The sequence below is a fragment of the Hoeflea sp. genome (genome assembly GCF_984452065.1).
Genome location: NZ_CFHWAF010000005.1, coordinates 1 through 55564 on the forward strand (window position 1 = coordinate 1; position 55564 = coordinate 55564).

Consider the following 55564-nt stretch of genomic DNA (forward strand, 5'->3'; position numbering starts at 1 on the left):
GTGCGGCAGCGGTGTCGCGAACACCAGCATGTTTCCGTCGACGTCGCGCAGGCACATCTGCCGGACACCGAAGGCCATATCCCGCGGCGCCTCATCGACCGATACGCCATTGCCGACACATTCCGCGTGAAACCGGTCGACATCGGATACGTTCAGAAAAAGCCGCGTTCCGATGGCTCCGTCGCCGGCATGCTCGGAGAGAAAGAGCTGAACGCCGTCGCGGCTGACGGATGCAAAAATGGGGAAGGCTGCATCGAACTGCCTGCGCCAGTCCTCGGTAAAGCCGATGCTTCGGTAAAACGGTATCGCAAGCTTCATGCTCGCGACACGCACAAATGGCGTGCAGCGATCGATAGTCGTCTTTGTATCCATTCGGTCGGCGATCCGATTCCCTCATTTCCTCCCGGGAACTATAGCCTTATCCGGGCGATTTGGCATTGCCGTGCCGGACGAAGGGCAAGCAGACAAAAAGCCGCGGCAAAACCGCGGCTTCCAGGATCGGGTGGCCGGAGCGGCGGTTAGAGCATCGGGCGACAATATTGATCCATTTGATGATCCAAATCAGCTTGCTCGGCCAGGCGAACGGCGCCGCGCGATGTGGTGCATCGGGCAAGCCGTTCAACGACGCCGACGGGCTGATTTGGTTCACCGAAGGCCGGCTTATCAGGCCTTCTGGACGTCGTTGCGATCGCCTTGTGGTCGACCCGGACCACGGCGGCGATCGCGCCTGGCCAGTAGGCCTGATAAGCCGGTCAAATGGTTCAATATCATCGCCCGATGCTCTAGTCGGTGGCGATGCGCTCCAGAGCATTGTCGATAGCATCGACAATCTCATCGAGTTCCGTGCGCGTGCTGATCAGCGCCGGGCTCAGGCACAGCGTATTGTTGTAGGCGTCAAAGCTCCGGTTCGTCGCGCCGATGATCACACCGTTGGCCATGCAATCGGCCACCACAGCCTGCGTGGTGCTTTCAGCGGCCGGCTCGCGGGTCTCGCGGTTCGCCACAAGCTCAATGCCGCAGAACAGACCCTTGCCGCGCACGTCGCCGACGAGTTCGTGCCGGTCCTTCAGTTCCTTGAGCCTCGTCATGAGGTATTCACCCATCACGGTGACGTTTTCCAGAAGGTTCTCATCCTCGATGATGCGCATGTTTTCGAGCGCCGCGGCAGGACCGGCGGCGCAACCGCCGAATGTCGAGATGTCGCGGAAATAGCTCATAGGATCGGAAGGGTCGGCCTTGAACTGGTTGAACACACCCTCCGTGGTCACCGTGCAGGATATGGCAGCGTAACCCGAAGCCACACCCTTTGCCATGGTAACGATGTCCGGCTGGATGCCGTAATGCTGATATCCGAACCATTTGCCGGTCCGTCCGATACCGCATACGACCTCATCGATATGAAGCAGGATCTGGTATTTCCTGCAGATCTCCTGAACGGTCTCCCAGTAGCCCTCCGGCGGTGTGATGACGCCTCCGCCAGCGGTGATGGGCTCGAGCACAATCGCCCCGATCGTATCGGGATCCTCGCGCAAAATGACGTCTTCGATTGCCCTGGCCGCCCGAACGCCATAGTCGTCGCAAGGCCCGTATTGGGACCGGTACTCCATGCAGTGCGGAACTTCCACAAAGCCCGGCGTGAACGGGCCGTACTGATCCTTGCGCTGGTTCTGACCGGCTGAGCTCAGTGCGGTGATTGTGGTGCCGTGATAGTCGCGTTCGCGGTACAGGATCTTGCTTTTCTTGCCGCCACGCCGGTTGTGCGAGATCTGCCTGACGATCTTATAGGCTTTCTCGTTGGCCTCGGAGCCGGAATTGGAGAAGTAGACCCGGCTCATGCCGGGCATTTTTTCAATCAGCTTGCGCGCGAACAGGGCGCCCGGGACGTTGCCGGCCGAATTCGCAAAGTAGTTCAGCTTCACAAGCTGGTCGCGAACAGCGTCGGCGATGCTCTCGCGTCCGTAGCCGACATTGACGGTCCACACGCCGCCCGAGACCGCGTCGAGAAACTCTCTGCCCTTGGCATCCCAAACGCGCATGCCCTTGCCCTCGATGATGACCATGGGGTCCGAGGTTTCATACCGTTTGTGCTGGCTCAAATGGTGCCAAACATGTGCGCGATCGCTCTCGACGGCTTCGCTGAAATCGTTGCTGCCCGGTGACATATTCATTGCCAAACTCCCGCCAAGGCCGCGCACAATCCATCGACGCCGCCTGATTGCCTAGCTCTTTTCATGGGCGACAGTCCCATGAGCGCACGGCACACGATAGCCCCAGTTCACGGCGCAATATGACGCCAGATGCTCCGGTGCTTCCGTGTCGTCTGCCGGTCTGTGCCTTGCGGTGCGGTTCCTTCCTGGAATTCCTGCGCGACCATTGCGATCAGTATGATGCCCTCGCAGCGCAATGCAGCGGTATAACGCGGGACCGCACCAGCGCGGGAACGTTGCTCGTGGAAGGTTGACCGGACGCGTCCGGCTCCTCACCATTGCCGCGAATTCTTCTCGGCCCGCTTCAGTGATCTTCTTCACACAGCGAGTGGTCTGAGAGCGCCTGAATGACATAGCAGTCTTTTACGGTTCCCGCTTCGCAGGAACCGGCGATGCGGGCGAGTTCCTTCTCAAGGCGCTTCAGTTTCGAGATGCGGTCGCGCACAAGTTCGAGATGTTCGCCGGCGATGCGGTCGGCATCGTCGCAAGGCATGTCCGGGTGAGCGCTCAGCCTGATGAGGTCGCGGATCGCCTCAATGGACAGACCAAGATTCCGGGCGTGCCTGATGAAGCCAAGGCGCTCCAGTTCGCTGCGCGAATACCGCCGCTGGTTTCCGGCTGAGCGCTCCGGCGCGCTGATCAGTCCCATCTGCTCATAGTATCTGATTGTCGGGACTTTGACCCCGGTCCTGCGCGAGATCTGACCTATGGTGAACAATTCGAAATACCTCTTGAACCTATAGTAGCTAGAGAGATTATATTTTGCCTCTCGATTCAACAAGGGGCGAAGACATGGCTGCCTGCTGCGGACAAGACAAGAATTTCGACGGAATGTCGGACGACTACAAGCGCCGCTTGTGGATCGTGATCGGGCTGAACGCAGCGATGTTTGCGATCGAGATCGTCGCCGGGCAAATGGCCGGCTCAAAGGCTCTCCAGGCCGATGCCCTGGATTTTCTGGGCGACGCGATGACCTACGGCATTTCACTCGCCGTTATCGGCTCTTCGATCGCGGTCCGGACCACCGCCGCGCTGGCAAAGGGGATAAGCCTGCTCGCCATGGGACTATGGGTTCTGGGGTCGACAATCTGGCACGTGTTTTTTGTGGATGTGCCGGAAGCGCATGTGATGGGCGCCATCGGTTTCCTGGCCCTGGCGGCGAACCTTGCCAGCGTCATGCTGCTGGTTCGCTACAAGGATGGGGACGCGAACGTCCGATCGGTGTGGCTGTGTTCGCGCAATGACGCCATAGGCAACATTGCCGTGATGTTTGCCGCCCTCGGCGTGTGGGGCACGCAAACCGGCTGGCCGGACCTGATTGTGGCGGCGATCATGGCAAGCCTGTTTCTCATGTCTTCCGTGCAGATCGTCCGCCAAAGCCTCCTCGAAAGGGCTGCCGCCCGCACGCACGCCGCAACCGCACCCGCCGAATAACGCCTCAGTTTCTGGTCGTTGGCGCCGGAGGCGCGCCGTATTCGTCAACGAAGGCGCGAAAGGCATCGTCAAGCTTCTGCGGATCGGCGAACCGGTCCAGATTCTCCGGAAGCACGACGAGGAGGTAGTTGTTGCCGAGCGCCCATTGCCCGTTCAACTGGCGCAGTCTTTTGTAGGCGTCGTCGGTGAGTGCTGCGGAAAATCGTTTCGGCAGCGGCAGTCTTTTCCGTTTCATCGCTCTGGTCCTTGCTTCCCGGGAACTGCCATTGCGCGCGCCGGCGCGAACCTGCTGCAAGCGAGAATGGCCTGTTTGGATTGGAAGAAAACCCAAATGCCGGGCCGCGGCCAGCGGTCGCAATACGGTCAATACGCCCCCGTATTATGTTGCCGGTATCATGTTGATTGTCTGCTGCCATTGGTGTTCACTCCGGACGACCGGCGCAGACATCAATGCGGGTATCTTCAGCCGTTTTCGCGCATCCAGCAAGGGAGATCAGTTATGACAAATCTGAGAATTGGCGACATCGCACCTGATTTTGAGGCAGATACGACGAAAGGCAGGATCCGCTTTCACGAATGGTTGGGCGATTCCTGGGGGGTGCTGTTTTCGCACCCGAAGGACTTTACGCCGGTGTGCACGACGGAACTCGGCTACATGGCCAAAATCAATCCGGAATTCCAGAAGCGCAACGTCAAGATCATCGGCCTGAGCGTCGATCCGGTCGAAAATCACGCCGAATGGGCAGCCGACATCGAGGAAACGCAGGGTTTCATGCCGGATTACCCGATGATCGGCGACACCGACCTGAAGGTGGCGAAAGCCTATGGAATGCTTCCCGCCGGCGCCGGCGAGACGTCGGAAGGCCGCACCGCGGTCGACAATCAGACCGTCCGCACGGTCTTCGTGATCGCACCGGACAAGACCATCAAGCTGACGATTTCCTATCCGATGAGCACGGGCCGCAACTTCAACGAAATCCTGCGCGTCATCGATTCGATGCAACTGACCGCCAATCACAAGGTGGCAACCCCGGTAAACTGGGAGGACGGCGATGATGTGATCATCGTCCCCGCGGTTTCGAACGAGGAAGCCGAAAAGCAATATCCCGACGGGTGGAAGACGCTGAAGCCCTATCTTCGTATCGTCCCGCAGCCGAAATAGCGCAACCGCGCGGAGCACGCAGCGGCGGCATCATCCGCCGCTGCGCAACGCACTTATCCAGCGGACTGTTGCCGGTGGGACATCGCCGGTTGAAAACTAATCCTATCCTCCCGGTGCAGTTTTGCTATACTGCTTTTGTAATGGGCGGATTTGTTCTGTTTCGACGCAGATAAGCAAGAAGATAATATAAAAGACTAAAGAATTCCTGGCATTCGCCCGACGGGGACCGTGAGCGTGCAGCGACTGTGCCGCGCCGGTCCGACCGGTGGTTGGAAAGGGTGGCCATGGATCCTGCAGTACAAGGACTATTCGACAACGCTGCGACAATACTCGGCTTCGGCTTTCTCGGCCTGTCGATGGTATTTGTCATTCTGGGCTATCTGAACGTCAAGCAAATCGTCAATCAGCCCGATCCCAATGAATCGGCGGTAAATCTGAGCCGGTTCTTCCTGAAGATCGCACTTGTTTTCATGCTGTGCGCGGGGCCGTTGCAGTGGGTGACGCTAGCCATTGAGAAATACGTGTCGGTCCAGGAGGTTGAACTGCACATCACCATGACCCACCCGGAATGGGAGCAGGGCTATGGTGATATCCTGCTTGTCCACAAGGGCCGGACCCACGCGCTGATCAACAATCCCTATGTTGGCGTCTATGGCGAAAACGATGAGATACAGTTGAACGCGGAAAGGGTGGCCACCGTCATCCGCAGGATCCAGGCCCAGCTCACCGTGATCAATGAAGCGGCCCGCGGGCCGGTCGGCGGAGGCGGCAATGGAACGGCCGGCGGATCGGATGGCCGCGCGCCGCTACCGCCGCCCCCGGTTGCCGATATTCGCATATTGAGCGGCGGGTGAACCGATGAAAAAACGGACATTTGGATTCGCCCTTGCCGCCATCCTCCTGATCGGCTCGCCGGCCGGCGCCGAACCGGACAAGTTCGGTCAGGACGTGCCGAAAGCACTTGAGCGCCAGGTTCTGCAGGCACGATTGATGCGTCTGCCCTATCAGAAGGATAAATACGATCCTGAAAACTCCGAGCGGCTCCTGCTCAGGGTCATTGAGCGCAAGCCGGATTATTACCGCGCCCATTTCAATCTCGGCCTGACGTATCATGAACTGGGTGACTACGAAAAAGCCGTCGACGCATTCGACGCGGCAATGCGGATTCGCGAGGAACAGCGGATCGATGACTTCACGCTCATCAATACGGCCGGCTGGTCCAGTCTGAAGAACGGCGATTTTCCACGTGCCGAACGTTTGTTGCTGCAGGCCGAAAAACTGACCGAAGGAACCGACACCTATACCGAAGGTGCGGTCCACGGCAATCTGGGTGAACTCTACTTTCTGACGCAGCGTTTCGATGAGGCCGAACGGCATCTGACGATCGCGAGCGACCAGTTCGGATCGCGGGAAGCAGCCTATTATCTCGAGCTGATCGACCGAACCCGGAAGGTCATCATTCAGCAGAAGATACAGATCGACAGGCGGATGAAACTCAGGTCGACCGGAACCAATTAGGCCTCACCACCCGGCCGTCTTGACAGGCTTGTACGGATCGAACAGGGGACGCCGCCTGTGCCGGTTTTCGTCAAATCCAGCAGCAGAAAAGACTTGGTTTTACTGATTTTTATAATGTAAAATGTACAACTGTAGATTTAACGAGCTGATGGGAAGTAAAATCGCTGAGAGTAACCTTTGGCACGCGACCGCCGCCGAAAAGTATACCGGATCGGAACTGAATCAGGATCTCCTATCGGATCTGGTGATCATTGGGGGCGGGTTTACCGGTTGCTCCGCAGTCCTTGAGGCATCCACGCTCGGCCTGGATGTTTGTCTCATCGAAGCCGACCGGATCGCTTCCGGTGGCTCCGGACGCAATGTGGGTCTGGTCAATGCCGGGCTGTGGACGGCGCCGCAACAGGTTGAGGAAAGTCCGGGCCGGGAGGCCGGTGCAAGGCTGAACGCGCTTCTGGCGGAAGCCCCGGATCTGGTCTTTTCAATTATCGAAAAACATGACATCGCGTGTGACGCCACGCGAAAGGGAACCTTGCATTGCGCCCATTCCAGAGGCGGCCTGCGCGGCCTGCGGCGGCGTTTCGATCAACTGACGCGTCGGGGTGTGCCCGTGACGCTGCTGGATCCCCTTGATACGGCGGCGCGCACCGGCACCTCGCGTTTCCATGGCGCACTGCTTGACGAACGTGCCGGAACCATTCAGCCGTCGTCCTATTGTGACGGCCTCGCAAGGGCCGCGCACGAGGCCGGTGCCCGGATATTCACGGGCGCACCGGTCGAAAGCGTCGAGCGGACCGGAGAAGGCTGGCGCGTGCGCACCCGTGGCGGTTCGGTTGCCGCGCGTGCGCTCCTTGTTGCGACAAACGCCTATCATGGCGGTGCGGATGGTATCGCCCAACCGGCCTTTGTGCCGATTCACTATTTTCAGGTGGCGACCGCGCCCATGAAGGAGACGAGTGCCGACGCCGTTTTGCCCGGCCTCGAGGGATGCTGGGATACCGCGTCGGTCATGTCTTCATTCAGGCGGGACGCGGCCGGACGGATGCTGTTCGGCGCCTTCGGGTCGCTCGATGGTGTCGGTGAACGCATCCATCGCGACTGGGCCCGGGCCAGGATGCTGCAGGTGTTTCCACATCTTTCGGACTTGCCCATCCAATATGCCTGGCATGGCCGCATCGCCATGACCTCCGACCATCTGCCAAAAATTATACGGTTCGGACCGAGTGCCTATTCGGTCTTCGGTTATTCCGGCCGTGGCATAGCACCGGGAACGCTTTTCGGAACAAGGCTTGCAACCGCCATCGCATCGGGAAGTGAGGATGAGCTTCCGGTGCCGCCCTGCGAGCACCATTCCGAAGCGGGAGCCGCTTTGAAAGCCGCTTTTTACGAGAACGGCGCGCGTCTTGCGCATTTGCTGAGGTTCTAGAGCAAGCCTGGGCTAGACGATGGCCTGAAAAACAATCCCGGAGACGATCGCGCCCGATACTCCGAGTGCCAGATAGCTTGCAAAGACCCCGCGATTGACCAGTGACCAGACAGCCGCCATGGCGGGAATGGAACTGACGGCGCCGGCGACCATGAACGCCATGGCAGCGCCCGCGCCCATGCCCTGATCCATCAGGCCGGCCAGAAGCGGCGGCGCCACATAGCCGTTGAGATAAGCAGGCATTCCGACAACCGCCGCTGTCACGATCGATCCGATGCCGTTCCCGCCGACGGAGGCTGCGATGAGCGAGGCGGGCACATAGGTGACCAGAAGCGCTTCCATCACATAGGCGAACGCCAGCCATTTGACGAGAAACATGCCGTTGGCGACGAATTCGGAGCGGAAGATTTCGCGCCTTTGCGCCTCGTGCCAGAAGGCCCAGCGCGGTTTTCTGTCGTCCGGTTTTGGTCCGCCGCAGCAACTGCTCCCGGGCCGCGGGCGCAGCGGGTTGGAAAAAAGGCCCGCCGCGCATGCCGCCTTTATCGCAAACCCGCCGGCAAGTCCGATGAAGACGGCGGAGGCGGCCTTGCCGACCGCAAAGGGCCATCCAAGGGCGCTCGCGGTTATGACCAGGGTAGGGGGATCGACCAGCGGGGAGGAGAGCCAGAACGCCATGATGGCCGACAGCGGAGCGCCCAGCGCCAGGAGGCCCGCGATGAACGGAATGACCTCGCAGGAGCAGAACGGCGCCAGCCCGCCCACAAGAGCGGCAAAAACGATCATCCGATTTTCGCGTCCCTCGAAAACACGTGTGGCATAGGCTTCCGCGCTCGCGGCCTTGAGCCATGCGATCATGATCACCGCGATCAGGATGTAGGGCAGTGTGCCGGCAAAAGCGCGGGCCGCAAAGTCGATGACCGGCAGCGTGTTCGCCCTGTCGAAGAGGAAGATCAGCACCGGGACGGCAACCACCACGGACCACGGCGATTTCAGCATGCCGAGATTGCGGCCGCCGGCGGCGTGCATCGTTTGTTGAGCGATATCGGTCACGTGCTTTCTCCGCGCAGTTGCATGGAAGGAATTGGAGTCTTTAAAACTATAAATCTAGTTATATAGAAAAGAACGAAAGATCAAGCCTTCTTTTTTGCTCGCCGTAAACCGGTGCGCGGGTGGCCTTTATGTGGCTTGAATGCGTTGTCGGGGCAGGGTTTCGGGTATGCGCATAATGGCGACCAAAGAAAGCGCGGCGACGAAAAGGATCAGGGAAACGTAACGGACAACCGGCCTCCAGGCGGAACGTACCGTCTCCGATAGCGGCATGTGCGGCTCAGTAGCCTCGTCCGCCATGGCGGGTGTTTCCTCCGGATCGCGCCTCAGCCGGAAGCCGACGAACGAGATGACGACACTCAGCAGGAACGGCAAGCGCCAGCCCCATTCCTGCATCTGGCTATCGGTGAGGAGAGCCGCGGCCATGTTATCCCGCTAAAATTCAATCCTTGTTTCATATGTGGACGGCCCCCTTCTCGCAAGGTTCTGGTTTATGATATTCGACTGGATTGCTTGCGCTCATATGTCCGGCCTGTTCGCGCGGCGTTGAATGCCACTGGCCCGGATGGTAGCCCGGTCACGCGCGGTGCAATCCGTCCTGCGGGCCGGCCCGCCGGACAACAAGGTACGGAAGACGGTCAATGGCTAACCCGCTTTATGATGCCCTGTTTGCGCCCCACGAGGGCAACACCGGTGTTTTCCTGCACCTCAAGGACGGCGGCGGGATCGCCTTCGAGGCGTTTTTGCGCATGGCGGCGCGGTTCGCAAACACCATGCGCGATGCCGGGCTGGAGCCGGGCGACCGTCTTGCCGTTCAGGTGGCAAAGTCGCCCGAGGCCTTTGCCGTTTACGCCGCATGCGCGCGCGCCGGAGTCGTCTTCCTGCCTCTCAACACCGCCTATAGGCCGGCGGAAATCGGATATTTCCTGGAGAATTCGGGCGCGAAACTGCTGCTGTGCGATGACGCTGCGGCGGCGGCGCTTGCGCCCGTCGCTGGCGGGAACGGCACATCTTTGATGACACTGAATGCCGACGGCGGCGGAAGCTTCAGCCAGGCGAGCCGGGAAAAAACGGAGGATTTCGAGACCGTCGAGCGCAACGGCGACGACCTTGCGGCCCTGCTTTACACATCAGGCACGACGGGCCGTTCGAAGGGTGCGATGCTGACGCAGGACAATCTCCTGTCGAACGCCCGCACGCTGGTCGACTATTGGCGCTTCACCTCCGACGACGTGTTGCTTCACGCCTTGCCGATCTTTCACACCCACGGCCTCTTCGTTGCGATGAATGTCAGCCTGCTTGCCGGCTGTCAGGTCATCTTCCTGCCTGCCTTCAGCGTCGATGATCTTGTGGCCAACCTGCCGCGGTCCACCGCGATGATGGGCGTGCCGACCTTCTATACACGGCTGCTCGACGATGCGCGCTTCACCGGCGATCTTGCTTCCCACATGCGCCTGTTCGTGTCGGGCAGCGCGCCATTGCTCGCCGAGACGCATGTCGCCTTTCAAGCCCGCACCGGCCACCGTATCCTCGAGCGTTACGGCATGACCGAGACCAATATGAACACCTCCAACCCCTATGACGGCGAGCGCCGGGCCGGAACGGTCGGCTTCCCGCTGCCGGGCGTTGAATTGCGTGTCGCCGAGCCCGACAGCGGCAACACGGTGCCGTCGGGCGAGATCGGTGTGATCGAGGTGCGCGGACCAAACGTCTTTGCCGGTTACTGGCAGATGCCCGAAAAGACGAAAGAGGAGTTTCGTGACGACGGGTATTTCATCACCGGCGACCTCGGCCGGGTCGACGAGGACGGTTACGTCCACATTGTCGGCCGGCAGAAGGATCTGATCATCTCCGGCGGCTACAATATCTACCCCAAGGAAATCGAGCTCCTGCTGGACGAGCAGGACGGGGTGCTCGAATCCGCCGTCATCGGTGTTCCGTATCCCGATTTCGGAGAAGGTGTCGTCGGAGTGATCGTGCTGGAGAAGGGCCGCGAACTGACCTCAAAGGACCTTCTGGCCGCCATCGACGGCAAGATTGCACGCTTTAAAATGCCCAAGGAGCTCGTATTCGTCGACGAACTGCCGCGCAACACCATGGGCAAGGTGCAGAAGAACGTGCTGCGCGACCGCTACGGCGATATCCTGAAGACGTGACTAAATACAGGCACCATCGGGAATCGTGCGGGGCAGGTCGTTCAACTCCTCGATGCTGAAGCCGGCGATTTTCTTGTACTTTTCCGCGTGGGCCGCCAATTCCCCGTGGCTGGCGACATCCTTGATGTTCTCGAACGAGCCGCCGCACCGGTCCTCGATCATCTGCAGCACCGCGTCCGGGCCGCTGCCCCGGTTTGTCAGGATGATATTGCGGGTTGCCGGCAGGACTTCGTCCTCATAGGCCAGAAGCGCCTTCGGCGTTACACCATGGTCGAGCAGGGCGCGTCCGATCTTGCGCGCGTCGACAATCGCCTGGCTGGCGCCGTTCGAGCCGACGGGATAGGTGGCATGCGCCGCATCGCCCATCAGCGTGACGGCGCCATGGGTCCATCGCTCGATCGGATCGCGGTCGACCATGGGATATTCGTAAACGGTCTCGGCGCCGGTGATGAGGGCGGGGACATCGATCCAGTCGAACGACCACTCGGTAAATGCCGGCAGGAAGTCGCCAATATCGGCCTTGCGGTTCCAGTCCTCCTTGTTCCAGACCGCGTCCGGATCGAAGGTCAGTTCGGCGATCCAGTTCATCGTCACAAGGCCCGACTGCGGGTCGGGCTTCGAGATCGGATAGGCGACAAGGCGCCGTGTGGCGCGGCCGATGAGCGCCATCGTCGCTCCGGTCCTGAACGGTCTGGTCTGGCTTGTGGCGCGCTGGTTCAAGGCGCTGCGGCCGAAGATCGGAATTTGCGAGGATCGCTTTGCCGGCGATCTGAACCGGGATGAACGCCTGGCCCTGCTGCGCGCCCTGCGTCTTCTATCCGGCATAAAGACGGATCAGAGCCAAGCGTAAATGCCTTGGAAAATCCGTTCAGGCAGCATTCAGGTACGCTGTGCGACAAAATCCACACAATGGATGGTGGAGCATTGAAGCCCGGTCTTCCTTGCGGCGATCGGGACCCCGTCGCCATCGCCAATCGTCTTCACGGCCCGCCGCTTCGCTGGGGCATGTCACATTGCGGCAGGACCGTGCAGGAGAGCCGGTGTAATCACCGCCCTGATCATGCCGGTGGGGAGACCGGACGCCGACATCGGCGTCCGGTCTTATCTGTCTTGGGGGACGAGGTCAGGGAAGCGGAATGAACTCTTCCGCATCACCGGGCGGGAGCTGGAAACGCCCGTGCGCCCAGTCGCCCTCGGCCCATGCCTCTTTCGCGGCGTCGATTTTCTCTTTTGACGACGCAACAAAGTTCCACCAGATGTGACGCGGACCGCCGAGCGTGTCACCGCCCAAAAGCATGATGCGCGCTCCGCCGTCTCCGGCCTTCACGGTCATGGCATCGCCGGGGCGGAAAACCATCATCTTGCCGCTGTCGAACCTGTCTCCGGCAATGTCGATCGACCCTTCAACCACGTAGATGCCGCGGTCCTCATGGTCGTCCGGCAATGGCAGAACGGCCCCGGCCTGCAGCACGGCATCGGCGTAGAACATGTTGGTGAACGTCTTGACCGGCGCGCGCTCGCCCCAGGCATTGCCAAGGATAAGGCGCACAGTCTTGCCGCTGCCTTCCAGCACGGGCAATTGCTCCTTGCCGTGGTGTTCGAATGCCGCATCGCTCTCTTCGGCCTCGTCCGGCAGGGCAACCCAGGTCTGTATGCCGAACAGGCTGCTGGGCGACCGGCGCGTCTCGGCGCTTGTCCGCTCCGAGTGGGTGATGCCGTTGCCGGCGATCATCCAGTTGACTTCGCCCGGATAGATCATCTGATCGGTTCCGAGCGAGTCGCGATGATGAAACTCGCCCCGGTAGAGATAGGTGACGGTGGCAAGGCCGATATGCGGATGCGGGCGCACGTCTATTCCCTGACCGGTCAGGAATTCAGCCGGTCCGGCCTGATCGAAGAAGATGAACGGCCCGACCATCTGCCGCTTCGGAGCAGGCAGGGCGCGTCGCACCTCGAAGCCGCCAAGGTCACGGGCACGTGGAACGATGATGGTTTCAATACTGTCGACATCGCCTGCTTGCGGGCACTGCGGTTCAAGCGCGGGGTTCCAGCTCATGATCAATCTCCTCCTTTCGGATCAATATGAGCGCTCACCGCGGGCGATCAACGCCCGGGCGGGTGACGCACCGTCAACAGGATGCCGGGACCGCAAAAGCCGGCGGAGGGGCTTTATATCCGTGCCCTCCCGCCGTGATCGAAGGAGTCAGAGCTGGAACTGATAGGATGCCGGCACGTAGCGGAAGCCGTTGCCCTGCGCCTCGACATAGCCAAGAGCAGGGAAAGGCATATGGTAACCGACGAATGGAATCTTGTCCGACGCCAGCATGCCCAGCACCTTGCGCCGCTGCGCTGCGGCTGCCTCCTTGTCCATGTCGAACAGGACCTCCCAGTCCGGGTGGGCCAGCGACCAGACATAGTGATTTGCCAGGTCTGCGGTCAGCATCAGGCCGCTGCCATTGCTTTCGATCATGAATACGAGGTGTCCGGGCGTATGCCCGAAGGCCTCCATCGCGGTAATGCCGGGCGCAACGGCGTCGCCGCCCTTGATGAAGGTTATCTTCTCTGCAAGCGGCTTGACATTCGTTGTTACGAGCGGTCCGGCGCCGCCTTCCGCGCCCTCCGTCGTCCAGAAATTGTATTCCGCTTCGCCTGTTACATAGCGCGCATTGGGAAATGCGGGACCGTCACCGGCCAGAAGGCCGCCGATGTGATCGGGATGCATATGGGTAATGACGACGATGTCGATCTGGTCCGGCGTGTAACCGGCGCTGCCAAGGGCGCCCGCTATATCGCCGCCATTGCCGCCGAGGCCCGTGTCAAAGAGGATCAGCCCATTGCCGGTATTGACGACGGTCGGGGTGAAGAAGAACCGGGTTTTGTCGGTCGGGATAAAATTGTCGGACGACACTTTTTTGAACTCGTTCGCGGACACGTTGAGCCCGAAGATGCTTTGCGGGTTGTCGCGGGTGACCGAGGCGTCGAGCAGCGTATTGACCTCGTATTCGCCGACCTTGAACCGGGCGAACGGCGCTTGGCCGCCTGTCTGCATGGGCGCGGCCGCATGAGCGGAACCGGCACCTGCAAGGCTCGCGGCAAGAGGCAGTGCGGCACCGCCGATGAGGGCGGAACGTCGCGTAACGGTGACTTCGGACATGGTGTTCCCTTTCTAGGTAGTCTTGTAATGGTCGCCCGGGGCATCCAAATGGGCAGGTAGCGCGGCCTTGCCCTGCGGCAAGGGCATGGGCCGCACGCTTTGCCGAGAGGTAGGCACAATGATCACAAGACGAAGTCTGCTTGGTGCCGGTATCATGTCCGCCGCGACCGCATTCCCGTTTCAAGGAAACGCCGCCATGCAGGGGTCTGCCCGGGACAACGGATATTTCTTCCCCGAGGAATCGCACGCTCATCTGCGCACGTTCATGCAGTGGCCGTCCAACCGAACGGTGCATTAGCGCACACGGGTCGCCGCGCCCGATTTTGTTGCGTCCTACGTCAATTATTATGTCTGCAACGGCGCGGTGATCGGCGCGCGGTTCGGCGATGCCGAGACCGACAGCGAGGCCCGGAGCGTTCTCAGCCAGTTCTATCCGGACAGGGAAGTCGTCCTGCTCGATATCGATCCGATCGGCGAAACGGGCGGCGGCGTGCACTGCGCCACCCAGCAGCCGCCGCGGGTTTAACCCGGATCCTCTCTAATCGCTCTAATAGAGCGCCAGCCTGCCTGTCAGCATGTCGATGTCCTCGTCCTGCGCTGGACCGATGCCGAGGCATGTGACGGTGCCCTCGGCAAGCACGGTCTTTCCGGCATCCTCTATGAGCTCCGCCGGCAGGCCACGATCGGCAGCCAGCGAGAAAAGCTCCCGCAGCACGTCAGCCGTTGCCGCGGCGAGCACGATTTTCGGCATGCCCTCTTCGATCCATTCCTGCCGGTCGGGCGTAGCGGTTTCCAAAAAGGCGGCAACGGATGCATGCGCAACCTGGGCGGCAAGCTTTCCGGGCGGCAGGTCAATTGCCCTGTTGACCACGATGACTTGTTTTATGAACGCTTTCCGGGTGAAGTCGGGTTTTTGATGCCGCAGGGAAAGGAAACCGGAACCATGCTTACTCTCCTTGGCCGTCGCAGTTCCTCCAACGTGCAGAAGGTGGCCTGGCTGCTGGCCGAACTCGGCGTGGACCATCGTCACATCGAACTTGGCGGCGCGTTTGGCGGCCTCGACACACCTGAGTTTCGCATGATGAACCCGCACGGAAAAGTCCCGGTGCTGAAAGATGGCGATCTCGTTGTCTGGGAGTCTCATGCAATCCTGCGATATCTCGCATCCGCTTACGGCTCCGGGCGCTTCTGGAGCGAAGACCCGGGCGAACGATCGCAGGCTGACCGGTGGATGGACTGGTCGCAGACCGTCCTGCAGCCGGATTTTGTTTCCGGCGTGTTCTGGGGCTTTTACCGCACGCCTGAAGATCAGCGCGACTGGACCGCGATCAACGGCGCGGTCGATCGCTGTTCAACGCATTTCCGGCTGATTGACGCAATGATCGAGGGCAAGGACTGGTTGTTTGGAGACGAACCGACTCTTGCCGATATCGTCATCGCAACGCACCTTTACCGCTATTTCGAGCTGGACATTGAACGATCCGAATTGCCGCACGTGGTGAAATGGTATGAACGGCTTCAAGCGCGCGACACCTATCGTCAGCACGTCATGGTGCCGTTTGACGACCTTTACGGCCGGCTGACTTTTTAGAGCCAAATCTTGAAAATGGCTGCGAAAATCACCACCTAAGGCTCCTGCGGACGACCGCATGCTTCCCGTAATTACTGATAAGGACGACCTTGTCGACTGTATAGGAGACAGGCATGTCCTGGATATTGTTGTTGCTCGCCGGCCTTCTCGAAGTCGGGTGGGCGGTTGGCCTGAAATTCACCAACGGTTTCCGCCTGCCGCTTCCGACCGTTCTGACGGTTTCGGCCATGGCCGCCAGTATCTTCCTTCTCGGCCTTTCGCTCAAGTACCTGCCGCTCGGCACCGCTTATCCGATCTGGACCGGTATCGGCGCGGTCGGAACGGTCGCCGTGGGTATTGTTCTCTTCGGGGAACCCGTTACGGCAATTCGCCTGGCCTGTGTCGGTTTGATCGTGCTGGGTATCGCAGGTCTGAAATTGGCGGCCTGACAAAAATCGCACCGGGCGCCGTTGCCGGCGCCCGGTGCGGCGGTTTCCAGGTCATCTTTAGGAAAATGTCTCTAAGGACCGCTGTTCGCTCCGCTGATCGCGCCGCACGACCCGTTCGATCTGGCGACCCTGTCGCTTCTCGATTCGCTGACGCCACCGGTCTGGGAGGAGGGCGGCGATTCGCGCTTCCTGCTCGGTACGGACGATCAGGGCCGTGGGATACTTTCGACCATCCTCTACGGGTCGCGCATATCGCTCGCGGTTGGATTTGCCTCCGTCATACTGGCCGCTGTCCTCGGCATTTCCCTTGGCCTGCTCGCCGGCTATGTGGGCGGGAGGACGGATTCCATCATCATGCGCATCGCCGATGTGCAGTTGACGTTCCCGGCAATCCTGATCGCTCTGCTCATAGACGGTTCCGTGCGCGGCGTACTCGGCGGCGTGGACCGCGAACAATCCGCCTTCTATGTGCTTGTTGTGTCGATCGGCCTGTCGTTCTGGGTTCAATATGCGCGCACGGTACGCTCCTCCACACTCGTCGAAAAGAACAAGGAATATGTGCAGGCGGCGCGGCTGATCGGCCTCCATCCGATCAAGATCATGGCCCGCCACGTGTTGCCGAATGTGATGGGGCCTGTTCTGGTGATCGCGACGATCAATCTGGCGCTGGCAATCATTACCGAGGCGACCCTGTCTTTCCTCGGTGTCGGCATTCCGCCGACCCAGCCTTCGCTCGGAACCATGATCCGCATCGGCAATGATTTCCTGTTCTCGGGCGAGTGGTGGATCACCATATTCCCGGGTATCACGCTCGCCGTGCTGGTCCTTGCCGTCAACCTTCTGGGCGACTGGCTGCGCGACGCGCTGAACCCGCGATTGAGGTGAAAACGCCGGCGATGCCATCCGAACCGGATTTGCTTTAAACCGCATGCGGTTTTAACCGATCGAAATCCCGTCCCGTTTGCTTTCATCGTCGGGCTCGACGTGGATCGTGACGTTTGCGCCCGGAATGGCGTTTTGCAGGGCGTCCTCGACGCGGTTGCAGATTGCGTGCGAGTCGGCAACGCTCATACTGCCGTCGACCACGAGATGAAACTCGATGAACGAGACATGGCCGGACCCGCGTGTCTTGATATCGTGGACTTCGATCGCCCCGGACGCGCTTTTCAGGATCGTCCGGCGGATGCGTTCCGTTTCCTCATCATTCAATGCGCCGTCCATCAGCCCGTCGACGGATGATGTGATGACCCGCCAGCCTTCGAACAGCACGTTGATCCCGACAGCGATTGCGATGAGCGAATCGAGAAAGATCCAGCCCGTCGCCAGCACCAGGACAAGTCCGATGATGACCCCCGCCGATGTGACGACGTCGACAAGAATGTGGCGCCCGTCGGCGGCAAGGGCGGGCGAGCGTGATTTGCGCCCCTCGGAAATCAACAGCCATGCCCACAGCGCGTTGATGCCGGCAGCGACCGCGTTGACCGCGATACCCGCCAGCGGCATGTCCAGATGGTGCGGATGGAGGAGCGCGGAAACGGCTTCCGAAAAGATCAGTATCGCCGCCAGCACAATCAGCACGCCCGCGACGACGGCGGAGAAATACTCGGCCTTGTAGTGCCCGAAAGGATGGCCCTTGTCGGCCGGCCGGTGACTGATGCGGATGGCGACCCAGGCCGTAAGGGCGGTCACGACATTGATCACCGACTCCACGGCGTCGGAATAAAGGGCGACCGATCCGGTGATCCACCATGCCGCTGTCTTGAGGCCGAGAACGGCACAGGCAACGACTATGGACCAGCCGGCAAGACGGGCAATCGTTTTCTTGGCGCTCATCGCGACCCTTCATGCCTGCGGAGGGCAGTCTCACTGTCGGTCTGTCACACTTGATGCGACACGTGCAACCGCGAATGCATGACCCCTGTCAGAATTTTGTAGACAAGTGTCACCGGCGGTTAAGGATCGGACACTGTTTTCCGCAACCGGATTGCACCTGCTATTCCCCGCGGGGTCCGTGAAGGTATCCGGGAGCGGCTCCGAATGGCGTGGCGGCTTTCAAGGATATCATCGCGCCGGCGGCCTCACCGGTGGTCAGCAATTTCAAGAAAGCCGGCGCTGTCGTCATCGGGCGCACCAACACGCCCGGGTTCTCGTTTCGCTCTAACCTACGATCCGGCAAGCGCTCTGACCTCCGTGTTGCGCCACGTCGTTCTGATCAAAATCAGCGCCAGAACAGCAGCCGCTGCGCAGAAATAGAACGGAACGTTGATATCGATCGCCATGAGCAGCCCACCCATGAGTGACAGGACGCCCGCGGCGAACGTGAACGCCGCCGTCGTTATGCCCATCACCAGTTCGTTGATAATCGGAAAGACGAGCCCTTGTCCGATGAGGTCGACGAAGACTAAGGCGAGCAGTGCGAATTTGGCGATCGGGTTCACGGCAGTTCCTTGTGAATTCTGATTTCGGTTACCCCGGACCGAAAACCACATTAGCCGTCGTGACCTCCCGTGACCAATCCCGCAATGCCCGAATTGTTTAAGGCTGTAAGCAAGTTTGATCCGATGAGCGAAGCGAAACCATACCAGTGCCTCTTTTACGCGCCACGCTCCACGTCAAGGGTTACGCTGAAAAACCCGGGTAGTTTGGGAGTGACACGGTGGCAAATGGAAGCGAGCTGGCGCTGATACTGGAAGGCGGTAAGACCGCCCATGTCGAGCACAAGAAGGATTTGCGCGAGCAGATTGGGCGTATCGGACTTTTCGAGATGTCGGCGCTCGCCGCGCCGGCCCTTGCGGGCGCTCTGGGTTTGACCTGCGCTGTGGTGTTTTACGCCTCCGGAACCTCCGGCGCTGCGCTGGCGGAATTCGCCGCCGTCCTCACATGGTTCTTCATCGCTGTCCTGCTGAGCGTCATGGTGCCTGGCTTGTCCTGGCTGCGTCACTACACGCGCGCGCTTTCACTGTTTGAGCGGAAGCTGGACTTCGAGGAGCCCTTTGTCCACGGCAATGCCAAAACGAGGCTGCTGACCCATGCCGGCCAGCTTTGTGTCGCCGCCGCCGTGTGCGCGATTGTTTTCTCCTACGGCGCTCTGGCTGCCGGCGGGCTTGCATTTCTTGATTTAATGCGCTGATTTTTCAGCCTTCTCCGATCCTCCGGCTCGTTGCGGTTTTGCGCGATGGCGAAGCTTTGGGTATGTTGCTGATGGACGTTGCCGAGTCTGCATCTGTTGACCCGGGCAATGAAGGGGCACCTGCTGAAAGCACCGGGGGACAAACCAGTTGCGCAAAGCCTATCCGCCTATTGAGCCTTACAATTCCGGCATGCTCGATGTCGACAACGGGCACGAGATTTATTGGGAACTCTGCGGCAACCCGGCCGGCAAGCCAGCGGTCTTCCTTCACGGCGGACCGGGTGCCGGTTGCACCGAGGACCATCGCCGTCTTTTCGACCCGGACCGTTACAGGGTCCTTCTGTTCGACCAGCGAGGGTGCGGACGCTCAACGCCCCATGCGAGCCTCGATTCCAACACGACCTGGCATGTGGTCGACGATATCGAATCCCTGCGCATGAAATTCGATGTGGACCGATGGCTTGTATTGGGCGGATCATGGGGCAGCACCCTGGCGCTCGCCTATGCGCAGACCTATCCGGAGCGTGTGTCCGAACTCGTGCTTCGAGGCATATTTACGGCCCGAAGGTCCGAATTGCTTTGGCTCTATCAGGACGGTGCCTCCTGGCTCTTCCCCGACAAGTGGCAATCCTTCGTGGAGCCGATCCCCGACGAGGAGCGCGGCGACCTGATTGCCGCCTACCACAAACGGTTGACGGGCAATGATGAAGAGGAGCGTCTCCGCGCCGCGCGCGCCTGGAGCCTTTGGGAAGGCGAGACGGTTCGTCTCATGCCCGACAAGAAGCTCAGCGAGCTGCACTCGACCGACGAGTTCGCACTGGCGATCGCGCGCATCGAAAACCACTATTTCATCAACAAGGGTTTCTTCAAGGACGCGCAGATCCTTCGGGATACGCACAGGATAAGACATATCCCGGGCGTTATCATTCATGGCCGTTATGATGTCATAACGCCGATGAGGACCGCCTGGGACCTGCACCGCGCCTGGCCGGAGGCAGACTTTCAACTGGTCGATGGGGCAGGGCATGCCTTCAATGAACCGGGCATTCTGCACCAGACCATACTGGCCACGGACCGTTTTGCCGACCAGACGACCTGAAGCGGGCGCCTTCGCGCTTCAGGTCGTCGTCGGCGCTGCCCCGCCAAAAAGGTTCAGTGCCGCATATTGCAACAGCATGATGGTCTTGCCGTCCTGAATGCGCTCGTCGGCGATCATGGCGTAAGCGCTGTCGAAATCCACTTCCATCACCTCGATGTCCTCGCCTTCGGTCGCAAGGTCGCCGCCATCTGAGACCCGGTCGCCCGGTTCATAAGGCGCCACGGAACAATGGTTCTTTTGCGCCACCGCACCCGGGCTGACAAACGCTGCGTCCGTTGAAAAAAGCGGCGCTGTTGTAAAGATGATCTTCTGCGCGCTCGGCGAAGCCGGCAACGATCGCCAGGTCGTGTTCAGTGGCGAGCGCGGACAGACGGTCAAGCGCCCCGTCGCCGGGCGCTAGTGAAGTCGCACGCATCCGGTTTTCTGCGCCATATCCGCCAAGCGCTAACTCCGGCGCGATCAAAAGCCAGGCGCCGCGCTGCGCTACCTCGCCTGCCGCGCGTTCGATGCGTTCCAGATTGGCGGCGACATCGCCGGCAACCGCGCTCATCTGCAAAAGGGCAAGGTGCATGGTATGATTTACCTACTTGTCCGACCCCATGGCGCCGAGCAGCCGCCGGATATCACCGAACCTGGCGATTAGCCCGAACACGATGGCGGCAATCAGCACAAAGACGACGGAAGCGGCGGCCATGGTCGGGGTGTAGCCATAGCGCAGCGCATTGAAGACCTTGATCGGCAGCGTCTCGACCGTGAACCCCACGGTCATGTAGGCGACAATGTACTCGTTCAGCGACAAAACGAATGCGAACGCATAGCCAGAAATCATGTAAGGCACGATGAGCGGCAGGATCACCGTACGCACGACAGTGCCGTCGTCGGCGCCCATGGTCGCTGCGGCTTCGACCAGCGACCGGTCAATCGTCGAAAAACCAAGCGAGATGGTCACCAGCGGCAGCGTTACAAAGAAGATGCCATGGCTGATCACTGCCGTTACCGGCTGTCCGTAAAGACCGGCGGCAACCCAGAAGCTCAAAAAGCCGAGCGCGGTGATCACCGGCGGCAGGATGAAGGGGGCGAGGCCAAGAATGCGAATCCAGTTGGCCCAGGATGCGATCCGCCGCCACAGGAAGTAGGCCAGTGGAAACGCGATTGCGACTGCGATTGCTGCGGCAAAGGCCGCCAGCAGGACGGAGACGATCAACGCCCCGCGCCAGCCCGGATCTGTGAACAGTTCGCCATACCAGGCGAGCGAAAAGCCTTGCGGCGGGAATGTCAGCGATCTCTGTTCGTTCACCGAAACACCCGCAACCACGATCAGGGGCAGCGCCAGAAACAGGGCAATTGCGGCCATGAAGGCCCGCTGAAGCCAAACTGCGGTCATGTGGTCTCCCTGCGCGCGCCGACCAAAACGGTGAGCGCGACAAGCGACAGCGAGATCAGCACCAGGAACACCGCCATCGCTGCGGCAAACGGCATGTTGGACTGAAGGATCGCCTGGTCGGTGATCAGAACAGAAAGGGTCCAGTGGCGCGGGCGGCCGAGGAGCTGTGGCAACAGATAGGAGCCAAGTGCAAAAACGAACACCATGATCAACGTCGCCACAATCGTGTTGCGCAAGGCCGGCACCACGACATTGAAGAATGCCCGTAAAGGTGAAGATCCGAGCGTACGCGCCGCTTCCATCAATGTCGGATCGAGCCGGATAATCGCTGGATAGAGGATCAGGACCGTGTAGGGCAACGCCTGGTAGACCATGCCGGTGAGAACGGCGCCGAAGCCAGGCAGCAGCGCGCGGGGCTCGCTCATCAGCCCGATAGCGACGAAGAAGTTTGTGATGCCGGCCGTGCGCGACAAAAGCGTCGACCAGGCAAAGCCGATGATCACTTCGGACAGCGACAGGACCGATAGCATTGCGACCAGCCAGATCGTCTGCACGCGGCGCGAAGCGCGGGCCAGACAAAAGGTGAAGGGGACCGATATCGCTACACAGACGATCGCGACAGTGATCGCCAGCATCAGCGAGAAGCTCAACACGCCGCCAAAGAAGGGGGACAGGAAGCGGGTATAATTGTCAAAAACGAAGTCAGGCGAATAGAATCCGGCCGGATCACGCTGGAAGAAGCTGACCGCAATCATGATGGAGAACGGGACCACGAAGAACACGGTCAGCATCAAGGCCGGAAAGGCAATCGGCGCATAATGAGCCAGCGCTTTTGGCGGTTCGCGCCTCAATGTGCCAACACCACGCAGGCTTCGGGTGGAAACACCACGCCGACATCATCGCCCTGATGCACCGCAACGCGATCGCGCGGGGTGGAAACAGCAACGATCGTCGTCCCGGCGACGTCCACAAAGGTTTCAACGGTGCCTCCCAGATCGCGGACGAAACCGACCTTGCCCGTCAGTCCCTCGCCAGCTTGGTGCAAATGCACGTCTTCGGGGCGCACTGACAGTTTGCCCGCCGCAAGGCCGGCGGGCGGGTGAAGGCCCGCAACCGGCGCGCCGAGCACCGTGATGCGGCCTGCACCATCGGTTTCAAAATCGAGCAGATTGGTTGAGCCGATGAAGTCGGCAACGAACGCGTCGGCGGGCTTGCGGTAGATTTCGACGGGTGCGGCCGCCTGCCTGATACGGGCCTGCCCCATGACAACGACCAAGTCGGCCATGGTCATCGCCTCGCGCTGGTCATGGGTAACGACGATTGTTGTGATGCCCAACTTTTGCTGAAGCTGGCGCAACTCCACCTGCATGGCTTCGCGCAGCTTTGCGTCGAGCGCCGACAGCGGCTCGTCGAGCAGGAACAGTTTCGGTGACAGTGCGAGCGCCCGGGCAATCGCCACACGCTGACGCTGCCCGCCCGAAAGCTGGTTGATCGCGCGATCGGCGACGCCCGGCAACCGGATCAACTCGAGCAGTTCCTCGACACGGTCGGTTCGGTGCGCCGGCTCAACGCCGCGTATCCGTAGAGGATAGGCGATGTTTTCGCCAACAGTCAGATGCGGGAACAGCGCGAGCGACTGGAACACCATGCCCAAACCACGCTTGTGGGTCGGCACATGGGTCATGTCCTGCCCGCCGACCACGATCGACCCTTCGGTTGGCTCCTCGAGTCCGGCAACCATGCGCAGCAATGTGGTCTTGCCACAGCCTGAAGGCCCCAGAAGACACACGAAGCTGCCGTCCGGCACGGACAGATCGATTGCATCGACCGCAGTGAAACCGCCGAACCGCTTGGTAACCCCCTTTATCTGAAGTCCCGACATCGGGCGTCCTTTCCGGTGGCGGCCCGCTGCCCACTCCGTGCCGTGTGCATGGGTGGGTTCAGCGCTTTTTTCCGATCCGGCCGTCAGCCGACGATCAGTTCAGTCCACTTCTGGTTCAGCCAGTCGCCCTTTTCCATGTACAGATCGTAACGGGGGATGACCGGATCGATCTCGGAGGCGACCGCGGCAAACTCTTCGTCTGTCAGGTCGAGCACGCCGCGGTCGAGCGTCGGTGCTGTGCCGACCTTGCGCGACAGCAAACCTTGGGTTTCGGGCGTGCTCATGAAGTCGATGAAGACATGGGCCTCGTCCACCTTGTCGGAGGCGCGCGACAGGCACCAGTTGCCTGAGTCCAGAATGCCGCCTTCCTTCGGGAAGGTCGAACGCACCGGATGGCCGTCTGCAGCGGCCAGGCCTGTCACGTCGTGATAATACTGCCCCATCGGGATCTCGCCCGATTTCAAAGACTGTTCGAACTGCGCTTCGTCGCGATACCACAGCCGGACATTCGGCTTGACCTCGGCGAGTTTTTCGAACGCCGCCAGTTGGCCTTCCCCGGTATCGAGTGCATCAGTGCCGCCCATGTGTGTTTTGGCGGTCACTTCGAGCAGGAACGAGTTTGACACCAGCGCCAGAAGGCCGAGCCGGTCCGCATTGGCCGGGTCCCACAGCGCCGCCCAACTGTCGGGCGCTTCAGGAAAAGCATCCGTGTTGGAAACGAGCGTGATGTACCAGGCCACCGCGCCGACACCGGCTACGCGGTCATCGGGATAGTTTGCAACGAAGGCCGGGATCAGATCGTCGAAGTTTGAAATCCGCGAAGGATCAAGCGGTGTCCACAGTTCGGTGGTCATGCCGCGCAGCGTTGGCGTCTGCGCCATCATGGAGACGTCCGCTGGCGCCCGGCCGGCTCGGGCTGCTTGTTCGAGCTGAACAAGCCAGGCTTCACCTGTCGGTTCGGCAACCGATTCAACGACAATGCCGGTTTGTTCGGTGAAAACCGGGAAGATGTTGGCGTCAAACGAATCTTTGAAGTAGCCGCCATAAACGCCAACCTTCAAAGAGCGGTCCTGCGCGCGCACGATGGATGGCATCGCAAGCATGCCTGCGGTTGCGGCTGTCCCTGCGAGCATCGTCCGGCGATTGATGGCCTTCTTGGTCAAAAAACTCATATGTCTGTTCCTTTGTTTTGCAGCGCACCGGCGCTGCATCCGCTGCGCCCTATGTTTTCCCGCCTTTCCCGATAGCCGGGCTGAACACCATCAGGCTCAGTATCTCAAACAGCACCTGCGCGCCCGCATGAGCCGTGTTGGTTGTCGCATCATATTGCGGAGCAACCTCGACCATATCGCCGCCAACCAGGTTCACGCCCTTCAAGGCACGCAGCAACTCAAGCACCTCGCGCGTGGTCAGGCCGCCCACCTCCGGCGTTCCCGTTCCGGGCGCAAACGCCGGATCGATGCTGTCTATGTCAAATGACAGATAGACCGGACCGTCACCGACGATGGCACGTGCCTTGGCGGCGATCGCTGTCATACCCATGTGCGGTACGTCCTCGGCATGGATCACCGTCATGCCGCTTTCCGCCGAGAACTCCCAAAGATACTCGGCCGAACCGCGGATGCCAATCTGGATGGTCCGTTCGGGATCGACAACGCCGTCAAGCACCGCATTGCGGAACGGACCGCCATGATGGAACTTTGTGCCGTCGAACGCCCCGCCGGTGTCACAATGAGCATCGATGTGGATTAACCCGACGGGTCCCTCGCGGCCAACCGCTTTCAGGATCGGATGGCTGATCGAGTGATCTCCACCCACGGCGAGCGGCGTGACACCATGGTCCATCAAGACGTTGAAATAAAGTTCGATGTCATCATGGCTTTGTTCAAGCCGGTAACGGCTGGAAAACAGCACATCGCCCAGGTCGGCGACGGCCAGTTCGTGGACCGGTGCGGTTTCCAGCACATGATTGTAAGGTCCGATGCGCTCGATGGTACGCACCGCCCGCGGCCCGAACCGTGAGCCATTGCGGTTGGTGACACCCAGATCCATTGGCACGCCAACCAAGCCGACATCAAGCTCGGCAAGATCGGGTGCAGTCATATCAAGCGGTTGGTAGGGGGCGTCAAGCAAAGTCGGAAGCCCCGCATAGGGCGCCATGCGCGTGCCGGATTCATAGAAAATCCTGTCTGCGACGGCTCGGAACTTCGGATCGAACAGCTCCCCACCATGGCTTGCACCATATTTATTGCGCAGCGCTTCAAGTTTGTTTTTGTCCATGACCCTTTACATCGCCTGGCCGCCAATTCCTGTTTCCGGCACTCGTCATCAACAGATCGTTGCAATCCCGACTTGAAAAATCAATTGATATTGTTGAAGGACTTTCTGTGAGAAAAATTCAAGTGTAAGGACTTATGCGGCGTCAACTTCCCCCGCTCAACCCGTTGCGTGCGTTCGAGGCCGCCGCCCGCAACCGTTCTTTGTCCAAGGCTGCTGATGAGCTGTCGGTGACCCACGGGGCGGTGAGCCATCAGGTCAAGGCGCTCGAAGCGTCCATGGGCGTGGCACTGTTCCGCCGTGACGGCCGCCAGCTTGCTCTCACTGAACATGGTGCCGAACTGCTGCCGGCGGTGACATCCGCCTTCGACACCATTGCGGCGGCTACCGCGCGCATGACGCGGCCCACCACATCTGGGAGGCTCTCGATTGCTTGCGTCCCAGCTCTGATGAGCTTCTGGCTTATCCCGCGGCTGACCGGTTTCACCGCGCGCTTTCCGGAGGTCAGGCTGACGCTCAGAGCAAGCAATGACCAGGCGGCCATCCACGATCCGTCAATTGATGTGGCAATCCTGTACGGGGACGGCAATTGGCCCGATTGCTGGGCCACCTTGTGGACGCGCTTCAACCTTTTCCCGGTTCTGAGTCCGCCGGCAATCAACGCCCACCCGCTGCGTTCAGTGCGCGACATCGGCAAGCATCGCATCTTGCATGCCGATGACGATGGCCAGGAATGGCGCAACTGGCTGACAGCCGCCGACGCGCTCGACCTTGAGCAAGGCAGACATGATTTCATGGGTGACGCGCGCATGGCGACCGAAGCGGCGCTTGCCGGGCACGGGGTGGCGCTCGGCGACAGCCTGACAGCGGCAAACCTGCTACGCACCGGACAGCTAGTGGCACCTCTCAATCTGACCGTGCCTGCCCGCCATGCATTCTTTGTTGCCTGCCGGTCTGATTTGCGGGCTGCGCCGATTGTTGACGTCTTCATCAACTGGCTGTTCGGTCAACTTGACGAGGACGGGGCGCGGGTCGAACCGCAACACACCGCTCGTCGCGCCTTGCTCAAGAGCCCTCATTCAAGAACCGGCAGCATCAGGGCCAAGCCCGCCAAGGGAAAGACTCGTAAGCGCGCATGACCTCTACGCCACAGGAAGACAAAATGATCGAGCCGAACTTCAGCCCGCTAGTGCAGATGATGGCGCCGCCACCTGTTCCTGCGGTCAAAGAATGGGCTGAAGCTTATCAGGGTGCCCATGGTCCGTTGACCGATCTGTCGCAAGCCGTTCCAGGCTATCCACCCCATCCCGACATTCTGCGCTGGCTGGCTGAACAGGCTGCCAGCCCCGATATGGCTGGTTATGGCGATATTGAGGGCGAGCCCGAGTTGCGCGCTGCCTATGCGGCGGAGGTCAGCGCTGTCTACGGCGCTGCCGTGTCACCGGCTGAGACGCACATCACCGCCGGCTGCAATCAGGCATTTGTTGCCGCCATCCTCGCAATCGCTGCACCGGGTGACACCGTACTGCTGAGCAACCCTTGTTATTTCAACCATCAGACAAGCCTGGAGATGTTTGGCATCGAGGTGGCGCACTTTGCGTGCGATCCAGCGGACGGTTTCGTGCCCGACCCCGAAACCATTATAGCTGCGATCACACCGCGGACGCGCGCGCTGGCGCTTGTCACGCCCAATAATCCGACCGGAGCGGTCTACCCGCCGGCCGTGCTCGAAGCAGTGTTTGAACTATGCGCTGAAAACGGTATCTGGCTGATCCTCGATGAGACCTATCGCGACTTCCTCCCCGAAGATTGCGGTGCGCCGCATGACCTGCTGACCCGCAAGAACTGGCAGAAGACCCTGATCGGCCTCTACAGCTTTTCGAAAAGCTTTTGCATTCCCGGACACCGGCTTGGCGCGATCATTGCCGGAGATGAAGCCATCGCCCAGATATCCAAGGTCATGGACAATCTACAGATCTGTGCACCCCGTGTGCCACAGATCGCGATCGCCCGCGCGCTGCCCGCGCTTGAAGACTGGCGGCTCACCAACCGCAGGGAAGTCGCACGGCGCACTGTCGCCTTGAAATCGGCGATGGCACAAGCACCGGGATTTCACATCGACGCCGTTGGTGCTTACTTCGCCTTTGTAAGGCACCCGTTTGGAACACTTTCATCCGTCGAGGCGGCGCGCCTGCTCGCCGAACATTACGGCGTGGTGACGATCCCTGGCGCATTTTTCGGCGACGGCCTCGATGCCTATCTGCGGATTGCGTTTACCAATGCGGACGTGCCGGGGATCAGCGCTCTGAGCACGCGCCTGTCGGGCATAGGGATCAGTCAACGAAGTTGCCCGTGACTTCTTTGAGACACGTGATCCTCCTTAACCGAGATGACCCCTCGATGCTCTAAACACCTGGAGACAGGGTCTGAAACTGGAATGGAGGATTACAGCTCCCGCAATCGTCCACCGTGTTGTTCAAACAAGTGACAGGCCGATGTTTTGAAACTCAATTCGATCACATCGTTGGTGCGCGCGATGTTGACACGAGTGTGGATCGGGCTCTGACGGCGAGCATGATGTCTTGCTATCAAACTGCGACGTGCTGTAACCATGTTGTGATTAGTGTGTGGTGCTGTTGAGCTTCAGTTGATCATCGAACACACATGGCTGCCTTGCGGTCCCATTCGCCGGTCAAATGGCAATGTCCTCGGCGTTAGCTCCGAACCCATTTGGTGGACATTGAAACCATTCAAGACCCTTTTGCCGGCGCCAGTTGCTGAGCGTTGAATCGCCGTCGAGGACGACCCTCATGGCCATGAGGGCGACCTGTACCGCCTCTTTGCGCACATTGTCGCCCGGAAACTTGGCCCGGCCGCGTGACAATTCCTCCCTGATCTCGGAAAACAGGAGGTCGATGTCCATATCGTGACCCTCAGCGCTGCCCGTCATTTCCAGTCTCCCGCACGTGGTCCGAGCGTCTGCCCGGGTGGCGTCGCGGCGCTATGACGATAAGTGTATGAACTGAAATCGCCATTGAGATCAAAGGTCTGGATTGTGCCGTCGGTTGGTTTTCCCCTGAGTTATCCACTGTGGAATAGTCCGACTCGACATGATCGGCGATTGCCGCCATCATGAATGCGTTGGGTCCGGACAATTCCCGACAGCCAATTGGGAGACAGTTGATCGGATCGCCCAACATCCTGTGATCGAACCGGGCAGGAACGTCTTTGACGCCCCGGCCGGTGTCCGAGAGGCAACACAGGGCGCTGTGAAAAGCGTATGCATGTGCAATGACAGCAAGCAGTCGGTGGATTTCGGTCCCGAGGCTGCACGGGTCGAGGGCTTCATCTGATGGAGTGTTTGGCCACGGCGAACGAGGCAATCGAAGCAGAGTTCGCGAGAGGCCTAACGGTCAACGCGGAAGACTGGATTTGGTTACCACGTTTGAACAGGGGGGCGCTGGCTATGCCAGCGTCTTTCCTTTTGTGCAGGCAGAAAAACCAAATCTTCCGGACTTTCAGATCGTCAAACTCCGATCAAATCGGGCAGTCGTCGCATGTCGCTGAAAACCCGTGCGAGCGCGTTATCGCGCGGCGCTTCAAAAGCGGTCCGGACGGAAGGGTGTCAGATCGATGGAGGTTTCTTCGCCTTCTATCAACTGACCGACAAGCGCCGCAGTGCCGGCCGACTGTGTCAGCCCCAGATGTCCGTGACCGAACGCATAAACCACATTGTCGCTGCGCTTTGACCTGCCGATGACCGGCAGTGTATCGGGCAGCGACGGACGAAAACCCATCCACTGGCTGCCGTCCTCGATCCTGAGCTCCGGCAAAAAATCCTTGGCCTTGCCCAGCAGCGCGTCGGCGCGCTGAAAGTTGGGCGGCATGGCAAGCCCGGCAAACTCGACGGCGCCGCCAACGCGGATACCCGAACTCAGCTTCGATACGACAAAACCGTGACCGCCGAAGGTCAGTTGCATGCGCAGGTCAAAACTTTCCACCGGAAGGGTCGTGTTGTATCCGCGCTCGGTTTCCAGCGGAATCCGGTCGCCTACGGTCCGGGCCAGCCTGTGGGACCAGGCGCCGGCGCACACGACCACCTTTTCGGCGCTGATTTTCCGTCCGCCGGCGCAGGCAACGCCTGCACCCTGATCGGTGTGGGATATTGAAACGGCTTCGGCAATTTCGATCTGCCCGCCGCGATGACGGAAAAGATCCGCGATCGTCAGTGCATATTCCAGCGGATCGGCGATCGAATACCACTCGGGCGTATAGGTCGCCGCCACAAAGCGCTTGTCGAGGCCGGGCTGATATTCCGATATCGCATATGTGCCATGGACATGTTCGAACGGTATGTCGCAACGTTCCCGGGCACCCCAATAGGGCAGGGACGCCTCGAACTCGGCCCTGCTTTCATAGAGCTGCAGATTGCCGTCACGCCGGAGCATGCCGCCCGTGCCGGTTTTCTTCAGGAACGGCAGCAGGGCGCGTTTCGACTGATCCATCAACTCCACCTGCGCGCGGATTCCCTGTTCGACCCGCTCGGGCCGGCATGCCAGCCAAAAACGGATCATCCAGGGTGCCAGGTGAAGTGCATAGCGCGGTGGAACCGAAAGCGGACCCAGGGGATCGAGAAGCCAGCGCGGCGCCTGACGCATGATGCCGGGTGTCGCCAGCGGTATGATTTCGGAGAACGCGAACGCGCCGGCATTGCCGCTGGATGCCTCCGCCGCCGGTCCCTTGCGATCGAGAACGAGGACGGAATAGCCTCGCTGCTGAAGTTGAAAAGCTGTAGAAAGACCTATAATGCCTGCGCCGACGACGACAATGTCCGGCCGACCCTCACCTGCAATTGCCATAATTTGCCCAAAATAAATTCCGGCACCGCAAAATAACGCGGGGATCGGTGCCATATTCCCCTTAGCCGCGTCAAAATTGCGGCAAAGATGGCCGCGACGCAATCGCGGTCTTTATTGTCTCCTCGACTTTTTTGCGATGTTCGCCGGCCAAAGGCATGCGCGGAAGCCGCACCCGGTCGTTGGAGCCGATTTCAATCACCTCTGCAAGCTTGATCTGCTGAACAAGAAAGGTGGATACGTCAAGGTCGAGAAGCGGACGGAACCAGCGGTAGATATCCAGGGCCTCGCCGTAACGCTGTTGGCGGATAAGTTCATAAATCGCGACGGTCTCTCTCGGGAATGCAACGACAAGGCCGGCGATCCAGCCGACGGCACCCGCGGTCAGGGCCTCAAAGGCCAGATTGTCCACGCCGGTAAAGACCGCATAGCGCTCGCCCAACCGATTGAAAATTTCCGTGGTCCGTCGGATGTCGTCGGAGCTTTCCTTGATCGCGACAAAGCGCGGATCGTCCGCCAGCTCCTCCTTCATGTCCGGGGTCACATCCACACGATATCCGACCCGGTTTGAGTAGATCATCACCGGAAGGTCGGCGGCCTCGGCAATCGCTCTCAGATTGGCGACCGTTTCCTCATGGCTGGTATGATAGATCGGGGAGGGGACGATCATCACGCCGTCCGCGCCGGCGGCGGCGGCATGCCTTGCCAGATCGCATGCCTCGCGCGTTCCGGCCTCGGAGATGGTCAAAAGTGCGGGCTTGTCTCCTGTCACCTGTTTGCAAAGCCGCAGAACCGACAGGCGCTCCTCATGGGAGAGCATATTGCCTTCTCCGAGCGAGCCGCAGGCAACGAGGCCATGGCAGCCCGCGTCCATCTGATAGGCAAAACACCGCTCCATTTCGGCATGATCAAGCTCTCCGTTCTCGGTGAATTTGGTGGTGACCGCCGGAATGACGCCTTCCCACATAGCTTAGCTTCTCCCGCCCGTTTGACTTGTCCGGTTGATTTGGCAGACACTTCATAGCAATATTGGATCCAATATACAATAATGTCCGAGGGCCGGAGACACCGCCTTGAAAATCCGCACCGTAGACATCTCAAGCACGGCATCGGCGTCGTCGATCGTGTTCGCTTCGCTCCGGCGGGCGATCATCGAGGGCGAGCTTCAAGACGGCGCGCCGCTGCGCCAGGACGCGATCGCGGCGTTGTTCAACACCAGCCGTATTCCGGTCCGTGAAGCGCTCAGCCGCCTCGAACAGCAGGGCCTCGTCGAAACCCGCCGGTATCGCGGCGCGGTGGTCGCAAGATTGTCGGCAAAGGAAGCGGCGGAGATATTCGATTTCCGCAGCCTGCTCGAAAGCGAGGTGATCGCGACCGCCGTGCCAAGGCTGTCAGCCGCGTCACTGCTGGAAGCACGGCGGCAATACGAAGCCTTCAGGGATAGCAAGGACCCCTACGAATGGGGTGAATTGAACCGGGGCTTTCACTACGCGCTCTACAGGGATAGCGGCCTCGATTATCATCTCAGGGCCATCGACAACGCACTCGACCGCGTCGAGCGCTACCTGCGTACGCAACTGATCGCCACCGACGGACATGACCGGGCGAACCGGGAGCATTTGCAGATTCTGACGGCGTGTGAGCAAGGCAATGCGGCACGAGCGGCATATCTCACGCGCAGACATATTGACGGTGCCAAGGACATGCTGCTCGAATTTCTCGACCGGCCGGGCTCCGCTTCGGCCTGTTAGAGCGGAGCGCGCGGTTCTGAACTCCAGGCGGGAGTATCTGACCTATTTGCGGCGCGACTTTGTCATTCCGCAGCAACAAGGCCCGTGTCCTCGCCGCCGGCCGTTCGATCCCGGATGGACTCTCGCGCCGCGCCATAAAAACAGTCGCTGGCCGCCTGATCCGCTTCAATTTTTTCCGCCAGGCGATGGAACAGCAGGACGCAGAACGGATCGTCCGATTTCTTGCAAATATGCACGCGGCGCTTGTCACGATAGTCACCGATCAGGTTTCCCTCCAATGCGATGGTGCTGACGTGAAAGCCATAATCATGCGCGCCGTTCTCGCCCTGCAATTGGGCGGTTCCGGAGCAGATGGAGAATTCGGTGCTGCCGATCGCGATCGGCAGTTCGTCGAAATGAAATTCGGCATGAAACATTGTGGTTGGTCCGGAAAACAGGTGATCGTCTGAAAATATGTCAATATGGTATAAATGACAATCCCATTTGTAAGCGCGTGCGTGAAGACGAAACCTCGCGGCTCTGCCGGTAATATTTTTGCCGTCAAGACAAACGGTTACGAAGAATATCTCAGCCAGATGATTGAATTGACACTCAAATAAGACATGTTTGTCTCACTATGGAAAAACGACTCAGCACCACACAGGCCATCATCGAAGCCGCATTCGAGGTTCTCGGACGCGATCCCTCCGCATCGCTGTCGCAAATCGCCGATGCCGCCGGCGTCGGCCGTGCGACGCTGCACCGAAAATTTGCCGGGCGTGACGATTTGGTGCGCGCGCTTGTCCGCCAGGCGGCCCGTGAACTCGACAGCGCGGCCGAAAGGGCTGCGGCCGCCGCGCGCAGCTACACCCAGGCCTTGGAGAAAACCATGGCGGCGGCGGTCGCGCTGGGCGACAGGCAGTGGTTCCTGGCGCGGGAGCGTACCGAGTATGCGGAAGAGCCGCTGCGGGAAAAGCGCGAGCAGGAATTTCGGCAATTGCTGAATGAGGCTCGGAAAGAAGGGCTCTTTCCCCCTACCTGTCCGGTGGAATGGGCGGCACAGGTTTTCGATCATCTCGTCTACGCGGCCTGGACACAGGTGCGCGACGGCCACGCGACACCGGATCAGGCCGTGAGACTGGCCTGGTCGACGCTGACCGGCGGTCTCAAGGAGGCGCGTCCTTGACGTCGACGGTTCAGCCGCCCGTTGGCCGCCTGCAGGGGCTGGACCTTGCCCGCTTTCTTGCCCTTATCGGCATGGTCATCGTCAATTTTGACATTGTCATGGTGGGAATGGATGAAAGCGCTGCGCACTTTGCCACTTTGCTTCAGGGTAGGGCGGCGGCGACATTCGTTGTCCTTTCGGGGCTGGGTTTTGCGCTCGCCGCAAAACGAAGCAGTGTGCGCGATGTTCGAAGGGGCACATTGAAACGCGTGCTGTTTCTGTTCGCGCTCGGCATGGCGAATATGCTGATTTTTCCGCCCGACATCATCCACTACTATGCGTTCTATTTCCTTCTCGGCATGGCATTTCTTCGGCTGCGAGCGGCCGCGCTTATCTGGTGGTGCATCGCCCTGACGCTGCTCTTCCCATTCCTCGTTTTGCTGTTCGACTATGACGCGAGCTGGAATTGGCTGACTGGGGATTATGTCGGCCTCTGGACGCCGGACGGCTTCGTCAGAAACCTGGTTTTCAACGGATGGCATCCGATCATTCCGTGGCTCGCGTTTTTCCTGTTCGGAATGGCGCTTGGTCAGGCCGGCCTTGAAAACCGCCGCGTACAGGCAGTGATGGCCGTTGCGGGAACCGCCGCTTTCTCGATGTCACTGTTGATTGCCGGGCTGATGAGACCGATAGCAGGTTCCATCGACCCCGAGTTTGCGTACTTCGTCGGAACCGAGCCCATACCGCCCATGCCGCTGTTCATCGTGGCCGGCTGCGGCGTCGCCTCGATGACAATCGGGCTTTGCCTGCTTGTCGAAAAACGGCTGGCGGGCGCACGCGTGATGTATCTGGTTGCTCCGGCAGGCCGCCAGACCCTGACCCTTTACATCGCGCATATTCTTCTTGGCATGGGCGCGCTCGAGGCGCTGGGCCTCGTTGGCGGGCAAACGCCCGGGGCCGCGCTGACCGCATCGATGGTCTACTGCATCGCAGCCACGCTGTTTGCCTGTTTCTGGAGCCGGCATTTCAGGCGCGGGCCGCTGGAGGCGGTCATGCGGCGCCTGACCGGCTGACGCGGCCAGGGTTCAGGAGATACCGGCAGCAGGGGTCTGACGCTTGCCGTCGGCGCTGCGCGTCGCAAACAGCATGACGAGCGCGCAGAACGCGAAGCCGGCACTCACCCAAATGACGGTCCGGTAGTCGAACCCGCTGGCGATGAAGCCCATGGAAACGCCACCTATGGCGCCGCCAAGGAACAGGCTGTTGACATACATGGATGTCGCCCTTCCCATCCGGCCGCCGGCAAAGCTTTGCACGAAGGTTATGCCGACGCCGGCGAACAGCCCGTAATAGAAACCCTCAAGTGCCGCGACGACGACCATGTGCGTAACCGTCTCGACTCTGGCGATGGCGAAAAACGTCACGATGCCGACGCATGCCGACAGATAAAGGACATTGCGTTCGCCGAACCGCCGGGCAAGAACGGCGGCAAAGAAGATCGCCGGAACCTCAACGAAGCACTTGGCCGACAAAGACAGGCCGGGTGCGTAATAGGGCAGGCCGACCTCCTTCACGAAATAGAGAGGCATGACCGTGAGGTAGAGTGAATTGGTGACAGAGAAGAACAGGCACGAGGCAGCCGGCCCGCGCTCAAGGGGCGCTATCGCGAGGCAGGGTTCACGGCAAGGGCGGCGGACAGGATCTCGTCGCGGCCGTAAACGTCACGGCGGTAGTGCACCGAGCCGTCCTTGTTCACCCAGGCGGTCAGATAGACCACATGCACCGCAACCGGCTCTTCCAGCTTGACCACGCGGCGCTTGCCGGAGTTGACGATTGAATCGATCTGCATGCGGGATACGTCCTGCGCGCCGAGGATGATCTCCGCCAGCGCCATCGGGTCCTCCACCCGGATACAGCCATGGCTGAAATACCGCGATGCCCGGTCGAAGTTCGATTTCGACGGCGTATCGTGGATGTAGATGTTGAACTGGTTGGGGAACATGAACTTCACCCGACCCAGCGCGTTTCGCGGCCCCGGCTCCTGACGCAGCCGGAACGGGAAGCTGGCGCGCGAATAATTGCCCCAGGCAATACCGCCCGGATCGACCACCTTGCCGTCAAGAAGCACGCGAATGTTCTGCGATTGCAGGGCATAAGGGTTGGCTTTGAGTTTCGGCAGATACTCCTGCGTGGCGATGGAGTAGGGCACGTTCCAATAGGGATTGAACTCGAGATACTCCATCTCGTCGGAGAACACCGGTGTGCGGTGATAGGGCTTGCCCACCTGCGTCACCGCCGCATGGACGGTCTTCTCGTCCTGAACGAATTTGACGACCTGATCGGCAAGGTTCACGAAAATATACGGATTGCCGAAATCGGCCTGCATCCAGCGGCGTCGTTCCAGATTAAGCTCGACCTGGCGGATGCGTTCGTCGACACTGGTGTTCAGTTGCGCCAGCGTCGCCGGGCCGACAACACCATCGGTTTCCACACCCATGCGGAACTGGAACTGCTCCAGCGCTTCAACAAGTGCGCCGTCATAAATGGCACCCGTATGAGCGCCTTCTTCGAGGTCCTTCGATTCCACCAGCCGCTGGCGCAGGGCCGGCACGCGCGGATCGGCCATGCCCGGCTTCAGCGCCTCGCCGTCCGGTATGATGGTCCAGCCGCCCGTCGCGCGCACCACGAAGAGATGCTGCAGCAGGGTCTTCATGCGGTCGTAACGGGGGGTCCCGGGCGCGAAGTCGTGCAGGGCGTCCACGACATTGTTCGCATCCGCGAGCCTCTGCAAGATCACGTCAGCTGCGACCGTGTCGGGATAGATGACCAGTTCACGGTTGACTTCGTTGGGACTGACCCGGCCGCTGCGCAAATGCTGTCCGTAGCGCGCCACCGCGTCGGAGAGGGAGATCTCGAAGTCGGCGAGGCCCGCCTCCCGGTCTCCCTGCAGCTTGGGAAAGAGCTGATCGGCTCTGTAATCGGCCGGAATGAGACCGTCCTTATGGGCATTCAGGAGCGCAAAGACGATTTCCTTCGCCTCGTTCGTTGCCTTGCCGTTCCTGATCCAAAGCGGCGCGTAATCGCGTCCCTCATACCAAAAGGCGATGCGTTCGGCACGGCGCGTATCCGATTGCGGCCCTTCCAGCGGCAGGTACAGACGCGCCTGCATCGCCGCGTACCATTCCGGCGAATCCGTCCGCTCCGCAATGCCGCTCTTGCGGATGACCTGCTCCTTGCCTGTGTCTGCTGCGTCGGTCTGCGCGGCCGCCGGAGCAATGCCCAGGAACAAGGCCGTCGCCAGCATCGTCAATCCACGTGTGCTTCTCAAGATGTGCTCCCTGCCGATCCGGGTTCCGGACACCACCTTCTACCCCGAAATCGCTACTCCACCAAAATCGGCCATAGGCGACACCATTGGATGGCCTATGTCAATTAGAGTATCCATTTTGATCAAGCATTCATGTGGTGCCATTTTCGCTGCCGGATGCACGCCATTGTGTTTCAAAGTGTAGGGCCGTTTATCGGATGCCCGCGATGACCTTTGCCAGAAAAACAAGGTCGTTCGGCCCGGAAACGGAAACATTCAGCCTTGGTTCGATCGCAGAGCCGGTATCAACCGCTGCGGTCGAATAGGCAAAGCCCGCCGCCAGAAGCGGCGCCGGCAGCGACGTCAGGTCCTTGTCCCGGTTGAACCGGTCTACCGCCTCGAAATAGAGCTTCTGAAGGATGCGGTCGCCGCCGATGGATGCGATCAGTTCGCCGATTCCCTCTATCCGTAAATCGCCGGCCTCAAGGAAAAGCCGACCGTCTTTGACCGTTGGAACGACACCGGCGGTGATTTTCGCCGATTCGCCGCCCAGCCTTGTCTTGAGGAAATTGGTGCAAACCCAGACTTCGACATCGACCGTGGCGGCAAGGATGAGCAGGGCGTCATTGGCCGAAACGTCCGCGCGGGGTACGGATACCCGCAGTTCGCAGGCGCTGATATTCTCGTCGGCCAGGAGTTGAAGCTGTTCCTTCAGGATCGGGGACAGATCCCGCGCACGCGTTGTCGCATGTACAAGGATCGTCTCCGATTCATCGCCGGCAGCTTCCGCCGCGAGCAGCACGGGGATGGATACCGTCCGATCCTTTATCTTGACGGGCAGAGGGCCTTCGTAAAGCATGGCAGGCTCCGCCGCGGCATGGCCGAACGCCAGCGTCACAGCAAACACAAACGCGACCAGGCGCGATGCCGTCATGACTTCCTCCTCGAACGCGTCCTGACCAAACTATTAAGCCATCCCAGGCGGATGAGATACCGGCAGGAACAAACAGTATCTTTCACCGTGCCTCAATCCGTGAATGGAACCTGTTTGCGTCTGTCTCGGCTACAGCAGGCTCAAACGGCCGAACGCGCTTCGGCGCCCGGCGTGCTCAGCCGTTCAGCGTTTTGACAAAAACCTGCTCCGTCCGCCGGTGCCCCCACTGATTGCCGCTATATTCCTCCGTCAGCACGAAGCCGTTGCCTTCATAAAGCATGCGCGCGGCATCGAGACCTTTGAAGGTCCATAGTTTCATGGCGGCGAATTCCTCGTTGCGGCAATGGGTTATGGCTGTTTCCAAAAGCTTGCGCCCGACACCGGTCCCGCGTGCCTCTTCGGCAACAAGGAACCACCGCAGATGGGCGATGTCGTTGCCGAGACCTTCGCCATCGATCGCAATGGAGCCGAGGAAATACCCCGCGGACTGCGCGGTCCAGAGCTGGTTCCTGGCTTTGCCGAGGCGTGGCGCGAAGGCCGCAAGCCCCTCGGCGACCTTGGCCTCGAAATCGGCTCCGAAGCCCTCCAGCTTGTTGTAGGCGGCGGCATGCATCGTGACGATTTTCCCGATCAGGCCCGGCTGGTATCCCGCGATGATTCGGAGCGCATTTTCTTTTGAAGGCAAATTCTCGCCGACCCGGCTTGCCCGAAGGGCGGTCGCATAGGCCTGCAGGCCGCCAACGACAGCTTGTTGCGCATGCGCGTCGAGCGGCGCGATCGCCGATCGAACCTGATCCGTTGCAAACCGGTTGATCCGGGCCGCCGTCGCACTTCCCTTATCCGTCAAATCGAGATGTTTCACCCGCCGGTCGCCGGACGAGGGGACCTCACGGATCTCGCCCCGCCGCACAAGCGCACGAACAAGCCGGCTGACGGTCGATTTTTCCAGAAGCAACTGCTCGCTGAGCTGCCCGGCTGAAAGGCCTTCATGAGATTGCAGTTGCAAAAGCGCGTGAACGCCGGACGGCGACAGATCGCTGCCGGCAAGATTGAGGTTCATGAAACCCAATTCGCGTACCAGCTCCCGCGAGGCAGACCTGATCTGCTCGATGGTCGAAGAGGCATGTGTCTTATCATCAGGCATATTGGTTGTATCATACAACCAATATGCCTGCGATCAAGCCGCGTGTTTGCTGGTCGTGTGCAATTCGTCGGCCGGTCTGTCGTTCTGGACCATGGTCTGCCAACCGATTCGGCGCTTGGATCGTCCTCGACGATGTCATAGACGCCACTTGGTGCGCTCTCCACGGCTTCGACAACCGCCGACGCCGCATCGTCAATCCAGATCATGGATTTACAGGCCGGAGAGGGCGCGACCGGCATAGCCAGCCCCTTTCGGGCCATGGCGACCGTCTGGGCGCTGTCCGGCTCTTGACGGTCCGGCGTCCGGTTTGACAAAGATAGCGCCAAGGACCGAGCGGATTTCTCGCACCCCCAGCCAGTCACACACGTGTTGAACAAACCGGCAAAGGAAGAATGCGCAATGGGGCAAGCGATTGAGATCGCGACTGTGCGGCCCGCGGGCGCATTGCAACGGTTTTTGCCGTCATGACCGTTCCAGGCCAAATGTCGCAGGAGGCGCGGATCACCGTGGAGGTGACGGAGCTTACGGCCGCGTTCTGGCGGATCGGCATTCTGTCGTTCGGCGGTCCGGCGGCCCAGATCGCGCTGATGCACCGGGTGCTGGTCGAAGAGAAAAGCTGGCTGAGCGAGAAACAATATCTCAACGCTCTGAGTTTTTGCATGTTGTTGCCGGGACCGGAGGCCATGCAGCTTGCGACCTACGCCGGATGGCGGCTTCACGGTGTTGCCGGAGGTCTCATTGCCGGGCTGCTCTTTGTGCTGCCTGGCGCGGCTGTCATGCTGGGACTGGCAGCGCTCTATGCCTATCTCGGCAGTGTTCCGCTTGTCTCCGCCCTGTTTCTGGGAATCAAGGCGGCGGTTCTCGTGATCGTCATCGAGGCGCTGCTGCGGGTCGCAAAACGCGCTCTGCATCAGCCCCGTCACTGGGTCATCGCCGCGCTCGCATTTGTCGGCATTTTCTTCCTCGACCTGCCGTTTCCGCTGATCATTCTGGCGGCGGCCGCGATCGGGTTTGCCGGCGGAACCGCCACAGGTGAGCCCCAGGAGCCGCATGCCGGACACACATCGGCCGGCAAGACCGTGCGCACCGTCGCGCTGTGGCTGGCGATCTGGTGGATACCGCTGTTGGCCCTTGGAGCCCTGGAACTGCCTCTTCTTTCAGAACTTGGGCTCTTTTTCTCGAAACTTGCCGTGGTCACCTTCGGCGGCGCCTATGCGGTGCTTGCCTATATGGCGCAGGATGTCGTCAATCATCATGGCTGGCTCTCGGCGGGGGCCATGATGGACGGTCTGGGGCTTGCCGAGACAACACCGGGCCCTCTCATTCTGGTGACCGAGTTTGTCGGCTTCCTGTCGGCCTTCAGCAAGGGCGGACTGATGCTGGGCATCGCCGGTGCGCTGGTAACGCTATGGGCGACCTTCGCGCCGTGTTTCCTGTGGATCTTTGCCGGCGCGCCCTATATCGACTGGATCGGTTCCCAGCCCCGGCTGCGCGGCGCATTGGCCGCAATCACCGCGGCGGTTGTCGGGGTCATACTGAACCTTTCGATCTGGTTCGCCCTGCACGTCGCCTTCGCGACGGTTTCGGCCCGCAACTACGGACCCGTGACGGTCTGGCAGCCCGATCCGGCGACACTGGACTGGCGCGTTATTCTCCTGACCCTCGTTTCGGGCATTCTGCTGGCTCTTGGCTGGGGTATGGTACGCGTACTGCTCGTTTCGGCATTTCTCGGCCTGTTGTTGAGCTACACCGGCGCGCTCCCCTTTTGAACTGAGGAACGGCAATGAAACTGGCCCGTCACTGTCTTCGTGTTGAAGAGCCTTCGGAACTCATTGAGTTCTATACGCGGACCCTCGGGATGCAGAATTTCGGGAGCGCGGCTTCGCCGCTGCTCGGATATGATGAGAGCCAATGCCTGATCGAACTGACAGGTGGCGCTTCCTCCGCTCATATCGCGCGCTCGGACGGACTTTACTGGAAAACCGGAATAACGGTCCGCGATCTTGATGCCGCCGTCGAATATCTCTCAGCGCGTGGATGCAAGACGAGCGCGCCGTTCCAGTTCGCCGACATCGGCTATATGAGCCATCTTCGCGACCCCCAGGGCTTTGCGATCGAGCTCCTGCAACACGGATTTGAAGGCCGGGCGCGGGCCGCCGGGGCCGGCCATCCCGTCGGCGGGCAGGCGACACTCGCCCATATCACCCTGCGGGTCAACGATATGGCGGCCGCGCGCGACACCTGTGAGAACCGGCTGAAAATGCGGCTGATGTCGGTTCAGCCTGTCGATGACTATGGTTTCTGTCTCTATTTCTACGGCTGGAGCGACGAGGCGCTTCCCGACCCCGATGTGACGTCGGTCGCCAACCGGGAATGGCTGTGGGCGCGTCCCTATGCCCTTTTGGAACTGCAGCACCGGTTTTCAGGCGATGTGAAGGCGCAGGCTGCCGATGCGGATCGGGCAGGGTTCGCAGGGTTTGGCTGGACAGATGAGCACACGGGTGAGCGCCAGTACATCCGCCCGCATGAACTGGGCGACTGGCTGTAGGCGCCGCGTCGGCCGATGAGAATTTGCCGCATATGTCCGGCGGGCGGATATCCTGCTTACCGGAGCGTATCTGGCGGAGGGTCCATATGAAGAGCTATGAAGGGCAGTGCCTTTGCGGGCACATCCGTTTTCGGGTCGAGGGCAAGCCGACATTCCCGCACCTTTGCTCGTGCCGAACATGCCAACGCTGGTCCGGCGCCCCGACAGTTGCGTGGGTTGAGTTCCCGATCAAAAACCTCGTGTGGAGCGGGCCCGGCGGTGAGCCCGCCCTTTATCAGTCGTCCGAGAAAACACAGCGCGGTTTCTGCCCGGACTGCGGTGGCACCGTATGCGCGATCGATGACGGATACGACAAAATCTCACTGACCATTGCCTCCTTCGACGACAGTGCGCACATCGTTCCCGGCAAGCAGCACAGCTTTCGAAAAGAAGCGCCGTCCTGGTGGGACGTGACGATCAAACGCGAATAACGAATGGAAAAGCCCGAAGCATTCGGGCCGCGTCGCTTATGCGAATGTACCGCGACCGGCAGAAACGGTCTAACGCACCTGCCGTCCAAGCGCCCGCATCTTCTCAAGCCAGGCTTTCCGCTTTGTGTCGCTGACCTCTTCGACCATGCCGAAAAGCGTGTTCCGGATCGGCTTGACACCGACGAAACCGAGAATGTTGCGCTGCAGATTTTTCAGGCTGTGGGCCATGAAGAAAAACCGGTAGGCCAGCGCCGGCATGCCCATGGTGACGACGATCCGCGCGGACTTGTCGCGCAACAGCACCTTCGGGAAGCCATCGCCCTGACTGAGCGCGGCGCCGGGCCGGAACACCTGCTCCAGAAAGCCTTTCAGAAGCGCCGGCATCGTGCCGAGCCAAAGCGGATAGATGAAGACAAGATGGTTTGCCTGCAGGCAGGCTTTCTGTGCCGGGATAAGTGCAGCCGGCGTTGCCCGTGCGCCCTCATTCCAGTCGGCGGGACTGCGAAGAAGCGGAAAGTCCAGTTTTCCGATTTCGACGATCTCCACATCATGCCCCGCCTCACGGGCGCCTTGCGCATAGGCTTGACCCAGCGCGTGGCAGAGCCGGTTTCCCGATGGATCCGGATGACCCTGAATAATTACGATCTTCGCCATAACGTGCCTTTTGCCATTTCAGTCTGACCATCATACTGACGGTAAGGCCGGACGGCCTTGACCCAGCGCAACAGGCCGGTGACTAATCTCAAGGCGTCACGGCGGACAGGAGGAGAGATGGCAACCGAGCGGGAAAAGATGGAAGCGGGACTGATGTATTGCTGCATCGACGACGAACTCGACCGGCTGCGCAGCCGAACTTACGAGGCTGTCCACATCCACAACATGATGCCGCCGTCCGAGCGCGGCAATATCGCGCCCGAGCTTGCCGCTCTTTTTGGCCTGGCCGGCGAAGATATTCGGCTGGAGGCGCCCTTTCACTGCGTGTACGGCTACAACCTCTTTCTTGAACCGAAGGTGTATATGAATACCGGGTGTGTCATTCTCGATACGGCAAAGGTGCATATAGGGGCGGGGACCCTGCTCGGGCCGGGTGTCCATATCTGCTGTGCGGAGCACAGCAAGGATCCGGACGAGCGGGCGGCCGGGCTTGAGGTCGCCAAGCCGGTGACGATCGGCGAAAACGTCTGGATCGGCGGTGGCGCAATCATTCTGCCCGGCGTTTCGGTGGGCGCCAACGCAATCGTGGGCGCCGGCAGCGTCGTCACCCGCGATGTGCCGCCCGGCGCGACGGTGGCCGGCAACCCGGCGCGCGCGGTCACGGCAGCCTAGAGCGAGATTGAGTGCGGCCAGAAGGATCAATGCCGTGAATGTCAGACCCATGCCGGGCGTTCGGGATCCGGAAACCTCCGGCTCCCGACGGTTGCCGATATGCGGTGATCGGGGATAGTCTTTCGCAAATCGGTTGGGCGGCCATCCACGCCAGAAGGAAATGTGACCCGTGAATCAGATGCTGATCCTTGCCGGCGTCTTTGCCAGCGCGCTTGCCTGGTACTCCGCCGTCAGCCTTTTCATGTCGTCGGGACCGGTTATCCGCAGGCTTTAACATGCGCGCCACTGGATCGAGAGGGCGGCCGGCGTCTGTTTCATCGCTATTGGCGGCCGTATACTGGCGGGTGCGCGCAATCCCGTTTCCCCCTGAAGGCGCCGAAGAACAGAACGGAGGACTGAGAATGCGGAAACTCTTTGCCGGACTGGTTGTTGCGGCGCTGACGCTTGGACCTGCCCTGGCCGAGGAACTCGATGTGCCTGTCATGATGTGGGCCGACGATGACCTCGACGTCTGCAGTCTCGGCGTGGTGACAGGTCTCGACCCGAACGGCGATAACTTCCTCGCTGTCCGCGCCGGTCCGGGCACCGGCCACCGCATGCTGGACAAGATCGATACGGATGACCAAGTCTGGATTTTTGACGAGAACAACGGCTGGTTCGGGGTGGCCTACGGGGCCCCGGATATTGCCTGTTCGCCGATCCGCGCCGATCAGCCCTATAGCGGTCCGGGAAGCACCGGATGGGTTTTCGGCAAATACATCAAAATCGTCGCCGGATAACGCTTGCCTGCCATTGGTCCCGGCCAACCGGTCGGGCCGGCACATGCGCGCTTTTTTCATTACAAAAGTTTAATGCTGGAATAGCGACCGGAACAGCGTCTTCCTCCGTTTAAAGGTTAGAACCTATGACGGAGAACGAGCGCGATGTCGTTTTGGAAACAGGCTGTTATCTCTCTGATTTTGCTGTTGGTTTTATCCGTCGGCTTTCTGGCCGTGTCCTATGGGCCCGGTGTCTTGCAAAACTTGAATTCCGCAAGTGCCAGTGCCGGCACACCGCCCGCCGCGCCCACGCGGCCCGCGCCTCTGGTCGTCCTGTCGCCGGTGCTGAACGAAGCGGCGGACACGTCGGTGAAATCCATTGGCACCGCGCGGGCCGAGCAACATGCAACCCTTTATCCTGAGGTCGCCGGCAGGGTCGCGGACATCGGCGTTATCGCCGGACAGCGCGTCGAGGCGGGCCAGATGATCGTCCGATTGGAAGATCAGGCCGAGCGCCTTGCGGTTGACCGCGCCCGCCTTGCCGTCGAAGACGCTCAGGCGCAGCTCGAACGATATGAGGCGCTGTCGCAGCGTGACGCGGTTTCCGATGTGCAACTCAGCGACGCCCGCCTTTCCCTCGCCAATGCCCATCTCGATTTGCGCGAAGCGCAGGATGCGCTCGACCGGCGTTTGATCGCGGCGCCGTTCGACGGTGAAATCGGTCTGATCGACGTTGGCCCGGGCGATTATGTGACCGTTGCCACACCGGTCGCAAATCTGGATCAGCGGCAGACTTTGATTGTCGAGTTCCGCGTTCCCGAACGTTTCGCCGGCCGCGTTCGGACCGGACAGGCGATGACGCTCAGCGCGCCGGCCTTGCCCGGAGAGCAACTGATCGGCCGGATCGCCGGCATGGACAGCCGCCTCGACCCGGTCTCGCGCACATTGATGATCCAAGGCTCCATCGCGAATGATGACGACATCATCCGTCCCGGCATGTCCTTCGAAGTCGAGCTGTCCTTCGCCGGGGAGCTTTATGCGAGCGTGCCGTCACCCGCCGTTCAATGGGATCGCGACGGTTCCTACGTCTTCAAGGCGAATGGCGACACCGCCCTGCGCACGCCGATCGAGATCGTATCGCGCCAAGACGGCCGGGTTCTGGTGAACGGCGATCTTGAGAGCGGTGACAAGGTGGTGAGCGAGGGCACGAATGCCGTGCGGGCCGGTCAGACGTTCCGCACACTGCAAACCTCCGGCGAAGCCGCTACAGGAGCCTGAGCCGATGTCGAGGATCAGCGATGAACTCAAAGGCCTGCCGGCTTTCTGCGTAAGACGTCCGGTTTTCGCGATCGTAATCAACCTGCTGGTCATTATCGCCGGACTGGCGGCGATTTTCGCCGTTGAAGTGCGTGAATTGCCGAGCACCGACCGACCGATCGTGACGATCCGCACGGCCTATTCCGGCGCGACGCCCGAAACGGTAGACACGACGGTGACCTCGGTGCTGGAAGGCGCCGCCGCGCGCGCACCCGGCGTTGCCTCCCTCTCGTCGAGTTCCAGCTATGGCAACAGCCGCATCACCGTCGAGTTTTCGCCCGCGGTCGATATCGACACCGCGGCGACGGATCTGCGCAATGCCATTGCCCGTGCCGAGAGAAGTCTCCCGGACAGCGCCGATACACCTCTGGTCATCAAGGCCAATGATGACGACAGCCCGATTATCCGTCTGGCGGCAACGACCGATACGCTGCCCATCGAGGAACTGACCCGGATTGTCGACAGGCAGATTATCGACCGCCTGTCCGCCGTGCCGGGTGTTGGCGACGTCACGGTGTTCGGCGACCGGCAGCCGGTCTTCAAGATCGAGCTCGACATGGTCGCGCTGGCAAGCCGAGGCATGTCTCCTGCCGACATAAGCACCGCGATCGAGCGGGTGACCGGTGACAACCCGGCCGGATTGCTTGTCAGCGGCGGGGCTGAAATCCTGGTGCGGACCGATCTGAATGTCGGATCGCTGGATGACATAAGGACCTTGCGCATTGATGAACATACACGCATGTCTGATGTCGCAGAGGTCACTTACGGTCCGGCGGACCGGACATCCTATCTGCGCGCCGACGGGAAAACCGGCGTTGGTATCAACATCGTCCGGCAGGCGCCGTCCAACACGCTGGATATATCGCGCGGCATTGAAAGTGCCGTCGCCGATCTGCAGGCGCGACTGCCCGACGAGGTGGACTTGCGGGTCACCTCCGACGATGCCGTCTTCATCGGCGCGGCCATAACCGAGGTGATCAAATCTCTGGCCATTTCGACGGCGATCGTCGTGCTTGTCATCTTCCTGTTCCTGCGGACCGCGACGGCAACGATCATCCCGGCGATCACCATCCCGGTGGCGCTGATCGGGACCGTCGCGGCCATCTGGCTGGCGGGTTTTTCCCTGAACATCCTGACATTGCTGGCTCTGCTTTTGGCAACCGGTATGGTCGTCGATGACGCCATCGTCGTTCTGGAAAACATCGTCCGCAGGAGGCGCGAAGGCGACGGAAAACGGGCCGCCGCGGTTCGTGGAACACGCGAGGTTTTCTTCGCGGTCATCGCGACGACGGCAACGCTCGCGGCGGTGTTCATTCCGATTTCCTTGCTGCACGGAACCGTCGGGCAATTGTTTTCCGAGTTCGGCTTCGTGCTGGCGATTGCCGTTGCCATATCCTCCTTCGTCGCCCTGACGCTTGTTCCCATGCTGGCCTCTCGGCTTGCCGGACAAGCCGCACTCACAGCGCGCGTGACCTGGCTGGAACGTGTTGGAACAGGCTTTGCCAAAGGATACGGCAGGCTGCTGCGCGCAGCCCTGGCGGCTCCCCTTGTCGTTCTCGTCATAAGCCTGATATTCGCCGGGTTTTCCTGTCACCTGTTCACCAACCTGCCGCAGGAAATCACGCCGCGAGAAGACCGCTCCAGCATTCCGATTTCGGTCATGCTTGCACAGGGAACCGAGCTTGATGCGGCAAACGAGAAAATGAAGCAGATCGAGGCCATCGGCGAAGATCTGATGGCGAGTGGCGAAGTCGATTCGCTCTTCAGCGTCGTCGGCATGCAGTCTTCCAATCGGGGCTTCGTCATCTTCAGGCTGGTGCCCTGGGGCGAGCGCGACCGCAGCCAGGCGCAGATCGTTGCCGACATCAATACCAGATTGTCGGAGATTCCGGGGGTTGCGGCCTTCGCACACCAGCCCAATACGCTCGGTATTCGCGGCGGTGGCAGCGGCTTGCGCTTTGCCCTGACCGGTTCGAACTATGACGTGCTGTCCGATTCCGCCGATCTGCTGACGCAGGTGATGACAGACCGGTTCGAGGGCCTCGGCAGCTTCGACATCGGCTATGACACCACCCAGGGCGAGCTCTCGCTGAATGTCGATCGCGACCGCGCCCGCGAACTCGGTATCGACCTGGCGGATATCTCCTCCTTCGTTGCCATAGCGCTCGACGGCCGCGAGATTGCCGAGGTTCACCGTGACGACAATGCAGTTCCCGTGATGCTGTCGCTGGGGCATCGTGCGGTGTCGGACCCGCGCGATCTTGAAAACCTCTTCACGCGCGCATCGGACGGAACCATGGTGCCGCTGTCGACCGTGATCGAGGTCGAGGATCGCGCCGTCGCGCCGCAGCTGACGCGCGAGGAAAGAATGCGCGCCGTTCCCATATCCGTATCGCTCGGAGATGGTTACGACCTTGAGACGGCGGTGTCCGATCTGCGTGCAACCGCCGGTGAAGTCCTGCCGGCGGGCGTTGAGGTCACACTCCTGTCCGAAGCGGCGCTGCTGGAGGAGACATCGAGCGGCATGGGATTGGTGTTCGTCTTCGCCATCGTCATCATGTTTCTTGTTCTGGCGGCTCAATTCGAAAGTTTTGTCAGCCCGGTCATCATCCTTGTGACCGTTCCAAGCGGCGTTGCCGCGGCAGTGTTCGCGATCGGCCTGACGGGCGGAACGATCAACATATACAGCCAGATCGGTATTATCCTGCTGGTCGGAATCATGGCGAAAAACGGCATCCTGATCGTCGAGTTTGCCAATCAGCTGCGCGAGAGCGGAATGAGCGTGCGTGAGGCAATCGAGCGTGCATGCCTGCGCCGGCTGCGTCCCGTCATGATGACCATGCTTTCGACGGTAATCGGCGGTCTTCCGCTGATACTGGCCTTCGGCGCCGGCGCTGAGGCGAGAGCAGCCCTTGGCTGGACAATTGTCGGCGGACTTGGCTTCGCAACCATATCGACGCTGTTCCTGACGCCGGTTGCCTACAACCTGCTGGCCGGCTTCAGCAGTGCGCGAAACGCCGACGAGCAGCGTCTTGTGCGTGAGCTCGAGACCGAAGGAAAGGAGGCGTGAACAGCGTGAAAAACGAAGCCCGAAAGCCGTTTGACGCAAACCGCACCGGCTTGATAGCCTGCGCATCTCACCCGATGCGAGAGGTCGTCCATGTCCCCAATACCATCCGACGCATCAGTTCGCACGGACAGCGAACTGATGCGACGGATCGGAGCTGGCGACACGGATGCCTTCGAAAAGGTCATGCACGAACACGGTCCGCGCCTCATCAGGCTGGCCTACGGTATCACGGGACAAATCGACGAGGCGGAGGACATCGCGCAGGAATCGCTCCTGATATTGTGGAATACGGCCGAAGCCTGGAAAGCCCGGTCAACCATAGCCGCCTATCTGCGCACGGTCGCGACGCGAAAGGCGATCGATGTTCTGCGCCACAGGAAAAGACAGGTCGACGATTTCCAATGGGAGGATCTTCTCGAACCCGGAGCAGGGCCGCAGACCCAACTCGAACAGCAGGACGATACGACAATGGTCAGACAATTGATGTCCGAGTTGCCGGACCGCCAGCGCACCGCCCTGGTGCTCGCGCATTTCGAGGGTTGCAGCCATCGGGACGGAGCCGATGCGATGGGCATCGATGTCGAAGCCTATTCCTCCTTGCTCGCGCGGGCCAGGCGTTCGTTGCGCAAGGCGGTTGAGGGGGCGATGGGGGCCACCCGGAAAGACGGTGAGTGATATGAAGCCAAGTCTGGAAGAACTGCTTGACCTGCACGGCGGCGACCTCGACGCCTGGCCCGATGCGGCGGCGGCCCGGGAGGCGCGGGTCGCGGCCATGCGGGATCCTGGGTTCCGGCGGGCGCTGGACGCAACGCGTGCGGCGGACCGGTCGCTTGCCGCGCTGGCGCAGCAGATGGAGACGTCGCCCGCGTTGAATACGCGCTTTGCGGCGCTGCGGTCTTCGCTGTCTGCGAAAGTGGCCGCGCAGGCCGAAAGGCGACGCGCTTTCTCCGCCACGATGCTGACCCGCCTTGCGGCAAGCGTCGTCATCGCATGCGGGCTAGGGGTCGGAGCGGGGCAGGTCATCCCCGACCAGACGGGCGCGCAGGCCGACGCCTATCATGAACTTCTGCTTGGTGCGGACAGCGGTCCGTTCAACGATGAAAGGGACAGTGGATGACAAAACAAAGGATCATCATCATCGTCCTGTTCGTTTCGCTTGTCGCCAATGCCTTCTTTGTCGGCTTTGCCGCGACCCGGATACTAGATGCACCCGAAGCAACGCAGCGCAGCGGAATCCTGCGCGCGGTCGCGATGCGCCTGACCAGGAACCTTGACGAGGATACGCGGGCAGGGGTTGCCGAGACGCTTGATGCGTTGAGCCCGCAATATCGCGAGAGCCAGCAGGCGCGGCGTGACAATTACGAGGACCTCCGCGTCTTGCTGGCCGATCCTGAACCGGACCGGCAGGCAATCGACCAATTGCTTGCGCAGATGCAGGAGCAATCCTCCAAATTCGTGGTGCTCGTGCACGACAAGGCCGTTGCTGAAATACTGGAACTGCCCGCGCACAAACGCGCCGAACTTCCAACACCGGAGTGATGTGGATGTTGCACCGCTACCCGGCAATGCTTTGCCTGCTTGCCGTTTTTGCCATTGTGTCCCTGCGAGCGGCTTCGGCCGAGCCGTGGCGTGTTGAGCCGTTGCGGGACATCCGCCTGCCGCCTCAGATCGCTGCCGAGCCCGGAAAGGCGGCCCCTCCGGGCGGATTGCCGGACGGACGTGTCGCAACGGGCGAAGGAGACATTCGCCAAGCCTGGTATGGCGGACCGACCAGACGTTATGCCCATGCGGTCCTGGGCGATGACATCGAAGCCGGCGAACTCGTCGTGCGCACCTCCGGCGGGGTACAACTGGCGCTGAGCTTGCCGCAAAACCAGGTGTTTGAAGACCGGACGCCACGGCTCGCCGACCTTGACCGCGATGGGCTGACTGAAATCGTGACCATACGGGCCGCGCGGGATGCGGGCGCGGCGGTCGTTCTTTACGGGCTGCGCGACGGCAGGCTGGTCGAGCTCGCGGCCATCGAACCGATCGGCCGCGCCAACCGCTGGCTCAATATCGCCGCGATTGATGATCTCGACGGGCGACCGGGGCTTGAGATTGCCTATGTGCGCACACCGCATATCGGTGGCACGCTGATCTTCCTGTCCTATGACGGCGGCCGGCTTCAGCGGATTGCGGCAATCGACGGATTTTCAAACCATGTCATCGGTTCGCGCGAACTCCGGCTGTCGGCTGTTGCCGACACGGACAATGACGGCCGGCCTGAGCTTGCGGTGCCTTCGAAGGACCGGAAAACCCTACGCATCGTCGGCTGGGGTCCGTCCGGCCCGGTGGAACGCGCGGCCATTCCGCTTCCGGCACGGGTGGACAAGGCGATCGTGTTCGAGCGCACCAACGGCTTCCAGGGTTTCGTTCTCGGGCTCGACGACGGTGCATTCTACCAGGTAACGCGCTGATCGTGCCGTGGCATGTTGCGATATCCTCAGCCCGATGCTAACCGTCGGCCTGCAAAGATTTCGCTTCAAAACCAGAGATTTATGGACATGCCGACCACCATACCATTTGTCACACGGATTGACGGGGCCGACCGCGACCGCTGGCTCGACGCACTGCGTGGCGCTCTTTGCGATTGCCGCATCGAACCTTTCGAAAATCTGACGGGCAGCGAACTCGAGGGCGTCAGGGTCGCCATTGTCGCCGATCCGGACCCGGCCGATCTTGCGGCAATGCCGAACCTGGAATGGGTGCAGAGCCTTTGGGCCGGTGTCGAGCGTATCGCGGCGGAGTTGCCGCATGACGGGCCGCGCATCGTCCGGCTTGAAGACCCTCAAATGGCAAAGACGATGTCCGAAGCGGTGCTGGCCTGGACGCTTTATCTGCACCGCGATATGCCGCGCTACCGCCGCCAGCAGTCCAGGCGCCAGTGGCGGCTTCACGAGCTTTCCCTGCCATCCGATCGCACCGTCGCGATCCTCGGCCTGGGCCATCTCGGCCGGGCGGCGGCCGCAAAGCTGCTGGAACAGGAATTCAAGGTCTGCGGCTGGAGCCGCACACCGGGCCGAATGAGCGGTGTCGAGACCCATGACGGTGCGGACGGTCTTCAAACGGTGCTGAAAAAGGCCGATATTGTGGTGGTGCTTATGCCGCTGACCAAACAGACCACAGGGCTTTTGAACGAAGCAACCCTTTCGAAAATGAAGGCGGGTGCGAGCCTGATCAATTTTGCCCGCGGGCCGATTGTCGACGCCGCCGCGCTTCTTAAGAAGCTTGACGACGGACATCTCGACCATGCCGTCCTTGATGTTTTCGACAAGGAGCCGCTGCCAGAGGACAGCCCGTTCTGGACCCATCCGTCGGTCACGGTCTTGCCGCATATATCCGGGCCCACGAACCGTGCCACGGCAAGTGCCATCGTGGCCGCCAACATGAAAGCCTATCTGGAGGCCGGTCTTGTTCCCGACGCGGTGGACCGCGCACGGGGCTATTAGAGCGAGATGAGGTTAGCTTGAAGCATTTGATTTTCCCCACCCCTGAAAGGAAGAAGCGATTGGAAAACAAAATTGAATGGGCCGGGCGATTTTGCCCTCTGACCGCGTTGGCTCGCGCTTGTGGTGGGTGGCACCACGGCGCGCAACCCGCCTTGCCGGTCGGTGGTTTCGCTGGCGGACACATGCCGCGGCTATGGCACGTTGCGCTCGCTCCCGGACGGCGCAGACGGCTTCACGACGTTGGATCTGATGTCGAATTTCCTTGGGACCGCGCGTGAGGGAGAGATGCAGTGCACCGCAAAACCACTCCATCAGGGACGAACCACACAGGTCTGGGATGCTGTGGTCGCGGCGCAAGGAACCGGCCGCGCAATCGCGCATTTTCGCTGTACCCAGATGATCCTGTGGCCAAAAACCGCAGCTTGATCTGATGTCGCGGACAAAAAAGAGCCACGAATCAATAATCTGTCATGATCTTGCAGTTTTGGTTTCTGTGGTCGGGCGAGCGAAGGGAAAACAGGGTTTGCAGGAAGAACGTCGAAGAACACGAAAACGGCGGACAGGGTACGCAACAATCGGAAGGGCTCGATATGTTATCGGCGATTAAGCTTGTGAGCCTTGGCATCGTGCTCGTTGCCCTGGCAGTGGCGCCGGGCCGCGCGGACGAGCGTGTCCTGTTCAAGTCCGCCCTTCCTTCGTCCTCCTATCACGAGATCGGCACGCAGCTTTCCAAAGCCTTGCAGGACGGTTCCGGGGGCGACATCACCATTGTCGACGAAAAGAGCAGCGGGTCGACCCAGAACGTGCTGGATGTCGAGACCGCCGACGGCAACTACATTTTCATGTCGCAGCCCGTGCTCGTGGATCTCGCCCTGCAGGGCAAGGCCATGTTCGCGGACAAGGACACCAACGCCTTCAACCGTATCCGTGCGCTGTTCCCGGTGCCTTCGGTGACAATGCACTTTGTCATGGCGAGCGAGGAGGCCGTGCTGACTTTCCCTGAACTTGCCGGAAAGTCCTTGCAAACCGACAACGGAACCTTTGCCGCGCGCGAAGCGGCAAAATACATCAATCTGTTTGGACTTGAGGGCAGTGTTTCCATAGTCGACGCCCATCCCGATGATGCGCTTGGGAATATGAAGGACAACAAGGTCGCCGGTTTTGTCGTCGCCGGCTCCTGGCCAATTCCTCTGGTTCAGAACATTGCCGGTGCGTTCGACGTCAATCTCGTAAGCATGGACGCCGATGAGATAAACAAGACACGGCGCACGCGCATGGTCATCCCCGCCGGAACCTATGCGGGCCAGGAGGATGATGTGGTCGCCGCGTCGTTGCCGATGGTGGTCTACGCGACCGAGGATATGGATGCAGACACAGCCTATCTCCTGACCAGGACCTTCTGGAACGAGAGGAAAAACCTGATCGCCGAGGCCGCCTGGTGGGGCGGCGTGGACGACCAGCTCATGGTGAACATCACCCATGAGTTGCACCCGGGCGCCTTGAAGTTCTACAAGGAAATGGGACTGCCGATTGCGGAGGATCAGCAATAGGCCGCTTCGATCCGTTCAGCGCCTGCTGCCATGTCAACGGTGACTGAATTCAGGATATCGACCTGCCGCGGGACAGGCCCATAAGCGGTCAGTTAGGCATGCTCCCGGTCGACGGCAAAGCCGACCGGGGTAAGTTCAATAATATCAAGGCCATTGAACCGTTCAGATCCGGCTACTGCTTCTTGACCCGGTAGGTTTCGTGGCAGGTGCCGCAGTTTTTGGTCGCGGCGCCGAATGCGCCCTGGAAACTGGCGAAATCCGTGATCGTCACGCTTGTATCGGCGGCGAATTGCGCCACGGCCATATCAAAGCCGGCTCTGTCCTCCCAGATTTTCGGAGAGGCTTCCGTGTCGTTGCCGCTCTCGGTTCCTTCGCCGAACAGATACCCGTATCCGTTTGCCGCCGCGTTGAGGGTGTTGAAAACCAGTTGGGCGGTGACCGGATCGAACTCCATCTCACCCTTGGCCATCTTGGCACCCACGCCGGTCGCCGCGCCGACATTCTTCATGATCGTCTGCCGGTCTGCCGACGGATCCGCCGCCAGCGAGCCGCCCGCAAGGCCGATTGAAAGAAATATAGCCGCTGAAAATGCTCGATACATCATGCTCTCCCGTTAGCACCACAAGTGTTGACTGCGTATAGAGCGGTGGTCGAACCGCGTGTCATCGAGCGCATGTGTCCGGGTGTCCTTCCGTTTCCGATCTTTTGCGGCCGGATGCGTACAATGACACTTCAAACATTAGAAAATGCAAAATCGCTCGACAACGTGAAGTTTTGCATATTCAATCTGCATTTATGCAGAACGCCGATTGGGATATCTTTCGTTACGTGATTGCGGTGGCCGAGGCCGGCTCGGCAGTTGCGGCCGCTGAACGGCTTGGCGTGAATGCCAGCACCGTGTTGCGCAGAATTTCAAGATTCGAGGATGAGAACGGCATCCGGCTGTTTGAGCGGCGCCAGTCCGGATACCGTCCGACAGCCGCCTGTACGGCCGTCGTTGAAGTCGCGCGCGGCATCGAAAAGAGTGTCGCCGACATCAGCCGCGACCTGCTTGGCCGCGATTTTCGCCTCGAGGGAAGGCTGACCGTGACCACGACGGATTCACTTCTGTTTTCCGTCCTTGCGCCGCTGATCGACGAGTTCAGCCGTCAGCACCCGATGATCTGCATCGATATATCCGTCACCACGACACGCCTCAATCTGACCCGCCAGGATGCGGACGTGGCGATCAGGGCATCGAAGCACCCGCCCGATACGCTGGTCGGGCAGCGTGTATCCGGGCTGGCATTTGCCGTTTACGGCGCGGCGGCGCAACTGGCGAATATGTCCGGCGAGCAACGCCGGCGCCTGATGGACGATGCCCGGTGGGTCGGTATCGGTCAGGCGCTGTCGGGCTCAATGGTCGGCAACTGGATGACGGCGAACGTGCCGGCCGAGAAAATTGCCATGACTGCAGACACGTTTGTCGCCATGCACGATTGCGCTGCCGCAGGCGCCGGCCTGGCAGTCCTTCCCTGTTGTGTCGGGGATCGCTCGCGCGCCGTTCTGCGCGTGACGCCGCCGGTGCCGGCGATGGGCACCTCCTTGTGGGTCCTCACGCACGCGGACATCCGCAACGCCGCCAGGATAAAGGCCTTCATGGAGCACATAACCCGGGCTCTGCGGTCGCAATCCGAGTGTCTCGAAGGTGTGACGGCGTAGCGCAAGGAAATTGTTTCCAATATATTGGAATTTTGCTAAACTCAGCGCGCTTGACGTTCAATCCCTGGAAACCGTCATGAACACAGCTCCGGCACCTGACATCGGCAAACTGGTCAAATCGACGCGAAAGTCGCTTGGGTTGACGCTCGAGCAACTCGCCGCCCGCTGCGGGGTGTCCCGGTCCATGCTGTCTGCGATCGAACGCGGAACCGCCAATCCGACATTTTCCGTCGTCTGGGCCCTGGCGCAGTCGCTTGGCCTTGATCTGGCGACGCTGGAGGGCGCGGGCAGCGAAAGCGAGCCGA

General features: G+C 60.6%; 61 protein-coding genes and 2 pseudogenes (1 of these 63 cut by a window edge). 35 read left to right on the top strand and 28 right to left on the bottom strand.

What is annotated here, in order from left to right; translation table 11 throughout:
• From AC5E6N_RS01915 to AC5E6N_RS01925, 3 genes are all read right to left on the bottom strand, one after another.
• The coding region (locus AC5E6N_RS01915) for a glyoxalase superfamily protein (RefSeq protein ID WP_491746219.1) at positions 1 to 372 on the bottom strand (372 nt) is incomplete at its 3' end.
• A gap of 410 nt (positions 373 to 782) precedes the next feature.
• The gene (locus AC5E6N_RS01920; protein ID WP_491746220.1) at positions 783 to 2168 is read right to left on the bottom strand and encodes an aminotransferase family protein; all 1386 of its coding nucleotides are present in this window, start codon (positions 2166 to 2168) and stop codon (positions 783 to 785) included.
• Positions 2169 to 2511: 343 nt separating this feature from the next.
• Positions 2512 to 2925, bottom strand: coding sequence for a MerR family transcriptional regulator (locus tag AC5E6N_RS01925; RefSeq protein WP_491691248.1), 414 nt, complete (start codon positions 2923 to 2925; stop codon positions 2512 to 2514).
• 74 nt (positions 2926 to 2999) lie between these two features.
• On the opposite strand from AC5E6N_RS01925, the gene AC5E6N_RS01930 reads away from it, so the two are divergent.
• Positions 3000 to 3641, top strand: coding sequence for a cation efflux transmembrane domain-containing protein (locus tag AC5E6N_RS01930; protein WP_491746221.1), 642 nt, complete (start codon positions 3000 to 3002; stop codon positions 3639 to 3641).
• Positions 3642 to 3645: 4 nt separating this feature from the next.
• Here the strand turns inward: AC5E6N_RS01930 and AC5E6N_RS01935 are convergent, their stop codons facing one another.
• Positions 3646 to 3876 (bottom strand): hypothetical protein, encoded by a 231-nt coding sequence (locus tag AC5E6N_RS01935; protein WP_491746222.1) that lies wholly within the window; start codon positions 3874 to 3876, stop codon positions 3646 to 3648.
• Positions 3877 to 4140: 264 nt separating this feature from the next.
• On the opposite strand from AC5E6N_RS01935, the gene AC5E6N_RS01940 reads away from it, so the two are divergent.
• The 4 genes from AC5E6N_RS01940 to AC5E6N_RS01955 all read left to right on the top strand — a co-directional run bounded on the left by AC5E6N_RS01940 (position 4141) and on the right by AC5E6N_RS01955 (position 7744).
• On the top strand, positions 4141 to 4803 hold the full coding sequence (locus tag AC5E6N_RS01940) for a peroxiredoxin (RefSeq protein WP_491746223.1): 663 nt from the start codon (positions 4141 to 4143) through the stop codon (positions 4801 to 4803).
• 284 nt (positions 4804 to 5087) lie between these two features.
• Entirely contained in the window at positions 5088 to 5657 is a 570-nt protein-coding gene (locus AC5E6N_RS01945; RefSeq protein WP_491746224.1) for a hypothetical protein, read from the top strand.
• A 4-nt stretch (positions 5658 to 5661) separates the two neighbouring features.
• A complete protein-coding gene (locus AC5E6N_RS01950; protein ID WP_491746225.1) occupies positions 5662 to 6321 on the top strand; it encodes a tetratricopeptide repeat protein in 660 nt (219 codons plus the stop codon).
• 244 nt (positions 6322 to 6565) lie between these two features.
• Positions 6566 to 7744 carry an NAD(P)/FAD-dependent oxidoreductase gene (locus tag AC5E6N_RS01955; protein ID WP_491746226.1) on the top strand — a complete coding sequence of 393 codons (1179 nt, stop codon included), beginning with the start codon at positions 6566 to 6568 and terminating at the stop codon, positions 7742 to 7744.
• A 12-nt stretch (positions 7745 to 7756) separates the two neighbouring features.
• On the opposite strand, the gene AC5E6N_RS01960 is transcribed toward AC5E6N_RS01955, so the two are convergent.
• Positions 7757 to 8794: a permease gene (locus AC5E6N_RS01960; RefSeq protein WP_491746227.1), complete on the bottom strand. Its 1038-nt coding sequence runs from the start codon at positions 8792 to 8794 to the stop codon at positions 7757 to 7759.
• A 126-nt stretch (positions 8795 to 8920) separates the two neighbouring features.
• Complete coding sequence (locus AC5E6N_RS01965; RefSeq protein ID WP_491746228.1) at positions 8921 to 9217, bottom strand: hypothetical protein; 297 nt, start codon at positions 9215 to 9217, stop codon at positions 8921 to 8923.
• 215 nt (positions 9218 to 9432) lie between these two features.
• Here AC5E6N_RS01965 and AC5E6N_RS01970 point away from each other — a divergent pair, with 215 nt between their 5' ends.
• Entirely contained in the window at positions 9433 to 10947 is a 1515-nt protein-coding gene (locus tag AC5E6N_RS01970; protein WP_491746229.1) for a malonate--CoA ligase, read from the top strand.
• Here AC5E6N_RS01970 and AC5E6N_RS01975 read toward each other — a convergent pair whose 3' ends face one another.
• Positions 10948 to 11616, bottom strand: a complete 669-nt coding sequence (locus tag AC5E6N_RS01975) for an FAD-dependent monooxygenase (RefSeq protein ID WP_491746230.1) — start codon at positions 11614 to 11616, stop codon at positions 10948 to 10950.
• Here AC5E6N_RS01975 and AC5E6N_RS01980 point away from each other — a divergent pair.
• Positions 11606 to 11797 carry a hypothetical protein gene (locus AC5E6N_RS01980; protein WP_491746231.1) on the top strand — a complete coding sequence of 64 codons (192 nt, stop codon included), beginning with the start codon at positions 11606 to 11608 and terminating at the stop codon, positions 11795 to 11797. The genes AC5E6N_RS01975 and AC5E6N_RS01980 overlap by 11 nt on opposite strands.
• Positions 11798 to 12070: 273 nt before the next feature.
• On the opposite strand, the gene AC5E6N_RS01985 is transcribed toward AC5E6N_RS01980, so the two are convergent.
• A complete protein-coding gene (locus AC5E6N_RS01985; RefSeq protein WP_491746232.1) occupies positions 12071 to 13003 on the bottom strand; it encodes a pirin family protein in 933 nt (310 codons plus the stop codon).
• Positions 13004 to 13150: 147 nt separating this feature from the next.
• Positions 13151 to 14101, bottom strand: a complete 951-nt coding sequence (locus AC5E6N_RS01990) for an MBL fold metallo-hydrolase (protein ID WP_491746233.1) — start codon at positions 14099 to 14101, stop codon at positions 13151 to 13153.
• Positions 14102 to 14432: 331 nt separating this feature from the next.
• Here AC5E6N_RS01990 and AC5E6N_RS01995 point away from each other — a divergent pair.
• Positions 14433 to 14627 (top strand): annotated as a pseudogene (locus AC5E6N_RS01995) (agmatine deiminase family protein); the annotation flags it as partial.
• Positions 14628 to 14648: 21 nt separating this feature from the next.
• Here the strand turns inward: AC5E6N_RS01995 and pth2 are convergent.
• Positions 14649 to 15125 carry an aminoacyl-tRNA hydrolase gene (pth2, locus tag AC5E6N_RS02000; RefSeq protein WP_491746234.1) on the bottom strand — a complete coding sequence of 159 codons (477 nt, stop codon included), beginning with the start codon at positions 15123 to 15125 and terminating at the stop codon, positions 14649 to 14651.
• Between pth2 and AC5E6N_RS02005 the strand changes: the two genes are divergently transcribed.
• The 3 genes and pseudogenes from AC5E6N_RS02005 to AC5E6N_RS02015 all read left to right on the top strand — a co-directional run.
• A complete protein-coding gene (locus AC5E6N_RS02005; protein WP_491746235.1) occupies positions 15045 to 15692 on the top strand; it encodes a glutathione S-transferase family protein in 648 nt (215 codons plus the stop codon). The genes pth2 and AC5E6N_RS02005 overlap by 81 nt on opposite strands.
• A 113-nt stretch (positions 15693 to 15805) precedes the next feature.
• A complete protein-coding gene (locus tag AC5E6N_RS02010; RefSeq protein ID WP_491746236.1) occupies positions 15806 to 16120 on the top strand; it encodes a DMT family transporter in 315 nt (104 codons plus the stop codon).
• Positions 16121 to 16201: 81 nt separating this feature from the next.
• Positions 16202 to 17005, top strand: a pseudogene (locus AC5E6N_RS02015) (ABC transporter permease); the annotation flags it as partial.
• 51 nt (positions 17006 to 17056) lie between these two features.
• Here the strand turns inward: AC5E6N_RS02015 and AC5E6N_RS02020 are convergent.
• Positions 17057 to 17953, bottom strand: a complete 897-nt coding sequence (locus AC5E6N_RS02020) for a cation diffusion facilitator family transporter (protein WP_491746237.1) — start codon at positions 17951 to 17953, stop codon at positions 17057 to 17059.
• Positions 17954 to 18282: 329 nt separating this feature from the next.
• Positions 18283 to 18558: a hypothetical protein gene (locus AC5E6N_RS02025; protein WP_491746238.1), complete on the bottom strand. Its 276-nt coding sequence runs from the start codon at positions 18556 to 18558 to the stop codon at positions 18283 to 18285.
• A 218-nt stretch (positions 18559 to 18776) separates the two neighbouring features.
• Here AC5E6N_RS02025 and AC5E6N_RS02030 point away from each other — a divergent pair, with 218 nt between their 5' ends.
• Complete coding sequence (locus AC5E6N_RS02030; protein ID WP_491746239.1) at positions 18777 to 19250, top strand: hypothetical protein; 474 nt, start codon at positions 18777 to 18779, stop codon at positions 19248 to 19250.
• Between the two features lie 148 nt (positions 19251 to 19398).
• Positions 19399 to 20349: a prolyl aminopeptidase gene (gene pip / locus AC5E6N_RS02035; RefSeq protein WP_491746240.1), complete on the top strand. Its 951-nt coding sequence runs from the start codon at positions 19399 to 19401 to the stop codon at positions 20347 to 20349.
• 18 nt (positions 20350 to 20367) lie between these two features.
• Here the strand turns inward: pip and AC5E6N_RS02040 are convergent, their stop codons facing one another.
• The 7 genes from AC5E6N_RS02040 to speB form a co-directional block, all read right to left on the bottom strand.
• A complete protein-coding gene (locus tag AC5E6N_RS02040) occupies positions 20368 to 20571 on the bottom strand; it encodes an NUDIX hydrolase (protein ID WP_491746241.1) in 204 nt (67 codons plus the stop codon).
• Positions 20558 to 20920 (bottom strand): nitrilase-related carbon-nitrogen hydrolase, encoded by a 363-nt coding sequence (locus tag AC5E6N_RS02045; protein ID WP_491746242.1) that lies wholly within the window; start codon positions 20918 to 20920, stop codon positions 20558 to 20560. The genes AC5E6N_RS02040 and AC5E6N_RS02045 overlap by 14 nt, the downstream gene beginning before the upstream one ends.
• Before the next feature lie 12 nt (positions 20921 to 20932).
• Complete coding sequence (locus tag AC5E6N_RS02050; protein WP_491746243.1) at positions 20933 to 21733, bottom strand: ABC transporter permease; 801 nt, start codon at positions 21731 to 21733, stop codon at positions 20933 to 20935.
• Positions 21730 to 22584: an ABC transporter permease gene (locus tag AC5E6N_RS02055; RefSeq protein ID WP_491746244.1), complete on the bottom strand. Its 855-nt coding sequence runs from the start codon at positions 22582 to 22584 to the stop codon at positions 21730 to 21732. The genes AC5E6N_RS02050 and AC5E6N_RS02055 overlap by 4 nt, the downstream gene beginning before the upstream one ends.
• Entirely contained in the window at positions 22581 to 23615 is a 1035-nt protein-coding gene (locus tag AC5E6N_RS02060) for an ABC transporter ATP-binding protein (protein ID WP_491746245.1), read from the bottom strand. Before AC5E6N_RS02060 ends, AC5E6N_RS02055 begins: the two co-directional genes overlap by 4 nt.
• Positions 23616 to 23698: 83 nt before the next feature.
• Complete coding sequence (locus AC5E6N_RS02065) at positions 23699 to 24787, bottom strand: ABC transporter substrate-binding protein (RefSeq protein ID WP_491746246.1); 1089 nt, start codon at positions 24785 to 24787, stop codon at positions 23699 to 23701.
• A gap of 49 nt (positions 24788 to 24836) precedes the next feature.
• The gene (gene speB / locus AC5E6N_RS02070) at positions 24837 to 25895 is read right to left on the bottom strand and encodes an agmatinase (protein ID WP_491746247.1); all 1059 of its coding nucleotides are present in this window, start codon (positions 25893 to 25895) and stop codon (positions 24837 to 24839) included.
• 134 nt (positions 25896 to 26029) lie between these two features.
• On the opposite strand from speB, the gene AC5E6N_RS02075 reads away from it, so the two are divergent.
• A complete protein-coding gene (locus AC5E6N_RS02075; RefSeq protein WP_491746248.1) occupies positions 26030 to 27031 on the top strand; it encodes a LysR substrate-binding domain-containing protein in 1002 nt (333 codons plus the stop codon).
• Between the two features lie 23 nt (positions 27032 to 27054).
• Positions 27055 to 28248 carry an aminotransferase gene (locus tag AC5E6N_RS02080; protein ID WP_491746249.1) on the top strand — a complete coding sequence of 398 codons (1194 nt, stop codon included), beginning with the start codon at positions 27055 to 27057 and terminating at the stop codon, positions 28246 to 28248.
• Between the two features lie 336 nt (positions 28249 to 28584).
• Here the strand turns inward: AC5E6N_RS02080 and AC5E6N_RS02085 are convergent, their stop codons facing one another.
• From AC5E6N_RS02085 to AC5E6N_RS02095, 3 genes are all read right to left on the bottom strand, one after another.
• Positions 28585 to 28842: a hypothetical protein gene (locus AC5E6N_RS02085; protein WP_491746250.1), complete on the bottom strand. Its 258-nt coding sequence runs from the start codon at positions 28840 to 28842 to the stop codon at positions 28585 to 28587.
• Between the two features lie 649 nt (positions 28843 to 29491).
• Complete coding sequence (locus AC5E6N_RS02090; RefSeq protein WP_491746251.1) at positions 29492 to 30751, bottom strand: NAD(P)/FAD-dependent oxidoreductase; 1260 nt, start codon at positions 30749 to 30751, stop codon at positions 29492 to 29494.
• Positions 30752 to 30821: 70 nt separating this feature from the next.
• Positions 30822 to 31715 (bottom strand): dihydrodipicolinate synthase family protein, encoded by an 894-nt coding sequence (locus AC5E6N_RS02095; RefSeq protein WP_491746252.1) that lies wholly within the window; start codon positions 31713 to 31715, stop codon positions 30822 to 30824.
• A 106-nt stretch (positions 31716 to 31821) separates the two neighbouring features.
• On the opposite strand from AC5E6N_RS02095, the gene AC5E6N_RS02100 reads away from it, so the two are divergent.
• From AC5E6N_RS02100 to AC5E6N_RS02115, 4 genes are all read left to right on the top strand, one after another.
• Positions 31822 to 32499: a GntR family transcriptional regulator gene (locus AC5E6N_RS02100; RefSeq protein WP_491746253.1), complete on the top strand. Its 678-nt coding sequence runs from the start codon at positions 31822 to 31824 to the stop codon at positions 32497 to 32499.
• Between the two features lie 59 nt (positions 32500 to 32558).
• The gene (locus AC5E6N_RS02105; protein WP_491746254.1) at positions 32559 to 32948 is read left to right on the top strand and encodes a hypothetical protein; all 390 of its coding nucleotides are present in this window, start codon (positions 32559 to 32561) and stop codon (positions 32946 to 32948) included.
• A gap of 167 nt (positions 32949 to 33115) precedes the next feature.
• Positions 33116 to 33664 carry a TetR/AcrR family transcriptional regulator gene (locus AC5E6N_RS02110; protein ID WP_491746255.1) on the top strand — a complete coding sequence of 183 codons (549 nt, stop codon included), beginning with the start codon at positions 33116 to 33118 and terminating at the stop codon, positions 33662 to 33664.
• Positions 33661 to 34716, top strand: a complete 1056-nt coding sequence (locus AC5E6N_RS02115) for a DUF418 domain-containing protein (protein WP_491746256.1) — start codon at positions 33661 to 33663, stop codon at positions 34714 to 34716. The genes AC5E6N_RS02110 and AC5E6N_RS02115 overlap by 4 nt, the downstream gene beginning before the upstream one ends.
• Positions 34717 to 34728: 12 nt before the next feature.
• On the opposite strand, the gene AC5E6N_RS02120 is transcribed toward AC5E6N_RS02115, so the two are convergent.
• From AC5E6N_RS02120 to AC5E6N_RS02135, 4 genes are all read right to left on the bottom strand, one after another.
• Positions 34729 to 35307: an MFS transporter gene (locus tag AC5E6N_RS02120; RefSeq protein ID WP_491746293.1), complete on the bottom strand. Its 579-nt coding sequence runs from the start codon at positions 35305 to 35307 to the stop codon at positions 34729 to 34731.
• Positions 35304 to 36971 (bottom strand): L,D-transpeptidase family protein, encoded by a 1668-nt coding sequence (locus tag AC5E6N_RS02125; RefSeq protein ID WP_491746257.1) that lies wholly within the window; start codon positions 36969 to 36971, stop codon positions 35304 to 35306. Before AC5E6N_RS02125 ends, AC5E6N_RS02120 begins: the two co-directional genes overlap by 4 nt.
• 190 nt (positions 36972 to 37161) lie before the next feature.
• Positions 37162 to 37884, bottom strand: a complete 723-nt coding sequence (locus AC5E6N_RS02130) for a hypothetical protein (protein WP_491746258.1) — start codon at positions 37882 to 37884, stop codon at positions 37162 to 37164.
• A 175-nt stretch (positions 37885 to 38059) separates the two neighbouring features.
• Entirely contained in the window at positions 38060 to 39028 is a 969-nt protein-coding gene (locus tag AC5E6N_RS02135) for a bifunctional helix-turn-helix transcriptional regulator/GNAT family N-acetyltransferase (protein ID WP_491746259.1), read from the bottom strand.
• 464 nt (positions 39029 to 39492) lie between these two features.
• On the opposite strand from AC5E6N_RS02135, the gene chrA reads away from it, so the two are divergent.
• The 3 genes from chrA (at position 39493) to AC5E6N_RS02150 (ending at position 42046) form a co-directional block, all read left to right on the top strand.
• A complete protein-coding gene (gene chrA / locus AC5E6N_RS02140) occupies positions 39493 to 40797 on the top strand; it encodes a chromate efflux transporter (RefSeq protein ID WP_491746260.1) in 1305 nt (434 codons plus the stop codon).
• 14 nt (positions 40798 to 40811) lie between these two features.
• Complete coding sequence (locus AC5E6N_RS02145; protein WP_491746261.1) at positions 40812 to 41576, top strand: VOC family protein; 765 nt, start codon at positions 40812 to 40814, stop codon at positions 41574 to 41576.
• 86 nt (positions 41577 to 41662) lie between these two features.
• Entirely contained in the window at positions 41663 to 42046 is a 384-nt protein-coding gene (locus AC5E6N_RS02150; RefSeq protein ID WP_491746262.1) for a GFA family protein, read from the top strand.
• A gap of 69 nt (positions 42047 to 42115) precedes the next feature.
• Here AC5E6N_RS02150 and AC5E6N_RS02155 read toward each other — a convergent pair whose 3' ends face one another.
• Positions 42116 to 42700: an NAD(P)H-dependent oxidoreductase gene (locus tag AC5E6N_RS02155; RefSeq protein WP_491746263.1), complete on the bottom strand. Its 585-nt coding sequence runs from the start codon at positions 42698 to 42700 to the stop codon at positions 42116 to 42118.
• A 117-nt stretch (positions 42701 to 42817) separates the two neighbouring features.
• On the opposite strand from AC5E6N_RS02155, the gene AC5E6N_RS02160 reads away from it, so the two are divergent.
• From AC5E6N_RS02160 to AC5E6N_RS02210, 11 genes are all read left to right on the top strand, one after another.
• The gene (locus AC5E6N_RS02160; RefSeq protein WP_491746264.1) at positions 42818 to 43372 is read left to right on the top strand and encodes a sugar O-acetyltransferase; all 555 of its coding nucleotides are present in this window, start codon (positions 42818 to 42820) and stop codon (positions 43370 to 43372) included.
• Between the two features lie 401 nt (positions 43373 to 43773).
• The gene (locus AC5E6N_RS02165) at positions 43774 to 44151 is read left to right on the top strand and encodes an SH3 domain-containing protein (RefSeq protein ID WP_491746265.1); all 378 of its coding nucleotides are present in this window, start codon (positions 43774 to 43776) and stop codon (positions 44149 to 44151) included.
• Between the two features lie 243 nt (positions 44152 to 44394).
• Positions 44395 to 45408 carry an efflux RND transporter periplasmic adaptor subunit gene (locus AC5E6N_RS02170; RefSeq protein ID WP_491746266.1) on the top strand — a complete coding sequence of 338 codons (1014 nt, stop codon included), beginning with the start codon at positions 44395 to 44397 and terminating at the stop codon, positions 45406 to 45408.
• Between the two features lie 4 nt (positions 45409 to 45412).
• Entirely contained in the window at positions 45413 to 48517 is a 3105-nt protein-coding gene (locus AC5E6N_RS02175) for an efflux RND transporter permease subunit (protein WP_491746267.1), read from the top strand.
• A gap of 138 nt (positions 48518 to 48655) precedes the next feature.
• Positions 48656 to 49192, top strand: coding sequence for an RNA polymerase sigma factor (locus AC5E6N_RS02180; RefSeq protein WP_491746268.1), 537 nt, complete (start codon positions 48656 to 48658; stop codon positions 49190 to 49192).
• Positions 49185 to 49634, top strand: coding sequence for a hypothetical protein (locus AC5E6N_RS02185; protein WP_491746269.1), 450 nt, complete (start codon positions 49185 to 49187; stop codon positions 49632 to 49634). Before AC5E6N_RS02180 ends, AC5E6N_RS02185 begins: the two co-directional genes overlap by 8 nt.
• The gene (locus AC5E6N_RS02190; protein ID WP_491746270.1) at positions 49631 to 50056 is read left to right on the top strand and encodes a periplasmic heavy metal sensor; all 426 of its coding nucleotides are present in this window, start codon (positions 49631 to 49633) and stop codon (positions 50054 to 50056) included. Before AC5E6N_RS02185 ends, AC5E6N_RS02190 begins: the two co-directional genes overlap by 4 nt.
• Before the next feature lie 5 nt (positions 50057 to 50061).
• A complete protein-coding gene (locus AC5E6N_RS02195) occupies positions 50062 to 50976 on the top strand; it encodes an FG-GAP repeat domain-containing protein (protein ID WP_491746271.1) in 915 nt (304 codons plus the stop codon).
• An 87-nt stretch (positions 50977 to 51063) separates the two neighbouring features.
• Positions 51064 to 52008, top strand: coding sequence for a 2-hydroxyacid dehydrogenase (locus AC5E6N_RS02200; RefSeq protein ID WP_491746272.1), 945 nt, complete (start codon positions 51064 to 51066; stop codon positions 52006 to 52008).
• 162 nt (positions 52009 to 52170) lie between these two features.
• On the top strand, positions 52171 to 52434 hold the full coding sequence (locus tag AC5E6N_RS02205; RefSeq protein ID WP_491746294.1) for a PaaI family thioesterase: 264 nt from the start codon (positions 52171 to 52173) through the stop codon (positions 52432 to 52434).
• A 164-nt stretch (positions 52435 to 52598) separates the two neighbouring features.
• Complete coding sequence (locus AC5E6N_RS02210) at positions 52599 to 53558, top strand: TAXI family TRAP transporter solute-binding subunit (RefSeq protein ID WP_491746273.1); 960 nt, start codon at positions 52599 to 52601, stop codon at positions 53556 to 53558.
• 172 nt (positions 53559 to 53730) lie between these two features.
• Here the strand turns inward: AC5E6N_RS02210 and AC5E6N_RS02215 are convergent, their stop codons facing one another.
• Positions 53731 to 54159, bottom strand: coding sequence for a c-type cytochrome (locus AC5E6N_RS02215; protein WP_491746274.1), 429 nt, complete (start codon positions 54157 to 54159; stop codon positions 53731 to 53733).
• A 194-nt stretch (positions 54160 to 54353) separates the two neighbouring features.
• On the opposite strand from AC5E6N_RS02215, the gene AC5E6N_RS02220 reads away from it, so the two are divergent.
• Positions 54354 to 55259, top strand: coding sequence for a LysR family transcriptional regulator (locus tag AC5E6N_RS02220; protein ID WP_491746275.1), 906 nt, complete (start codon positions 54354 to 54356; stop codon positions 55257 to 55259).
• Positions 55260 to 55335: 76 nt separating this feature from the next.
• Positions 55336 to 55564, top strand: the start of a protein-coding gene (locus tag AC5E6N_RS02225) for a helix-turn-helix domain-containing protein (RefSeq protein ID WP_491746276.1). 362 nt of this gene lie beyond the right edge of the window; 229 of the gene's 591 nt are visible here — the first part of the coding sequence; the start codon lies at positions 55336 to 55338; its stop codon lies beyond the right edge, outside the window.

What these genes read in the sequence shown, in the direction of transcription:
- AC5E6N_RS01920 (WP_491746220.1), bottom strand. Translation starts at nt 2,168, where the DNA reads ATGAATATGTCACCGGGCAGCAACGATTTCAGCGAAGCCGTCGAGAGC.
- AC5E6N_RS01930 (WP_491746221.1), top strand. Translation starts at nt 3,000, where the DNA reads ATGGCTGCCTGCTGCGGACAAGACAAGAATTTCGACGGAATGTCGGAC.
- AC5E6N_RS01935 (WP_491746222.1), bottom strand. Translation starts at nt 3,876, where the DNA reads ATGAAACGGAAAAGACTGCCGCTGCCGAAACGATTTTCCGCAGCACTC.
- AC5E6N_RS01940 (WP_491746223.1), top strand. Translation starts at nt 4,141, where the DNA reads ATGACAAATCTGAGAATTGGCGACATCGCACCTGATTTTGAGGCAGAT.
- AC5E6N_RS01945 (WP_491746224.1), top strand. Translation starts at nt 5,088, where the DNA reads ATGGATCCTGCAGTACAAGGACTATTCGACAACGCTGCGACAATACTC.
- AC5E6N_RS01950 (WP_491746225.1), top strand. Translation starts at nt 5,662, where the DNA reads ATGAAAAAACGGACATTTGGATTCGCCCTTGCCGCCATCCTCCTGATC.
- AC5E6N_RS01965 (WP_491746228.1), bottom strand. Translation starts at nt 9,217, where the DNA reads ATGGCCGCGGCTCTCCTCACCGATAGCCAGATGCAGGAATGGGGCTGG.
- AC5E6N_RS01970 (WP_491746229.1), top strand. Translation starts at nt 9,433, where the DNA reads ATGGCTAACCCGCTTTATGATGCCCTGTTTGCGCCCCACGAGGGCAAC.
- AC5E6N_RS01980 (WP_491746231.1), top strand. Translation starts at nt 11,606, where the DNA reads ATGAGCGCCATCGTCGCTCCGGTCCTGAACGGTCTGGTCTGGCTTGTG.
- AC5E6N_RS01975 (WP_491746230.1), bottom strand. Translation starts at nt 11,616, where the DNA reads ATGGCGCTCATCGGCCGCGCCACACGGCGCCTTGTCGCCTATCCGATC.
- AC5E6N_RS01985 (WP_491746232.1), bottom strand. Translation starts at nt 13,003, where the DNA reads ATGAGCTGGAACCCCGCGCTTGAACCGCAGTGCCCGCAAGCAGGCGAT.
- AC5E6N_RS01990 (WP_491746233.1), bottom strand. Translation starts at nt 14,101, where the DNA reads ATGTCCGAAGTCACCGTTACGCGACGTTCCGCCCTCATCGGCGGTGCC.
- AC5E6N_RS02005 (WP_491746235.1), top strand. Translation starts at nt 15,045, where the DNA reads ATGCTTACTCTCCTTGGCCGTCGCAGTTCCTCCAACGTGCAGAAGGTG.
- pth2 (WP_491746234.1), bottom strand. Translation starts at nt 15,125, where the DNA reads ATGGTCCACGCCGAGTTCGGCCAGCAGCCAGGCCACCTTCTGCACGTT.
- AC5E6N_RS02010 (WP_491746236.1), top strand. Translation starts at nt 15,806, where the DNA reads ATGTCCTGGATATTGTTGTTGCTCGCCGGCCTTCTCGAAGTCGGGTGG.
- AC5E6N_RS02020 (WP_491746237.1), bottom strand. Translation starts at nt 17,953, where the DNA reads ATGAGCGCCAAGAAAACGATTGCCCGTCTTGCCGGCTGGTCCATAGTC.
- AC5E6N_RS02045 (WP_491746242.1), bottom strand. Translation starts at nt 20,920, where the DNA reads ATGCACCTTGCCCTTTTGCAGATGAGCGCGGTTGCCGGCGATGTCGCC.
- AC5E6N_RS02050 (WP_491746243.1), bottom strand. Translation starts at nt 21,733, where the DNA reads ATGACCGCAGTTTGGCTTCAGCGGGCCTTCATGGCCGCAATTGCCCTG.
- AC5E6N_RS02060 (WP_491746245.1), bottom strand. Translation starts at nt 23,615, where the DNA reads ATGTCGGGACTTCAGATAAAGGGGGTTACCAAGCGGTTCGGCGGTTTC.
- AC5E6N_RS02065 (WP_491746246.1), bottom strand. Translation starts at nt 24,787, where the DNA reads ATGAGTTTTTTGACCAAGAAGGCCATCAATCGCCGGACGATGCTCGCA.
- speB (WP_491746247.1), bottom strand. Translation starts at nt 25,895, where the DNA reads ATGGACAAAAACAAACTTGAAGCGCTGCGCAATAAATATGGTGCAAGC.
- AC5E6N_RS02075 (WP_491746248.1), top strand. Translation starts at nt 26,030, where the DNA reads ATGCGGCGTCAACTTCCCCCGCTCAACCCGTTGCGTGCGTTCGAGGCC.
- AC5E6N_RS02080 (WP_491746249.1), top strand. Translation starts at nt 27,055, where the DNA reads ATGATCGAGCCGAACTTCAGCCCGCTAGTGCAGATGATGGCGCCGCCA.
- AC5E6N_RS02085 (WP_491746250.1), bottom strand. Translation starts at nt 28,842, where the DNA reads ATGACGGGCAGCGCTGAGGGTCACGATATGGACATCGACCTCCTGTTT.
- AC5E6N_RS02090 (WP_491746251.1), bottom strand. Translation starts at nt 30,751, where the DNA reads ATGGCAATTGCAGGTGAGGGTCGGCCGGACATTGTCGTCGTCGGCGCA.
- AC5E6N_RS02095 (WP_491746252.1), bottom strand. Translation starts at nt 31,715, where the DNA reads ATGTGGGAAGGCGTCATTCCGGCGGTCACCACCAAATTCACCGAGAAC.
- AC5E6N_RS02110 (WP_491746255.1), top strand. Translation starts at nt 33,116, where the DNA reads ATGGAAAAACGACTCAGCACCACACAGGCCATCATCGAAGCCGCATTC.
- AC5E6N_RS02130 (WP_491746258.1), bottom strand. Translation starts at nt 37,884, where the DNA reads ATGACGGCATCGCGCCTGGTCGCGTTTGTGTTTGCTGTGACGCTGGCG.
- AC5E6N_RS02135 (WP_491746259.1), bottom strand. Translation starts at nt 39,028, where the DNA reads ATGCCTGATGATAAGACACATGCCTCTTCGACCATCGAGCAGATCAGG.
- chrA (WP_491746260.1), top strand. Translation starts at nt 39,493, where the DNA reads ATGACCGTTCCAGGCCAAATGTCGCAGGAGGCGCGGATCACCGTGGAG.
- AC5E6N_RS02145 (WP_491746261.1), top strand. Translation starts at nt 40,812, where the DNA reads ATGAAACTGGCCCGTCACTGTCTTCGTGTTGAAGAGCCTTCGGAACTC.
- AC5E6N_RS02150 (WP_491746262.1), top strand. Translation starts at nt 41,663, where the DNA reads ATGAAGAGCTATGAAGGGCAGTGCCTTTGCGGGCACATCCGTTTTCGG.
- AC5E6N_RS02155 (WP_491746263.1), bottom strand. Translation starts at nt 42,700, where the DNA reads ATGGCGAAGATCGTAATTATTCAGGGTCATCCGGATCCATCGGGAAAC.
- AC5E6N_RS02160 (WP_491746264.1), top strand. Translation starts at nt 42,818, where the DNA reads ATGGCAACCGAGCGGGAAAAGATGGAAGCGGGACTGATGTATTGCTGC.
- AC5E6N_RS02165 (WP_491746265.1), top strand. Translation starts at nt 43,774, where the DNA reads ATGCGGAAACTCTTTGCCGGACTGGTTGTTGCGGCGCTGACGCTTGGA.
- AC5E6N_RS02175 (WP_491746267.1), top strand. Translation starts at nt 45,413, where the DNA reads ATGTCGAGGATCAGCGATGAACTCAAAGGCCTGCCGGCTTTCTGCGTA.
- AC5E6N_RS02180 (WP_491746268.1), top strand. Translation starts at nt 48,656, where the DNA reads ATGCGACGGATCGGAGCTGGCGACACGGATGCCTTCGAAAAGGTCATG.
- AC5E6N_RS02190 (WP_491746270.1), top strand. Translation starts at nt 49,631, where the DNA reads ATGACAAAACAAAGGATCATCATCATCGTCCTGTTCGTTTCGCTTGTC.
- AC5E6N_RS02195 (WP_491746271.1), top strand. Translation starts at nt 50,062, where the DNA reads ATGTTGCACCGCTACCCGGCAATGCTTTGCCTGCTTGCCGTTTTTGCC.
- AC5E6N_RS02200 (WP_491746272.1), top strand. Translation starts at nt 51,064, where the DNA reads ATGCCGACCACCATACCATTTGTCACACGGATTGACGGGGCCGACCGC.
- AC5E6N_RS02210 (WP_491746273.1), top strand. Translation starts at nt 52,599, where the DNA reads ATGTTATCGGCGATTAAGCTTGTGAGCCTTGGCATCGTGCTCGTTGCC.
- AC5E6N_RS02215 (WP_491746274.1), bottom strand. Translation starts at nt 54,159, where the DNA reads ATGTATCGAGCATTTTCAGCGGCTATATTTCTTTCAATCGGCCTTGCG.
- AC5E6N_RS02220 (WP_491746275.1), top strand. Translation starts at nt 54,354, where the DNA reads ATGCAGAACGCCGATTGGGATATCTTTCGTTACGTGATTGCGGTGGCC.